General features: G+C 71.3%; 45 protein-coding genes, 6 tRNA genes, 1 pseudogene and 1 riboswitch (1 of these 53 running past the window's edge). Of the genes and pseudogenes, 24 read left to right on the forward strand and 28 right to left on the reverse strand.

Annotated features, from left to right (window positions below; translation table 11 throughout):
* A partial coding sequence (locus AOQ53_RS46535) for a hypothetical protein (protein WP_236711811.1) occupies positions 1-286 on the forward strand: 286 nt, incomplete at its 5' end.
* 42 nt (positions 287-328) lie between these two features.
* Here AOQ53_RS46535 and AOQ53_RS24795 read toward each other — a convergent pair.
* On the reverse strand, positions 329-877 hold the full coding sequence (locus AOQ53_RS24795; protein ID WP_059420547.1) for a MarR family winged helix-turn-helix transcriptional regulator: 549 nt from the start codon (positions 875-877) through the stop codon (positions 329-331).
* 122 nt (positions 878-999) lie between these two features.
* On the opposite strand from AOQ53_RS24795, the gene AOQ53_RS24800 reads away from it, so the two are divergent.
* Positions 1000-2265: an MFS transporter gene (locus AOQ53_RS24800; protein WP_059420548.1), complete on the forward strand. Its 1266-nt coding sequence runs from the start codon at positions 1000-1002 to the stop codon at positions 2263-2265.
* A 44-nt stretch (positions 2266-2309) separates the two neighbouring features.
* Here AOQ53_RS24800 and AOQ53_RS24805 read toward each other — a convergent pair whose 3' ends face one another.
* Complete coding sequence (locus AOQ53_RS24805; RefSeq protein WP_059420550.1) at positions 2310-3977, reverse strand: ATP-binding SpoIIE family protein phosphatase; 1668 nt, start codon at positions 3975-3977, stop codon at positions 2310-2312.
* A gap of 173 nt (positions 3978-4150) precedes the next feature.
* Entirely contained in the window at positions 4151-5530 is a 1380-nt protein-coding gene (locus AOQ53_RS24810; protein ID WP_059420551.1) for an NAD(P)/FAD-dependent oxidoreductase, read from the reverse strand.
* A gap of 377 nt (positions 5531-5907) precedes the next feature.
* On the opposite strand from AOQ53_RS24810, the gene AOQ53_RS24815 reads away from it, so the two are divergent.
* Together AOQ53_RS24815 and AOQ53_RS24820 are read left to right on the forward strand one after the other, a co-directional pair.
* Positions 5908-6687 carry a TetR/AcrR family transcriptional regulator gene (locus tag AOQ53_RS24815; RefSeq protein ID WP_078945488.1) on the forward strand — a complete coding sequence of 260 codons (780 nt, stop codon included), beginning with the start codon at positions 5908-5910 and terminating at the stop codon, positions 6685-6687.
* Positions 6688-6953: 266 nt separating this feature from the next.
* Complete coding sequence (locus AOQ53_RS24820; RefSeq protein ID WP_059420555.1) at positions 6954-8960, forward strand: sigma-70 family RNA polymerase sigma factor; 2007 nt, start codon at positions 6954-6956, stop codon at positions 8958-8960.
* On the opposite strand, the gene AOQ53_RS24825 is transcribed toward AOQ53_RS24820, so the two are convergent.
* Both AOQ53_RS24825 and AOQ53_RS24830 read right to left on the reverse strand, forming a co-directional pair.
* Positions 8947-12321: an AfsR/SARP family transcriptional regulator gene (locus tag AOQ53_RS24825; protein WP_059420557.1), complete on the reverse strand. Its 3375-nt coding sequence runs from the start codon at positions 12319-12321 to the stop codon at positions 8947-8949. The genes AOQ53_RS24820 and AOQ53_RS24825 overlap by 14 nt on opposite strands.
* A gap of 214 nt (positions 12322-12535) precedes the next feature.
* Positions 12536-14650: an asparagine synthase-related protein gene (locus AOQ53_RS24830; protein WP_059420559.1), complete on the reverse strand. Its 2115-nt coding sequence runs from the start codon at positions 14648-14650 to the stop codon at positions 12536-12538.
* Between the two features lie 827 nt (positions 14651-15477).
* On the opposite strand from AOQ53_RS24830, the gene AOQ53_RS24835 reads away from it, so the two are divergent.
* The 4 genes from AOQ53_RS24835 (at position 15478) to AOQ53_RS24850 (ending at position 20870) form a co-directional block, all read left to right on the forward strand.
* The gene (locus tag AOQ53_RS24835) at positions 15478-16899 is read left to right on the forward strand and encodes a hypothetical protein (RefSeq protein ID WP_059420561.1); all 1422 of its coding nucleotides are present in this window, start codon (positions 15478-15480) and stop codon (positions 16897-16899) included.
* A 74-nt stretch (positions 16900-16973) separates the two neighbouring features.
* Positions 16974-18188 carry an L-2-hydroxyglutarate oxidase gene (gene lhgO / locus AOQ53_RS24840; RefSeq protein WP_408055183.1) on the forward strand — a complete coding sequence of 405 codons (1215 nt, stop codon included), beginning with the start codon at positions 16974-16976 and terminating at the stop codon, positions 18186-18188.
* A gap of 417 nt (positions 18189-18605) precedes the next feature.
* On the forward strand, positions 18606-19439 hold the full coding sequence (trmB, locus tag AOQ53_RS24845) for a tRNA (guanosine(46)-N7)-methyltransferase TrmB (RefSeq protein ID WP_174523340.1): 834 nt from the start codon (positions 18606-18608) through the stop codon (positions 19437-19439).
* 75 nt (positions 19440-19514) lie between these two features.
* Positions 19515-20870: a PrsW family intramembrane metalloprotease gene (locus AOQ53_RS24850; protein WP_059420566.1), complete on the forward strand. Its 1356-nt coding sequence runs from the start codon at positions 19515-19517 to the stop codon at positions 20868-20870.
* A gap of 37 nt (positions 20871-20907) precedes the next feature.
* Here AOQ53_RS24850 and AOQ53_RS24855 read toward each other — a convergent pair whose 3' ends face one another.
* From AOQ53_RS24855 to AOQ53_RS24875, 5 genes are all read right to left on the reverse strand, one after another.
* Positions 20908-21852: an aldo/keto reductase gene (locus AOQ53_RS24855; protein ID WP_059420567.1), complete on the reverse strand. Its 945-nt coding sequence runs from the start codon at positions 21850-21852 to the stop codon at positions 20908-20910.
* A 126-nt stretch (positions 21853-21978) separates the two neighbouring features.
* Complete coding sequence (locus AOQ53_RS24860) at positions 21979-23010, reverse strand: M23 family metallopeptidase (protein WP_059420568.1); 1032 nt, start codon at positions 23008-23010, stop codon at positions 21979-21981.
* 11 nt (positions 23011-23021) lie between these two features.
* Positions 23022-23178, reverse strand: a riboswitch (cyclic di-AMP (ydaO/yuaA leader).
* A gap of 289 nt (positions 23179-23467) precedes the next feature.
* Positions 23468-23541, reverse strand: a tRNA-Met gene (locus AOQ53_RS24865).
* Positions 23542-23595: 54 nt separating this feature from the next.
* A complete protein-coding gene (locus AOQ53_RS24870) occupies positions 23596-23775 on the reverse strand; it encodes a hypothetical protein (RefSeq protein ID WP_059420570.1) in 180 nt (59 codons plus the stop codon).
* Positions 23776-23869: 94 nt separating this feature from the next.
* Entirely contained in the window at positions 23870-25018 is a 1149-nt protein-coding gene (locus AOQ53_RS24875; RefSeq protein ID WP_059420571.1) for a dihydrofolate reductase family protein, read from the reverse strand.
* Between the two features lie 89 nt (positions 25019-25107).
* On the opposite strand from AOQ53_RS24875, the gene AOQ53_RS24880 reads away from it, so the two are divergent.
* From AOQ53_RS24880 to AOQ53_RS24890, 3 genes and pseudogenes are all read left to right on the forward strand, one after another.
* On the forward strand, positions 25108-25623 hold the full coding sequence (locus tag AOQ53_RS24880; RefSeq protein ID WP_059420572.1) for a MarR family winged helix-turn-helix transcriptional regulator: 516 nt from the start codon (positions 25108-25110) through the stop codon (positions 25621-25623).
* Between the two features lie 167 nt (positions 25624-25790).
* Entirely contained in the window at positions 25791-26432 is a 642-nt protein-coding gene (locus AOQ53_RS24885; protein WP_059420574.1) for a GTP cyclohydrolase II, read from the forward strand.
* A 116-nt stretch (positions 26433-26548) separates the two neighbouring features.
* A pseudogene (locus tag AOQ53_RS24890) lies at positions 26549-27028 on the forward strand (MarR family winged helix-turn-helix transcriptional regulator); the annotation flags it as partial.
* 497 nt (positions 27029-27525) lie between these two features.
* Here AOQ53_RS24890 and AOQ53_RS24895 read toward each other — a convergent pair.
* From AOQ53_RS24895 to AOQ53_RS24915, 5 genes are all read right to left on the reverse strand, one after another.
* Positions 27526-28599 (reverse strand): ATP-binding SpoIIE family protein phosphatase, encoded by a 1074-nt coding sequence (locus AOQ53_RS24895; protein WP_059420575.1) that lies wholly within the window; start codon positions 28597-28599, stop codon positions 27526-27528.
* The gene (locus AOQ53_RS24900; protein WP_059420576.1) at positions 28599-29042 is read right to left on the reverse strand and encodes an anti-sigma regulatory factor; all 444 of its coding nucleotides are present in this window, start codon (positions 29040-29042) and stop codon (positions 28599-28601) included. Before AOQ53_RS24900 ends, AOQ53_RS24895 begins: the two co-directional genes overlap by 1 nt.
* Positions 29042-29500 (reverse strand): STAS domain-containing protein, encoded by a 459-nt coding sequence (locus AOQ53_RS24905; protein ID WP_236711812.1) that lies wholly within the window; start codon positions 29498-29500, stop codon positions 29042-29044. Before AOQ53_RS24905 ends, AOQ53_RS24900 begins: the two co-directional genes overlap by 1 nt.
* Positions 29497-30396, reverse strand: a complete 900-nt coding sequence (locus AOQ53_RS24910) for an STAS domain-containing protein (protein WP_236711813.1) — start codon at positions 30394-30396, stop codon at positions 29497-29499. Before AOQ53_RS24910 ends, AOQ53_RS24905 begins: the two co-directional genes overlap by 4 nt.
* A gap of 145 nt (positions 30397-30541) precedes the next feature.
* Positions 30542-31738, reverse strand: a complete 1197-nt coding sequence (locus tag AOQ53_RS24915; RefSeq protein ID WP_059420648.1) for a PP2C family protein-serine/threonine phosphatase — start codon at positions 31736-31738, stop codon at positions 30542-30544.
* A 219-nt stretch (positions 31739-31957) separates the two neighbouring features.
* Between AOQ53_RS24915 and AOQ53_RS24920 the strand changes: the two genes are divergently transcribed.
* Both AOQ53_RS24920 and AOQ53_RS24925 read left to right on the forward strand, forming a co-directional pair.
* The gene (locus AOQ53_RS24920; protein WP_059420580.1) at positions 31958-32401 is read left to right on the forward strand and encodes a MarR family transcriptional regulator; all 444 of its coding nucleotides are present in this window, start codon (positions 31958-31960) and stop codon (positions 32399-32401) included.
* Positions 32402-32730: 329 nt separating this feature from the next.
* A complete protein-coding gene (locus AOQ53_RS24925) occupies positions 32731-33591 on the forward strand; it encodes an RNA polymerase sigma factor SigF (RefSeq protein ID WP_059420581.1) in 861 nt (286 codons plus the stop codon).
* 550 nt (positions 33592-34141) lie between these two features.
* Here the strand turns inward: AOQ53_RS24925 and AOQ53_RS24930 are convergent.
* The 4 genes from AOQ53_RS24930 to AOQ53_RS24945 form a co-directional block, all read right to left on the reverse strand.
* Positions 34142-34214: transfer RNA gene (locus tag AOQ53_RS24930), tRNA-Lys, on the reverse strand.
* A gap of 196 nt (positions 34215-34410) precedes the next feature.
* Entirely contained in the window at positions 34411-36585 is a 2175-nt protein-coding gene (locus tag AOQ53_RS24935) for a DEAD/DEAH box helicase (RefSeq protein WP_059420583.1), read from the reverse strand.
* Between the two features lie 346 nt (positions 36586-36931).
* Positions 36932-37468: a hypothetical protein gene (locus AOQ53_RS24940; protein WP_059420585.1), complete on the reverse strand. Its 537-nt coding sequence runs from the start codon at positions 37466-37468 to the stop codon at positions 36932-36934.
* Positions 37469-37555: 87 nt separating this feature from the next.
* Positions 37556-37906 carry a metallopeptidase family protein gene (locus tag AOQ53_RS24945; RefSeq protein ID WP_059420586.1) on the reverse strand — a complete coding sequence of 117 codons (351 nt, stop codon included), beginning with the start codon at positions 37904-37906 and terminating at the stop codon, positions 37556-37558.
* Positions 37907-37989: 83 nt separating this feature from the next.
* On the opposite strand from AOQ53_RS24945, the gene AOQ53_RS24950 reads away from it, so the two are divergent.
* From AOQ53_RS24950 to AOQ53_RS24985, 8 genes are all read left to right on the forward strand, one after another.
* Positions 37990-39576, forward strand: coding sequence for a metallophosphoesterase family protein (locus tag AOQ53_RS24950; RefSeq protein WP_059420588.1), 1587 nt, complete (start codon positions 37990-37992; stop codon positions 39574-39576).
* Between the two features lie 80 nt (positions 39577-39656).
* A tRNA-Glu gene (locus AOQ53_RS24955) sits at positions 39657-39729 on the forward strand.
* 37 nt (positions 39730-39766) lie between these two features.
* Positions 39767-39841: transfer RNA gene (locus tag AOQ53_RS24960), tRNA-Asp, on the forward strand.
* A 24-nt stretch (positions 39842-39865) separates the two neighbouring features.
* Positions 39866-39939, forward strand: a tRNA-Phe gene (locus AOQ53_RS24965).
* Positions 39940-40116: 177 nt separating this feature from the next.
* On the forward strand, positions 40117-40527 hold the full coding sequence (locus AOQ53_RS24970) for a hypothetical protein (RefSeq protein ID WP_059420589.1): 411 nt from the start codon (positions 40117-40119) through the stop codon (positions 40525-40527).
* 168 nt (positions 40528-40695) lie between these two features.
* A complete protein-coding gene (hrpA, locus tag AOQ53_RS24975; RefSeq protein WP_059420590.1) occupies positions 40696-44664 on the forward strand; it encodes an ATP-dependent RNA helicase HrpA in 3969 nt (1322 codons plus the stop codon).
* 93 nt (positions 44665-44757) lie between these two features.
* A tRNA-Asp gene (locus tag AOQ53_RS24980) sits at positions 44758-44832 on the forward strand.
* A 335-nt stretch (positions 44833-45167) separates the two neighbouring features.
* On the forward strand, positions 45168-45368 hold the full coding sequence (locus AOQ53_RS24985) for a DUF6274 family protein (protein ID WP_059420591.1): 201 nt from the start codon (positions 45168-45170) through the stop codon (positions 45366-45368).
* A 462-nt stretch (positions 45369-45830) separates the two neighbouring features.
* Here the strand turns inward: AOQ53_RS24985 and bldC are convergent, their stop codons facing one another.
* Both bldC and AOQ53_RS24995 read right to left on the reverse strand, forming a co-directional pair.
* Positions 45831-46037 (reverse strand): developmental transcriptional regulator BldC, encoded by a 207-nt coding sequence (bldC, locus tag AOQ53_RS24990; protein ID WP_003949541.1) that lies wholly within the window; start codon positions 46035-46037, stop codon positions 45831-45833.
* A gap of 596 nt (positions 46038-46633) precedes the next feature.
* Complete coding sequence (locus AOQ53_RS24995; RefSeq protein WP_059420593.1) at positions 46634-47479, reverse strand: hypothetical protein; 846 nt, start codon at positions 47477-47479, stop codon at positions 46634-46636.
* Between the two features lie 222 nt (positions 47480-47701).
* Here AOQ53_RS24995 and AOQ53_RS25000 point away from each other — a divergent pair, with 222 nt between their 5' ends.
* Positions 47702-48808, forward strand: coding sequence for a Leu/Phe/Val dehydrogenase (locus AOQ53_RS25000; RefSeq protein ID WP_059420594.1), 1107 nt, complete (start codon positions 47702-47704; stop codon positions 48806-48808).
* A 299-nt stretch (positions 48809-49107) separates the two neighbouring features.
* Positions 49108-49359, forward strand: a complete 252-nt coding sequence (locus AOQ53_RS25005) for a DUF3073 domain-containing protein (RefSeq protein ID WP_020277200.1) — start codon at positions 49108-49110, stop codon at positions 49357-49359.
* Positions 49360-49443: 84 nt separating this feature from the next.
* Here AOQ53_RS25005 and purM read toward each other — a convergent pair whose 3' ends face one another.
* From purM to purS, 7 genes are all read right to left on the reverse strand, one after another.
* Positions 49444-50511 carry a phosphoribosylformylglycinamidine cyclo-ligase gene (purM, locus tag AOQ53_RS25010; protein WP_059420595.1) on the reverse strand — a complete coding sequence of 356 codons (1068 nt, stop codon included), beginning with the start codon at positions 50509-50511 and terminating at the stop codon, positions 49444-49446.
* A gap of 45 nt (positions 50512-50556) precedes the next feature.
* Positions 50557-52086, reverse strand: coding sequence for an amidophosphoribosyltransferase (gene purF, locus AOQ53_RS25015; RefSeq protein WP_059420597.1), 1530 nt, complete (start codon positions 52084-52086; stop codon positions 50557-50559).
* 66 nt (positions 52087-52152) lie between these two features.
* On the reverse strand, positions 52153-52923 hold the full coding sequence (locus tag AOQ53_RS25020) for an META domain-containing protein (RefSeq protein ID WP_059420598.1): 771 nt from the start codon (positions 52921-52923) through the stop codon (positions 52153-52155).
* Between the two features lie 68 nt (positions 52924-52991).
* Positions 52992-53789 carry a maleylpyruvate isomerase family mycothiol-dependent enzyme gene (locus AOQ53_RS25025; protein ID WP_059420600.1) on the reverse strand — a complete coding sequence of 266 codons (798 nt, stop codon included), beginning with the start codon at positions 53787-53789 and terminating at the stop codon, positions 52992-52994.
* A 137-nt stretch (positions 53790-53926) separates the two neighbouring features.
* Entirely contained in the window at positions 53927-56185 is a 2259-nt protein-coding gene (gene purL, locus AOQ53_RS25030) for a phosphoribosylformylglycinamidine synthase subunit PurL (protein WP_059420601.1), read from the reverse strand.
* Complete coding sequence (gene purQ, locus AOQ53_RS25035) at positions 56182-56862, reverse strand: phosphoribosylformylglycinamidine synthase subunit PurQ (RefSeq protein ID WP_059420603.1); 681 nt, start codon at positions 56860-56862, stop codon at positions 56182-56184. The genes purL and purQ overlap by 4 nt, the downstream gene beginning before the upstream one ends.
* The gene (purS, locus tag AOQ53_RS25040) at positions 56859-57122 is read right to left on the reverse strand and encodes a phosphoribosylformylglycinamidine synthase subunit PurS (RefSeq protein ID WP_010045045.1); all 264 of its coding nucleotides are present in this window, start codon (positions 57120-57122) and stop codon (positions 56859-56861) included. The genes purQ and purS overlap by 4 nt, the downstream gene beginning before the upstream one ends.
* 267 nt (positions 57123-57389) lie before the next feature.
* Between purS and AOQ53_RS25045 the strand changes: the two genes are divergently transcribed.
* Positions 57390-57671, forward strand: the 5' portion of a protein-coding gene (locus AOQ53_RS25045; protein WP_059420604.1) for a histone-like nucleoid-structuring protein Lsr2. The gene runs 36 nt beyond the window's last position; only the first 282 of its 318 coding nucleotides appear in the window; its start codon is at positions 57390-57392; the stop codon falls past the right edge of the window.

A 57671-nucleotide genomic window follows, 5' to 3' on the forward strand; every position in this document is an offset into this window, starting at 1 on the left:
TCAGATCCTTTCGGACCCGATTCCCTGTCAGCAGGGTTTGTCTTCGCGGCTGTTGGGCCGTTCCGACGTGTCCAACCTTAGCGCGTTCTCTCGGCGATCCCCAAATCGGAGCCGTTCGACGCCGATCAAGTCTGTCGAGTCCCAATTCGAATTGAATTCGGGCACGCCGAAATCAACCCCGTTGGGAGTGATCTTGCTGTGGTTGGGTGCCGCTGGCGCGGCGGAAGTGCTGTCGCAGAACCGTTACGGCTCCGCGGCAACCCGAAGAACTTTACTGATCGGGTAGGGGGCTGTCAAGCGTCCCCTGTCAACATCTTTTGTGCGGGCGTCAGTCCAGGTCGGTGAGGCGGCCGCCGGCGTCCGGCTGGGCGTCTTCCACCCGGCGCAGGAGGCGAGTGAGGACCTCGCCGAGCGCGGTGCGCTCGTCCGGGGACAGGTCCTGGAGCAGGTCCTCCTCGAAGACCGACGCCAGGCGCATCGCCTCCAGCCACTTCTCCCGACCTCCATGGGTGAGCTCCACGATGACGCGGACCCGGTTGGACTCGTCCCGCTCCCGGGTGACCAGTCCTTCGCCGACCATGCGGTCGATGCGGTGGGTCATGGCTGCCGGGGTCAGGCCGAGGCGCTTCGCGAGGTCACTGGGACCCAGGCGGTAGGGGGCGCCGGAGAGGACGAGGGCCTTGAGGACCTCCCACTCGGCGTTGCTGATGCCGAGGGCCGCGGTCTGACGGCCGTAGGCGACGTTCATGCGGCGGTTCAGGCGGGACAAGGCGGAGACGATCTGCTCCACCTGGGGGTCGAGGTCCTGGAACTCGCGTTGGTACGCGGCGATCTGCTCTTCGAGGGTCGGCTCGCTGGGGCCGGGGGTGTCGCCCATGGGCGCAGTATGGCACGGCCGTTCTTTGCCTTGAAGTCCTTGGGTATGTACTCTTTAGTTTCGAAGTTTAGTTTCGAAGTCTTCACTCCTAACTTGTGAGAGAGGTGAACGTGACCAGGGCGATGGGCGCAGCGATGCGCCGGATCCACATGGGCAACGCACTCAGCGCGTTCGGGCTCGGCTTCACCGTCCCCTATCTGTACGTCTACGTGGCGCAGGTGCGGGGACTGGGAGCCATGACGGCGGGTCTCGTACTCGCCGTTTTCGCTGTGGCGGCGCTGGTCGTGCTGCCGTTCGCCGGGCGGGCGATCGTCCGGCGTGGACCGTTGCCGGTGTTGCTCGCCGCCCTGGTCACCGCCGCCCTGGGTGCGCTGATTCTGGGGGTCGCGAGCAGTGCGGCTGCCGTGCTGGTGTCGGCTTCCCTGCTGGGGGCCGGGCAGGCCGTGATGCAGCCGGCGCTGGCCACGATGATCGTGGACTGCTCGTCGGCGGAGACGCGGTCGCGGGCCTTCGCCATGCAGTTCTTCCTGCAGAACCTCGGGCTCGGGGTCGGTGGCCTCATCGGCGGTCATCTGGTCGACACGACGAGCGCTGCCTCCTTCACACTGCTCTTCGCGATCGAGGCGGCGATGTTCCTGCTGCTGGTCGTGGTGATGGCGACCGTGCGGATGCCGCACGCGCCGCGGATCGAGGACGCGCCTGTGGCGTCGGGGCGGGGCAGCTGGAAGCAGTTGCTGGGGAACCGGGCCATGGTGCAGCTGTGTGTGCTGGGCTTCGTGCTGTTCTTCGCCTGCTACGGGCAGTTCGAGTCGGGGCTGAGCGCGTACGGGGTCGAGGCGGCCGGGATTTCGACGTCCGCGCTGGGGACGGCGCTGGCCGCCAACACGCTGGTGATCGTCGTCGCGCAGTTCGCCGTGTTGCGGTTCGTGGAGCGGCGCCGGCGCTCGCGGGTGATCGCCGCTGTCGGGCTGATCTGGGCCGTGGCCTGGGCTGTCGCCGGGTACGCGGGGCTCGGGCACGGGAGCCAGGAGATGGCGACCGCCGCGTTCGTCTCGACGTACGCCTTGTTCGGGCTGGGTGAGGCGATGCTTTCGCCGACGGTCGCCCCGCTGGTCGCCGATCTGGCGCCGGAGGGGATGGCCGGGCAGTACAACTCCGCGTTCGCTCTGGTCAAGCAGCTCGCGCTGGCCGTCGGGCCGGCGGTGGGCGGGCCGCTGGGGGCCTCGCTGCACGCGCCGTACATCGTGGCGTTCCTGCTGTTCTCGCTGGGGATCACCTTCCTGGCGGTGCGGCTGGGGCGGCAGCTCACGGAGGCGCAGGATCAGCCGTGGCTCGCGAAGAGCCGGGTCGTGGCGCGAGGTGGGGCGCCCGTTTCCGCGGACGTCTGATCCCCTCCGCCTCCCCGCCCCTCCAGTCCCTGCTCGCGTCTCCGCTATGTCCCCTGCGTACGCGGTAGCGCGAACTCGCACCAGACCGCCTTGCCGCCGCCCGGTGTGCGGCGGCAGCCCCAGTTCGAGGCGATCGTGGCGACGATGGCGATGCCCCGGCCCGATTCGTCGCCCGGTTCCGCGCGGCGGCGCCTGGGGAGGTGGTCGTCGCCGTCGGTGACCTCGATGATCAGGCGGCGGTCGGTGCGGCGCAGGCGCAGGCGCATCGGCGGGGTGCCGTGCTGGAGGGAGTTGGCGACCAGTTCGCTGGTGGCCAGGACACCCAGGTCGTGCAGGTCGGCGGGGAAGCGCCAGCTGGTCAGGACGCCGGAGGCGAAGGCACGCGCGCGTGGGGCCGCTTCCACGCCGCCCAGGAGTTCCAGGGCGGCGTTGCGGAAGAGCTCGCTGTCCGGGCCCGTCCGGGCCGGGTGCTGGAGGACCAGGACGGCCACGTCGTCGTCGTGGTCGGGGGTCACGCCGGCCGAGCGGACCAGGCGGTCGCAGACGACCTGGGGGGTGCCGGTGGCGCCGGCCAGGGCGCGTTCCAGAGCGGCGATGCCCTCGTCCAGGTCGGCGTCCCGGCGCTCCACCAGGCCGTCCGTGTAGAGGACGGCCGTGGAGCCGGGGCCGAGGGGGATCGAGCCCGAGGCGTGCATCCAGCCGCCGGTGCCGAGCGGCGGGCCGGTGGGTTCGTCGGCGCGCAGGACCGTGCCGTTCTCGTCGCAGACGAGGATGGGGAGGTGGCCCGCCGAGGCGTAGACCAGCTTGCCCTCGTTCGGGTCGTGGACCGCGTACGCGCACGTGGCGATCTGGTTGGCGTCGATCTCGGCCGCCAGGCCGTCGAGGAGCTGGAGGACCTCGTGCGGGGGCAGGTCGAGGCGGGCGTAGGCGCGGACCGCCGTGCGGAGCTGGCCCATGACCGCCGCCGCGCGGACGCCGCGGCCCATGACGTCGCCGATGACGAGGGCTGTGCGGCCGCCGCCCAGGGTGATGACGTCGTACCAGTCGCCGCCGACCGCGGCCTCCGTGCCGCCGGGGTGGTACGTGGCGGCGACGCGCAGGTCGTCGGGTTCTTCGAGTTCCTGGGGGAGCAGTGATCTCTGGAGGGTCACCGCCGTTTCGCGCTGGCGGCGTTCGCTGGCGCGCAGGCGTTCGGCGGCTTCGGCGTGGTCGGTGACGTCCGTGGCGAAGACCAGGACTCCGCGGCCGTCGCTGCCGCCCTTGCCGTCGCCCTGGGCGACCGGGGTGCAGGTGAAGGTGTAGGAGCGGCCGTCGGGGGCCTTGCGGGACTTGACCGTGCGGGGCTTGCCGCTGCGCTGGACCTGGTCCAGGAGGGGGAACAGGCCGAGGGCGTCCAGTTCGGGGAGGGCCTCGCGGGCGCGTTCGCCCAGAGGGCGTACGCCGAAGGCGGTCGTGTAGGCGTCGTTGACGTAGGCGATGCGGTGGTCGGGGCCGTGGACCAGGGCGACGAGGGACGGGACGCGGTCGAGGACCTCGCGCACGCGCAGTTCGTCGACGGCGGGTACGGACGGCGGCTCGTCAGTCAGTTGTTCGGCACGGGCGGCGGGTACGGAACCTTCCCCCCGCCGGTCCGGGGAGGTCGTCTGCTCGGTCCGCGCTGCGGCGCGGCGCTGCGTTCCGGGGAGCCGGGCGCTCCAGCGCGTGAAGTTCACGAATCCTTGCCTCGCGTAGTCGTCGGCAGCCGGCACCGGAACCGGCCGGGGCCCCGGGGGCCCGCGCCGGGGCGTGTGGGGGCACGCCCGCGGTGGTGGACCAGTCTGGCAGTGAGCGGACCGGACCGGCATCCGTCAGACGCCGGGCCGGCCGGTGGAGTTCCTGGGTCCGGTCAGGACGACCCCTTCGGGTTGTGCGGGGGGTCTTGGGAAGGCTTTCCCCCGGCCGCGAGTTCGAACTCCGCCCGGGGGTGTTCGAGTGAACCCAGGGAGACGATCTCGCGTTTGAACAGGCCGGCCAGGGTCCATTCGGCGAGCACGCGCGCCTTGCGGTTGAAGGTGGGCACGCGGCTGAGGTGGTAGGCGCGGTGCATGAACCAGGCGGGGTAGCCCTTGAGCTTGCGTCCGTAGACGTGCGCGACGCCCTTGTGCAGGCCGAGGGAGGCGACCGAGCCGGCGTACTTGTGGGTGTACGTGGTGAGGGGTTCGCCGCGCAGGGCGTGCACGATGTTGTCGCCGAGGACCCTGGCCTGGCGGACGGCGTGCTGGGCGTTGGGGGCGCACTCGCGGCCGGGTTCACCGGCCGTGACGTCGGGGACGGCCGCGGCGTCTCCCGCTGCCCACGCGTGCGTGGTGCCCTCGATCGTCAGCTCGGCCGTGCACCTGAGCCGTCCGCGGTCGTTGCGGGGCAGGTCGGTGGCGGCGAGCACCGGGTGGGGTTTGACGCCGGCCGTCCAGACGACCGTACGGGTGGGGAAGCGGGCGCCGTCGCTGAGGACGGCGACCCGGTCCGCGCAGGACTCCAGGCGGGTCTGGAGGCGTACGTCGATGTTGCGGCGGCGCAGTTCGGTGACGGTGTAGCGGCCCATCTCCTCGCCGACCTCGGGCAGGATGCGGTCCGAGGCCTCGACGAGGATCCACTTCATGTCCTCGGGCCGGATGTTGTGGTAGTAGCGCGCGGCGTAGCGGGCCATGTCCTCCAGCTCGCCGAGCGCCTCCACGCCGGCGAAGCCGCCGCCGACGAAGACGAAGGTGAGGGCGGCGTCGCGGATCGCGGGATCGCGGGTGGAGGAGGCGATGTCCATCTGCTCGATGACGTGGTTGCGCAGACCGATCGCCTCTTCGACGGTCTTGAAGCCGATGCCGTGGTCGGCGAGGCCGGGGACCGGCAGGGTGCGCGAGACGGAGCCGGGGGCGAGGACGAGTTCGTCGTACGTCAGCTGTTGCCCGCCCGTGCCCTCCTCCTCGGTGGCGAGGGTGGTGATGGTGGCGGTGCGCTTCGCGTGGTCGATGGCGGTGGCCTCGCCGATGACGACGCGGCACCGGTCGAGGACGCGGCGCAGCGGTACGACGACATGGCGGGGGGAGATGGCGCCCGCGGCGGCCTCGGGAAGGAACGGCTGGTACGTCATGTACGGGTCCGGGGTGACGACCGTGATCTCCACCTCGCCCCGCTCCAGTTCCCGTTTCAGTCTGCGCTGGAGGCGCAGGGCCGTGTACATCCCGACGTAGCCACCACCGACAACGAGAATGCGCGCACGTTCCATCACCATCCCATGACGCACCCACCGCTTGCGTTTGTCCACAGCCTCGACGAATTGTGTGACCGGAGCGGGAGAGCGCGCGGAGTTGGCCGGAAAGGCGAGCTTCGACGAGTATGCGCAGGTCAGCAGGGGTGGTGCGGGGAGCGGTCGGGGGCACATTCGGGACGTATGCGGCCCGTACTCCGATCGGTGGGCGCTCCGTGCGGAACCTGCCCCTTCTGAATTGACTCTCTCTCAACTATGTTCGTGTGTCGACGGGGTGTAGGGGGATGCGCTCACCGGGTCCGCGACGGGCGGGCCCGCGGACCATGGGCCTGTTCCTCCGTCCCGGCATCAAATGGCGGGGAGTGTCTCCGGGGGGAGACGTCATTACCGGGGGAATGCATATGCATGTTCAGGACTCTCATTGGTCGTCCGCGTCCGCTGTCGCGGCGGGTGGCGTGACGATGAGCGCGACTGCGGGCAACGGACGCGGGAACGGATCGCGGACGACGCCGTTGCGCGTGGACGCACAGCGCAATCTGGAGCACGTGCTGCGGGCGGCGCGCGAAGTGTTCGGCGAGCTGGGCTACGGCGCGCCGATGGAGGACGTGGCGCGACGCGCGCGGGTCGGCGTGGGCACGGTGTACCGGCGGTTCCCGAGCAAGGACGTGCTGGTGCGGCGGATAGCCGAGGAGGAGACCTCCCGGCTGACCGACCAGGCCCGTGCGGCGCTCGGGCAGGAGGACGAGCCGTGGTCGGCGCTGTCGCGCTTCCTGCGGACTTCGGTGGCCTCCGGCGCCGGGCGGCTGCTGCCGCCGCAGGTGCTGCGGGTCTCGGTCGAGGAGGAACGGGCCGGTCAGGCGCGGGTGCCGCAGCAGCGGACGCAGCCGGGCTCGGCGGAGCTGCGGCTCGTGCCGGAGGAGCCGGTGGCGGTCGCCTCGGTGCCGGCATCGGCGGTCACGGCGGAGGACGACGCCGGGGCGTCGGCGCTGCTCGAGGTCGTCGGTCAGCTCGTGGAGCGGGCGCGTGCGGCGGGTGAGCTGCGGGCGGACGTGTCGGTGTCGGACGTGCTGCTGGTGATCGCGACGGCCGCGCCCTCGCTGCCGGACGCGGCACAGCAGGCGGCCGCGTCGGCCCGGCTGCTGGACATCCTGCTGGAGGGGCTGCGGTCGCGGCCGGCGTGAGGCCGGACCGGCTGCTGGAACGGGCGGAGTCATCGGCCGGGCTGGTCGGCCGCACCAGTCGGCTTCGCCAGTCGATCGGGTCCGGTCGCCTTCCCAGGCCGAGGTGACGGGGGATCATTCCCCGAATGAGTGACGGCTAGTACCGGGGTGCGGCAAATCCCCACGGATGAGTGATGGTCCAGACTCCGGGGGTCTGACCAAAAGCCAATATGGCACTCTGACCCGGTGGTCTGGACGTGTTGGCCGGCTGGTGGGGGCTTTCCGCGATGGGCGTTGACGGGCGGGACGAGTCGAGCGGTGACGGGGACGCCACAGCCGGCGGCCCGGTCCTGCCGCAGGTGCCGAGCCAGGGCGGACGAGGGAGGGTCCCACCGGGCGGGCATTCCGCAGACGGCTCGGTCCCGCCGCAGCGCGCATGGCATGAGGACAGCGACCTGCCGCCGCTGCGCGAGCTGCCGCCCTCCGACGCCGATCTCATCGACCGGATGCGCTCGGGCGACGACACGGCGTACGAGGAGCTGTACCGGCGCCACGCGCAGGCGGTGCGCCGGTACGCCCGGACCTGCTGCTGTGACGCCTACACCGCGGACGACCTGACCGCCGAGGTCTTCGCCCGCATGCTCCAGGCAGTACGCGGCGGCTCCGGCCCCGAGCACGCCGTACGCGCGTACCTGCTCACCTCCGTCCGGCGGGCCGCCGCCTCGTGGACGCGGTCGGCGCGGCGGGAGCAGCTCGTCGACGACTTCGCGGTGTTCGCCGCCCAGTCCGCACGCGGCTCCGACGTGTCCGACGACGGCACGCTGGAACTGGGCGCCGACGTACGGGCGATGCACGAGGCCGAGCGGTCCCTGGCCATGCGGGCCTTCCGGTCACTGCCGGAGCGGTGGCAGGCCGTGCTGTGGCACACCGAGGTCGAGGACGAGTCGCCCAGCGAGGTCGCCACGCTCTTCGGACTCGACGCCAACGGCACGCGGGTGCTCGCCAGCCGGGCCCGCGAGGGCCTCAAGCAGGCCTACCTCCAGGCCCACGTCAGCGCCGCCCTCACCGACGACGAGGAGTGCGCGCGCTACGCCGACCAGCTCGGGACGTATGCCCGCGGCCGGCTGCGCACGCGCGCCGAGCGGGGGCTGCGCAAGCACCTGGAGGAATGCGCGAAGTGCCGGCTGGCCGCGACGCAGATCAAGGAGGTCGCCGGCGGTATCCCCGCCGTCGTGCCGGTCGCGGTCATCGGCTGGTTCAGTGCCGCCGGGTACGCCAAGGCGGCCGGGCTCATCGCCGGAGGCGCGGGAGCGGGGGCGGCCGGAGCCGCGGGTGCGGCCTCGGCGGCGGGCGGGGGGTCGTCGGCGGGCGGGGGCTCGTCGGACGGGTCGGCGGCGGGCGCCGGTTCGGCCGGTGGGACTGCGGGGAGCGGCTCGTCCGGTGGGGCCGGAGGTGGTGCGGCCTCCGAGGGGGTGGGCGCGCCGGTGAAGGCCGGTATCGCGGCCGGTGTGGTCGCCGTGGGCGTCGTGGCCGCGGTGGTGCTTGCGCTGGCCGGCGACGAGAAGCCGAAGGACGAGGCGAGGTCGACTCCCACCCCGTCGTCGCCGGTGGTCCGGCCCGCCGAGCCCACGCCCTCTCCCTCGCAGCGGGAGCCCGGACCGCGGCCACCGGGGATCGTGCCCGCGGGCGCCGAGCAGCCCGCGCCGACACCGGCGCCCAGGACCAGCACGTCGTCCACACCCTCCCCGGCCCCGACACCGACGCCCACCCCGCCGCCCGCGTCCCCGAGGCCGGCACCACCCCCGGCACCCACGCCCACACCACCACCGCCACCGCCACCGACCGAGGAGCCGCCCGCCCCGGCCGTCTACCAGTGGAGCGAACTGTCGTACGACATCAGCGGCGACGGCACCGAGCCCGAGATGCGGATCGGCGCGAGCAGCTGGGTCTGGCAGCGCTACGGCCTGTCGGCCGGCGACCAGCGGTACACGCACGGCGTCACCGTGCACGGCCGCTCCTCCGTCACCATCGACCTCAATCGCTCCTGCTCCTCGTACGAGGCGCTCGTCGGGGTGGACGACCTGACGCTGAGGCTCGGCAAGGTGTACTTCTCCGTCTACGCCGACGGGGTGAGGCTGTGGCGGTCCGGGCCGGTGGAGGGCGGTGACCCGGCGGTTCCCGTCCAGGTGAACCTCACCGGCCGCAGCACCGTACGGCTGGCGGTGGAACCGCACAGCGCCCTCGACAACCTGGCCCTGGCGGACTGGGCCGAGTCCAAGTTCACCTGCGGTTAGCGGCTTTCGACGCGGTGGCGTACGAGGTCCGAGCCTGGTCCAGCTCGCGCAGGACGTCGTCCGCGGTGAGCGCCGCGCCCCGGGCGCGCTCCGAGTCGCACCGGGCAGGACCCAGGGCGGCGTCGGCGGCTGCCCCGATCCGCTCCGCCTGGGCGTGCTCCGGCATGGGGCGGGGACGGCCGGCCCACCAGCGGTCCCCGGCACCGAGCAGCCGGGTCGCGCGCGGGAGGTCGCCGAGGTCGCAGAGCAGTCCTGCCGCGCTGTCCACGACCGTGGCCCGGATCGTGTCGGAACACCGCTTGTCCACGGCCTCGCGCAGGGCTCCGGTCAGCTTGGCCAGGGCGGGCTCCGGGCCGGACTCGCTCGCCGTGATCATGGCGTCGAGCAGATCCAGCATCACTGTGAACTGAGGCGGCGGTGTGCCGCGCGCGGCGTCCGCGCGCGCCGCCTCGCAGAGCTCGCGCGCCCGGGCGGTGTGCCCTTCCTCGGACGCCATCTGGGCCCGCAGCACCAGGACGAACGCCTTGGCGTCCGCCACGCCGTACCGGTCGGCGGCGGCGCTCGCCTCGTCCAGCGCCGCCAGCGCGGCCGGGCGGTCCCCCGCGCGGTAGGCGATCTCGGCGAGCCGGGCGATGAGGAACGGCGACTCGGCGTACGCGCCCACCTCGTAGGCGAGGCGTAGCGCCTCCTCGTACTCCCCCTTGGCCTCCTCGAAGCGGCTGCGTGCCATGGCGGCTTCTCCGGCCGCGCTGCACACCTGGGCCCGCAGCCAGCGATCACCGGCGCGGCGGCTGAGAACCCGCAGCTCCGCGAGGTCGTCGTCGACGCCGTCCAGGTCGCCGGGTGCGTCGACGACCATGTGCGTTCGGGACATCAGAGCGACGGCGACCTCCCAAGGCCCGCCGTGAGCACGGCAGTTGGCGACAGCGGAGTTCAAGGTGGCCCGGACGGCTCCCGGGTCGGCCACGAAGGAGGAGAGCATCGGCCAGACGAGACCCGGGGCCCGGGCCGCCTGTGGTCCGCCCTGCGCGAAGAACGCCCAGACCCGCTCCACGTACTGCCGCCGCTCTCTCACGAACGCCTGCACGGGCCCGGCTTCGACCATGAAGAGCAGATGCAGCATGCGCAGATCCATCCGCAGGGCGTGCAGCGGATGCCTCGCCTCCCCGTCCGGCGCGGAGAGGAAGTGGTCGACGGGATCGGACGGGCCGGGTTCACCGCCCGACGGCACACACCCGCCGGCATCCGTCTCCACGCCGAGCCGCAGGATCCGGTCGAGCCACTCCATGCCCTCGTGCCGGTAGTTGCGCAGCCACCAGAACCAGCCCATGGCCAGGACCAGAGCGCCCGCCTCCTGCTCGTCCCCGGCCGTGAGGGCCCGGTCGAGGGCCGCGCGGATGTTGTCGAGCTCGGTCTCCAGGCGGGTGATCCACGGCAGTTGCACGGCGGAGCGGAGCAGCGGATCGGCCTGCTCGACGAGCGCGCGCACCCACGTACGGTGCCGGCGCTCGGCCGCGTCACGCAGCGACGGAACCTCGGCGGCGCGCTCGACGGCGTACTCGTGGATGGTCTCCAGCATCCGGTACCGCATGCCGACGGAGCCGTCCGGGCGGTCTGAGCCGTTCGGGTCGCCTGAACCGTTCGGGTCGCCTGAACCGTTCGTATCGTTTGAACCGTTCGTATCGTCTGTCCCGGAGGGTGCCGCCACGACGAGGGACTTGTCGACGAGCGCTCCGAGCAACTCGGCGGCGGGCCCGGTGCACACGGCCTCCGCCGCCGCGATGTCCCAGCCGCCCGCGAACACGGACACCTCGCACAGCACCGTCCGCTCGGCCTCGTCGAGCAGGTCCCACGACCAGTCGACGACGGCTCGCAGGGTCTGCTGGCGCGGCAGGACCGTACGGCTCCCGGAGGTGAGGAGGCGGAAACGGTCGTCGAGCCGGTCGGCGATCTGCCGAGGCGTGAGCAGCCGGAGCCGGGCCGCGGCCAGCTCGATGGCGAGCGGCAGTCCGTCCAGGCGGCGGCAGATCTCCGCCACCGCCTGGACGTCACGGAGCACGGCGTCCGCGTCGGGACGGACGGCGGCGGCACGCTCCGCGAACAGCCGGCGGGCGTGGTCCGGCGGCAGGGGCTCGACCGGACGCACCAGTTCACCGGGCACGCCCAGGGGTTCGCGGCTGGTGGCGAGGATCGTCAGCCCCGGACAGCGGGTCAGCAGGGTCTCGGCGAGGTGGGCTGTGGCGCCGATGACATGCTCGCAGTTGTCAAGGATCAGCAGTTGGCTGCGCGGGGCGCAGTACTCCACGAGCAGGGCGACGGGGTCGTCCTGCACGGCCGTCAGCTCGCTGGTCATCAGCACGGTCTCGCGCAGACCGAGCGCGCTGACCACCGCTCCCGGCACCGCCTCCGGCCGGTCGAGCGGGGCGAGCTCGGCCAGCCACGCCTGCGGGAGCCCGGCGGCGGCTTCCTCGGCGAGACGGGTCTTGCCGGAGCCGCCCGGTCCGGTGAGGGTGACGAGTCGGGCCCTGTGCACGTCGGAACGGATGGCGTCGATCTCGGGTTCCCGGCCGACGAAGGAGGTCAGACGGGGACGGATGTTCCCGGTGCGCTCGGGCGGAGCGGGCGTGGGTTTCTCGCTCCTCGCGGCCGACGCGAGCAGGTCGGCGTGGAGGGCGCGCAGGTGCGGGCCGGGGTCGGTGCCGAGGCCCTCCGCGAGGGCGCGGCGGGCGGACTCGTACGCGGCGAGGGCGTCGGCTTCGCGGCCGGCGTCGCGCAGGGCGCGGATGAGGAGGGCGTGCAGCGGTTCGTCGTACGGGTGCACGGCGGTCAGTTCCCGCAGTTCCGGTACGACGTCCGGCGCGCGGCCGAGCCGCAGGCGGGCCTCGGCTCGGGCCCGGGTCGCCTCCAGGCGCATGGCCTCCGGGCGGGTGGCGGCGGTGCGGTCGGGGAGGTCGGCGAGGGCGGGGCCGCGCCAGAGGGCGAGGGCGTCGTCGAGCTGCCGTTCCGCCAGGGCGGGGTCGTCGGCGGCGAGCGCTTCGGTGCCTTGCTGGACGAGCCGTTCGAAGACGAAGAGGTCGATGTCGTCGGGCGTGGCCGTGAGGCGGTAGCCGCCGGTGTCCGAGGTCACGGCGTCCTTGCCGAGTGCGCGGCGGAGGCGGCCGATGAGGGCCTGGAGCGCGGCGTGGGCGTCCTGGGGCGGGTCGTCCGTCCACACCTCGTCGATCAGGGTCTGGGGTGGGGTGATGTGGGAGGGGCGTAGGGCGAGGGCGGTGAGCAGGGCGCGGAGGCGGGGGCCGCCGGCGGGTACGGCTGTGCCGTGCTCGTCTTCCGCCGTGGTGACGCCCAGGATTCTGTACCGCACCGGGTCATTGTCGCTGGGGTGGGTGTGAGGGGCGTGGGGTTTTTCGGGGCGGGTGTTCCTGTCGCGGGAGTTGCACGATCCGGCGTTTCCAGGAACTCCGCGTTGTCGCTCGGGCCGGGTGGGTTCCGCAACCCGGCGGAGCGGGGTGCCGCTGCGCCCACCCGTGCCGCCCCAGCGGCAGGACTGCCCGCAGCCAGGCGCGCGGCGGCGTTCGCTACACCCGCCGCACCCCGGCCCCCGCCCCCAGGGCCCCCCGCTGCGGCGCGATGCCTGCCGGTACGGCGCGCTGGCGGGCCGGGGTGCCCGTCCAGCAGGTGCCGCGACGGGAGAGCAGGCGGCGGAGCCACAGTTCCAGGGAGACGAGGTCGGCGAGGCCGTCCAGGGGGAGGGGTTCGCCGGCCGCCGCGGAGCGCAGGGCCTTGCGGACCACCCGGGCCTCGACCAGGCCCGCCTCCGCCAGCAGCGGCGTGTCGAACAGGGCGACCAGGGAGTCCGCCGCCACCCTCAGCCCCGTACGGGCCGCGGCCGCCGCCGTCGCCTGGGTCGGGGCGCCCCACCCGGGTGGCAGGTCCCGGACCCCGGCCCCTTCCAGCACCGTACGGAGGATCGCCGCCCGCGCCCCCGGCCGTACCCGCAACGCCTCGGGCAGCGCCCGGGCCGCGCGCACGACCTGGTTGTCGAGGAACGGCGCGTGCAGCCGCTGGAAACGGATCTCCGCGGCCTGCTCCAGCACCCGCAGGTCCGCCGCATGCCGCGCCAGCACCGCACGCGCACGGAAGTCACCCGGCCGCTGCCCCGGCCCCACCAGCTCCGACCGGTGCGTCGCCGCCTGAAGACGAACCGATACTTCAGCGAGCGCCTCACCGGTCAGCCAGCGCGCCGCCGGCCCGGGTCTGCCCCAGGTCAGCGCGGCGATCGAGGCCTCCACCGCACCCCCGGGCGCGTCCGGACCGTCGTCCGCGCGGTGGTCGAGGAGGCGCTCGGCCAGCGATTCCAGCCCTGCCCTGTACGGCGTACGGGACAGCCGTCGCGCCGCCGCGTACACGCGCGCGGGGACCAGTACCGAGCCGTCCGTCCTGGCCAGCGCGGCGACGGGGCGCACCAGGTGGCGCCGCTTGCGGTCCATCAGCAGGTCGGCCAGGCGCGCGGGATGGGCGTCCAGAACCTGCCGCGCACCGTAGCCCGTGAAGTGGTCCGCGCTGCCGGCCGCCAGCCGCGCCCGGTGCCGGGCCGCCGTCACCAGGGACGCGCCCGGCTCGTCCGTCAGCGGGCCCTCCAGGTCGGCGTACGGAAGGGTCTCCTCGCCACCGGCCACGACGACATGGTGCAGACGCGGGTTCGCGGCCAGCGCGCCCGCCCGCTCCAGCTCGGCCTCCCGCCCTGCGACGGCCAGGTCGTTGAAGGTGACCGCCAGCAGCCGCTCCCCCGCGCCCGTGCCGTGCCCCAGCACCGTGCCCGGCATCCCGGGCAGCCCCGCGGCCAGCAGCGCCAGCGTCCCCGAGGCCGGCCCGCCGGACAGGTCCGCCCCGATCCCCGGCACCGGCATCCCGCGCGCGGCACGCCGCTCGGCAGGCCCCATGCCGGGCACCGGCCCTGGGTCGATGTCCGCCCCGGGGACGTGCCGCGGCGCGGACAGCCGGGTCCGTACGGCCTCCACGAGGGCGTCGCGCACGGCGTCGACCGCGCTGTCGGGATCGGCCGAGGGCGCCGCCACCGCCAGCGAGGCGACCGGTTCGTACCCGGCGATCTCCCGCGCCCCGGCGCGAAGGATCAGCGCATGCCCCGGCGGAATGCGCTTCACGCCGTCGTACGGCGTGGAGTCGTGAAGCGCTGCGGGTACGTCAGGGGCGGCCAGCAGCGCGGCGAGGTGCCCGAAGTCGAGGTTGGCCTCGATGAGGTCGGCCAGCGGCAGCGCGGCCGTCGCATACGCCGTGCCGCCGGACCAGGGGGTGTAGAACACCGGCCGCGCGCCCGCGAGGTCGCCGCAGACGGTGATGCGCCGGCCGACCTGCACGATCGCGGTGTAGCTCCCCGGCCAGGCGGTCAGATGCCGAAGTGCCCCGCCGCGCGCGGCGAACAGCGCGACGCGCAGCTGCTCGTCGGTGGCGCCGCAGATGCCGAGGACGGCGATGCGCGTCCGGTCGTCGGCCTTCACCACCCGCACCTCGTCGGGGCGCCAGTCACCGACCGCCCACAGCGGATCGGGGTCGCCCCACAGGAGTTGGGAGCCCACCGGATGCAGGGTCTCGCCGTCGGGTCCCGTGGCCCCCGCCGAGCCGGCAGCGACGGCTCCCGCGGCGGTGCTGCTCCATCCCACCAACCACCGCATCGCCGCCTCCACAGGCTGTGGACAACCAGTGCACCGTACGAACCGGTTCACCATGCTGCCATGAAGGAAGCGTTCCAGAGTGTGCCCGCGCCGCTTGCGCTCCGCCGAACGCGCCCCGGCGGAGCCACCCACACCGCCCGGAACACCCCCGAACGCCCCCAACTCCCCCATGCCGTAAGAAGAGACGGGCGGAGAAGACGGCAGCGAAGACGGCGGTGAAGACGGAAAGGGAGGGCGGCGGCGCAAGCGGCTGGAACAGGAGGGACGGCCAGGAGGCAAGGCACGTCAGCGACACGTCACCAGTACGACTGCGGCGCGAATGCGCCCCTGATACGCGCCCCGAATACGCCCGACGCGCCCTCAAGTACCGTGGTCGGAGGCCTGACACCCCACCACCGACGGGGATGGTTTTCAGCCAAATCCCTGTCACGCAGGCAGCGTCGAACACTCTCCGTACAGGCTCTGCGTACCACCGGGCGGTCGCGCGGCCCGGGAGACGGAGCACGCCTCCCGGACCGTTCCGCCGCCCGCGGGGATGGAGGCGGCGGTGTCCCCCAGCCCACTGGATCCAGTACAGCGGGCCGACCCACGCGACGACCATGGAAGCGCTCCCGCGATGGCCGGAGAAGAGCGCACGGACAGGCGCACGGCCACACAGTGGGAGCACGCCGCAACAGCCTGTATCTGAACCGTACTTCAGTACGGACCACAATCCCGCCAACCGGAACAATGCCCCTTAACGCTTGGGATGCGGCGAACTACGCTGGGTTTAGGAATGCCGCGTGGTTATGCCAACGTCGGCAGCCGTCTGTGTCGAGGGGTGGCTCATGTCCAGGGAGCAACGCGGGCCGAACGAAAAACTCGGCGCCGTTCTCGCCCTCGCGGGAATCAGCAACGCAGGCCTCGCGCGGCGCGTCAACGATCTTGGCGCTCAGCGAGGACTGACGCTTCGCTATGACAAAACGTCGGTGGCGCGGTGGGTGTCGAAGGGCATGGTGCCGCAGGGTGCGGCGCCGCACCTCATCGCCGCCGCCATCGGCCAGAAGCTCGGCCGCCCGGTGCCGCTCCACGAGATCGGCCTGGCGGACGCGGACCCCGCGCCCGAAGTCGGCCTCGCCTTCCCGCGGGACGTCGGACAGGCGGTGAAGACCGCGACGGAGCTGTACCGCCTCGACCTCGCGGGCCGCCGCGCCGGGGGCGGCATCTGGCAGTCGCTGGCCGGATCGTTCGCGGTGAGCGCGTACGCGACGCCCGCCTCACGATGGCTGATAACCCCGGCCGACAGTTCGGTAGCGCGTGACGTGGGCCCCGGCGAGGACTCAGGCGCACCGCTCAAAGTCGGCCACAGTGATGTGCAGAAGCTGCGGGAGGCCGCCGAGGACGCGCGGCGCTGGGACTCCAAGTACGGCGGCGGCGACTGGCGTTCGTCGATGGTCCCCGAGTGCTTAAGGGTGGAGGCGGCTCCCCTGCTGCTCGGCTCCTACTCCGACGAGGTCGGCCGGGCCCTCTTCGGCGCCTCCGCCGAACTCACCCGGCTCGCGGGCTGGATGGCCTTCGACACGGGCCAGCAGGAAGCCGCCCAGCGCTACTACATCCAGGCCCTGCGCCTGGCCCGGGCGGCGGCGGACGTCCCCCTCGGGGGCTACGTCCTGGCGTCCATGTCCCTCCAGGCCACCTACCGTGGCTTCGGCGACGAGGGCGTGGACCTCGCCCAGGCCGCTCTGGAACGCAACCGCGGCCTTGCCACGGCCCGCACGATGAGCTTCTTCCGCCTCGTCGAGGCCCGGGCACACGCGCGTGCGGGTGACGCCCAGGCGGCCGGCGGCGCCCTGAAGGCCGCCGAGAGCTGGCTGGAGCGCGCCCGCCCCGGCGACAACGACCCGAGCTGGCTCGGCTTCTACTCCTACGACCGCTTCGCCGCCGACGCGGCCGAGTGCTACCGCGACCTGAAGGCCCCACGCCAGGTCCGACGCTTCACGGAACAGGCCCTCTCGAAGCCGACCGAGGAGTTCGTCCGCTCGCACGGCCTGCGCCTGGTCGTCTCGGCTGTCGCCGAACTGGAGTCGGGAAACCTGGACGCGGCGTGCGAACAGGGCGTACGAGCGGTCGAGGTCGCCGGGCGCATCTCCTCGGCCCGCACCACCGAATACGTGAAGGACCTCCTGCACCGGCTGGAGCCGTACGGCGACGAACCACGCGTGGTCGAGCTGCGGGAGCGCGCCCGGCCGCTGCTGATGGCTCCGGCATAGGCGGACAGGCATGCTGCCGTCCCCGCGTTTGAAGGCATTGTCAGTGGCGCAGTGCACTATCGAAGCGGGAGGTGGTGCAGGTGGCGCGGGTGCCGGAGATCGCGTACGACTGTGACGTGCTGGTGATCGGCGGGGGGATCGTCGGTCTGTCGACGGCGTACGCCATCACACGCGCCGCACCGGGCACACGCGTCACGGTCCTGGAGAAGGAACCGGGCCCGGCCCGGCACCAGACCGGCCGCAACAGCGGCGTCATCCACAGCGGCATCTACTACCGCCCCGGCTCCCTCAAGGCGCGCTATGCGGTGCGGGGCGCGGCGGAGATGGTCAAGTTCTGCGCCGAGTACGGCATCCCGCACGCCGTCACCGGCAAGCTGATCGTCGCGACCGACCGCTCCGAGCTGCCCCGACTGCACGCCCTCGTGCAGCGCGGCCGGGAGAACGGGATACCGGTCCGTGAACTGGGCGCGTCCCAGATCGCGGAGTACGAGCCGGAGGTCCGGGGCCTCGCCGCCATACACGTCGGTACGACCGGCATCTGCGACTTCGTCGCGGTCGCCCGCCAGCTGGCCCACGGCTCCGGCGCGGAGATCCGCTACGGCACGAGGGTCGTCCGCGTCGACCGCCGCCCCGAGCGGGGAGTCGCCGTGCTCACGGCCGCCGGGGACGTCGTACGCGGACGTGTGCTGGTGAACTGCGCGGGCCTGTACAGCGACGAGGTCGCCCGGCTGACCGGAGACGACCCGGACGTCCGGATCGTGCCCTTCCGGGGCGAGTACTACGAGCTGGCCCGACCGGAGCTGGTGCGGGGCCTGGTGTATCCGGTCCCCGACCCGGCGTTTCCGTTCCTCGGGGTGCATCTCACGCGCGGGATCGACGGGGGCGTCCACATCGGGCCCAACGCGGTGCCCGCGCTGGCCCGCGAGGGGTACGGGTGGGGGACGGTGCGTGTGCGGGAGCTGGGGTCGACGCTGGCCTGGCCGGGCTCCTGGCGGATCGCCCGGCGGCACTGGCGGTACGGGGCGGGGGAGCTGCGGCGGTCGGTGTCCAAAGGGGCGTTCACGGAGGCCGTGCGGAGGTTGTTGCCCGGGGTGTCCGAGGACGACCTGGTGCCGACGGCGGCGGGGGTGCGGGCACAGGCCGTGCTGCGCGACGGCACGCTGGTGGACGACTTCCTGATCCGCGAGGGCCCTCGCACGGTGCATGTGCTGAACGCGCCGTCTCCTGCGGCTACTGCGTCCTTGCCGATCGGCAGGGAGGTGGCTCGCAGGGCGCTGAGCGCGCTGTGACGGGCCGGTCGCTGGGGTTTCGAGGTGCTCGGCGTCGTTGCTGGGGCCGGGTGGGTCCGCAAGCCGGCGGAGCGGGGTGCCGCTTCTTCGGGACGGGCGCCGCCCCAGCGGCACGACTGCCCGCAGCGGCGGCCGGCGGCGGCTGAGCGAGACGCGCCCGCACCCGCGCACGCTCGGAAGGGGACGTGTCGGGGGGTGTCCGCCCGCAGCGGTTGGCGCGTCAACGGGTAATCAGTTGGTTCGCAAGCCCGTCGCGCCGTTCCGAGGACGGCCCCCCCGGTGCGGCCCCGGCCCACCCTCGCCGCGAAGGCGCAAGCGGCGCACCCCACCGCACCCGCGCAGGCCGCCGCAGGCATCCGTGCCCCCGCCCGACCCACCACCCGGCGAACAGGCGACGGCCGTAAAATCGGCCTCACTGTGTCTGACTCCGTGAACACCCCCGAAACCCCCCAGCCCGAAACCCCCGGCGCCTCCATCCGGCGCAGCCGGGCCAAGGGTGAGCCGCGCTTTCCCGATGGGCCGAAGGCCGATCCCGCCGGGTCGCACTTCGAGCGGCGGATCCGGAGTTTCCAGCCGCGGCGGAGCCGGGTCACAGCCGGCCAGGCGGACGCGCTTCAGCGGCTGTGGCCCAAGTGGGGCCTCGACATCGACGGCAGCCGGACCCTCGACCTCGCCGACCTGTTCGGCAACGACAACCCCGTCGTGCTGGAGATCGGCTTCGGCATGGGCGAGGCCACCGCCCAGATGGCCGCAGCCGACCCCACCACCAACATCCTCGCCGTCGACGTCCACACCCCCGGCCAGGGCAACCTGCTCAATCTCGCGGACCGGAACGGCCTGTCCAACATCCGGGTCGGCAACGGCGACGCGATCATCCTCCTCCGCGAGATGCTCACCCCGGACTCCCTCGACGGCCTGCGCGTCTACTTCCCCGACCCGTGGCCCAAGAAGCGGCACCACAAGCGCAGGCTCATCCAGCCGGACTTCCTGGCCCTCGCCGCGAGCCGCCTCAGGCCCGGCGCGATCGTGCACTGCGCCACCGACTGGGAACCGTACGCCGAACACATGCTCGACGTACTCACGGCACACCCCGACTTCGAGAACACGCAGGCGGACGGCGGTTTCGCGCCCCGTCCCGACTTCCGTCCCCTGACCCGTTTCGAGGGCCAGGGACTGGACAAGGGACATGTCGTGAACGACCTCCTCTTCCGCCGCGTACAGCACGTGAACCAACCCCCCGCCGGCGCCTGACCGCACCCGCACCGCACCCGTACCCGCGTCCCTCCCGCCTGCGGACAGCGCCCATCCGTCGTTAGGGTCAATGCCGTGGCCACCTGCCCCCCACACCCCTATCCCCGTGGTCCCGTCGACGGCGCACCCGCCGCCGGCCCCCTGCGGCACGCCCACTGGTGGCAACGCGCCTGGGTGCGCTACGGGGCGCTGACCACGCTCCTCGCGATATCCGGCCTCGTCATCCTCGCCCTGGTCCGCGAGGAGACCGGCACGGAAGGGTTCCTGGTCGGGCTGGGACTGGCCACGCTCCCGGTGCCCCTTCTCATAGCCGCGTTCCGCTGGCTGGACCGGGTCGAACCGGGCCCCTGGCGCAACCTGCTGTTCTGCTTCGCCTGGGGCGCCTGCGCGGCGGCGCTGATAGCGATCGTCGCCAACAGCTTCGCGACCAGATGGATAGCGACGGCGACGGCGGATCCGTCCAGCGCGGACACGCTCGGCGCGACCGTCATAGCACCGGTGGTCGAGGAGACGGCCAAGGCGGCGGCCGTCTTGCTGGTCTTCCTCTTCCGGCGCCGTGACTTCACCGGCATTCTCGACGGAGTGGTCATAGCCGGCGTCACCGCCACCGGCTTCGCGTTCACGGAGAACATCCTCTACCTGGGCACCGCCTTCGGCACCGACCAGCTCACCGGCGGCACCGGCATCGCCTCCGTCACGGCGGCGACCTTCTTCGTGCGCATCGTCATGTCGCCGTTCGCGCACCCGCTCTTCACCGTCCTCACGGGCATCGGCTTCGGCATCTCCGCACTCGCGGCGGACCGCCAGTACATCCGCCGCGTCGCCTTCCCGCTCTCCGGACTGCTGCTCGCGATGGGCCTGCACGCGATGTGGAACGGCTCCTCGGCGTTCGGCGAGTACGGGTTCTTCGCCGTGTACACGGCGTTCATGGTGCCCCTCTTCGCACTGCTGACGTGGCTGGTGATCTGGACACGGCAGCGGGAGCTGAAGACCGTACGGACGGAGCTGCCCGCCTACGCCGTGGCCGGATGGCTGTCCCCGGTCGAGCCGTACGCCCTCGGCTCGATGCGGGCCCGGCGGATCGCCCGCCAGTACGCCCGCCGCCACGCGGGCAGGGCGGCGGCGCGGAAGGTCGCGCAGTACGAGGGGTACGCGACGTCCCTGGCGTTCCTGCGGCACCGGGGCCGCCGCGGCCGCGCCGGTGCCGACTTCGTCGTACGGGAACGGGAACTGCTGGACGAACTGTGGCGACGCCGGGAGACGGCCCGCCCCGCGCTGGACTACGCCGCGCGGATCACTGCCCCTCCGGTACCGGTGGCGGCCCCGCCCTGGCCGGTGCACGGGGCGTACGGGTACGGCTGTCCGACGACTCCGGCAATGTCGACGACGCCGGCAGCCCCGTACCCGGTGTACAACCCGTACCGGTCGTAGCCGAACCCCAGCCCCCAGGCCCGGGGGCAGGAACCGCTCAGGCCGAAGCCTCCGTGAGCCGCCCGAGCTCCGCCTCCGTCAGCGTCAGCTCCCCGGCCCCGATCAGCGCGGGCAGCTGCTCCACCGTCCGTGCGGAAGCGATCGGCGCCGCCACCGTCGGCTGGGCCGCGAGCCAGGCGAGGGCGACCGTGGCGACGGGGACGTCGTGGGCCGCGGCGATCCCGTCGAGGGCGTCGAGGACCCGGCGGCCCCGCTCGGTCTCCAGGTACTTGGCGGCACCGCCCGCCCGCGCGCTGTCGACGCTCGTACCGGGCCGGTACTTGCCGGTGAGGAAGCCCGACGCGAGCGCGTAGTACGGAACAGCCGCCAGGCCGGTCCGCTCGGCGAGGTCCTGGAGCTCACCTTCGTAGGTGTCACGGGAGACGAGGTTGTAGTGGGGCTGGAGGGCCACGTACCGGGCGAGCCCCTCGCGGTCGGAGAACTCCAGGGAGGCCCGCAGCCGCTCCGCGGAGATGTTGGAGGCGGCGATGTACCTCACCTTGCCGGCCTTCACGAGTTCGTCGAGCGCGCCGATGATCTCCTCCACCGGCACCTCGGGCTGGTCGAAGTGGGTGTAGTAGAGGTCGATGTAGTCGGTGCCGAGGCGCCGCAGGGAAGCGTCGGCGGCGGCCTTGATGTTGGCGGCGGACAGGCCGCGGAACTCGGGGTGCTGGCTGACCTTCGTGGCGACGACGACGTCCGCGCGGTTGCCGCGTGACGTGAGCCACTTGCCGAGGACGGTCTCGGACTCACCGCCCTGATTGCCCTCGACCCAGGCCGAGTAGACGTCGGCGGAGTCGACGAAGTTGCCGCCGGCGGCGGTGTACGCGTCGAGGACGGCGAACGACTGCGCCTCGTCGGCGGTCCAGCCGAAGACGTTGCCGCCGAGGGCGAGCGGGAAGACCTCGAGGTCGGAGGAGCCGAGCTTGCGAAGAGAAGTCATGCTCTGTGGCAACGACCGTACGGAACCGCTCATTCCACAACAGACGCAAAGCTCCCGCAAATACCGGCAGCCCTGATGTCGGCGGTCGTCATCAGGACCACCGGTGCTTCAACCGGCCTCCGAAGCTCAGACGTTCAGGCCCTTGCCCCGCAGCCACGCCAGCGGGTCGACCCCGTTGGTGGACCCACCGGTGTGGACCTCGAGGTGCAGGTGCGCCCCGGTGACGTTGCCGGTCGCGCCCACGCGGCCGATGACGTCGCCCGTGCTGACCTTCTGGCCGACGCTGACGCCGATGGACGACTGGTGCGCGTACCAGATCTCCGTGCCGTCATCGAGGGTGAGGACCGTCTTGTAGCCGTACGACCCGTTCCAGCCCGCCTCGGTGATGGTGCCGCTGTGCACCGCTTTGATCGGCGTGCCCGTGGGGGCGGCGAAGTCGAGACCGGTGTGGTAGCCGGAGGACCAGTAGGCGCCGGCCTGACCGAAGGTCGAGGTGATGGTGTACGCGGAGGTCGGCAGCGTGTACTGCTTGGCGAGAGCGGCGAGCCGCTCTGCCTCGGCCTTCTTCCGGGCCTCCTCCTCCGCCTTCCGCTTGGCTTCGGCGGCCTTGGCCTTGGCTTCCTTCTCCGCCTTGGCGGCGGCTTCCGCGGCCGCCTTCTGGGCGGCTTCCGCGGCGTCCTGCGCGGCCTTGGTCTCGATCTGCTCCTGCTGGTGCTCGACCTGCGCCATGATCCGGGCGCGCAGCGCCTCACCGGCGCCGGAGGTGCCCTGCTCGGTGTCGGCGGCCGCCGTGCCGAGGTCACTGAGCGGGGTGGCGGAGCCTTCGGGGGTGTCGTCGTCCGAAATGAGGGAACCCACCGAGGGAAGGTCCGGAACGGAGATCGACACCGGCGGCTTGCCGGTCTGGGCGCTGGCCATGCCGCCCGCGCCCACGGCGGCTATGACGCCGACGCCCAGGACGGTGGAGCTGCGGGCGAGGCCCCCGCCGCGCTGCTTGGTGACGCGATGCCGGCCACGGACGGGACGGATGGACTCCGCGGTGGGGTTCCATTCCTGGAACGGGCCCTCTTCGGTACGGTGACCGCCGTAGCCGAAGGTTTCGGTGTCGCGCTGGTTGGGCGCGGACGGGGCCGCGGGGGCAGGCCGGTTGGACGCCACGTGGGCGTACTCCTTTCCTTCCTTCTCGCCTACCGGGTTAGCTGACGGGTTCGGAGCAGGAAGGTCTCCTACGCGCGTATACCGGCCGTGCTTCCACGGCGGCTTCCGCGCGATTCACCCCAAGTAGTGGTTCCCCGGTTCCCTTTCGGGATTCGGCGCGTGCGCACGGAGCCGCCTTCTGTGACGGCTGGGACGACCGCGCTGCGTTATCGAACGTTAATAGACGCGCGGTGGGGATTCCAGCGGTTCCACTTGATCATTAACCTTTTTCGCGCGGACCAACCTGCCACGACCGGCTTAAATCGGGCGATTTGACCACTGCGCGAGTGACTCACGGGTTTTGATGGTGTGTCAGTTGTTATGCACAGCGGTGTGATTCACTCACCGACAGTAATGAGAAGCTCGGGAAATGCACCGAGGGCCGGAACCCTTTCGGATTCCGGCCCTCGGCCTTCAGTAGCGGGGACAGGATTTGAACCTGCGACCTCTGGGTTATGAGCCCAGCGAGCTACCGAGCTGCTCCACCCCGCGTCGTTGTGACTCCAGTGTACGCCATCCGCGGGACCGCTCGCGCACACCCGGTGCTCAGCGGCCCGGGTTGTCCGTATGGGTGAGGGTCTCCCAGGCGGTGAACAGGTCGTCGGTGCCGGCGGGCCGGGTGGCGTCCGGACCGGCGGCCCCGCAGGAGGAGACGAGGAGGGCGAGCGCGGTGAGCAGTGGCAACGAGCAGGAGCGCTGTCCCACGTCGCCCCCCACTGCCCACATGCCCGCTGCCTCCGCGCTGTCGTACCGGCCCTGGAGGCAGCGTGAGCCGGGAGGCGGCGGGGCCGCAGGATCTGTTGTGGCGATCGGCCCGCGCTCAGCGCAGCAGGTGGCGGTTGGGGGCCTTGGCCCGCTCCTCGCGCTCCGGGACGACGACGACCTCCACTCCGCCGGCCGCCAGGACGCCGCTGCCGTCGGCCCCCGGCACGAAGGTGTCCGGCTCGCGCCAGGCCGTGACCACGCGTCGTACGCCCGCGTCGAGGATCAGCCGGGCGCAGGGTGCGGGGCGGGAGGCCCGGCGGGCGCAGGGCTCCAGGCTGCTGTAGACCGTCGCGCCGGCGAGCCTGGGGTCGGCCGGGTCGGTCTTCGCCAGGGCCGCCTCCTCGGCGTGCACGACCGGGTCGCCGCCCTCCCGGGAGTGGCCGCGGGCCAGCTCCGTGCCGTCGGCCGCGACCACCACCGCGCCGACGCTGAACGCCGTGTCCGACGGCGGACACTCTGCCGCCAGTTCGCAGGCGAGGGCCAGCCAGTGGTGGTCGGCGGCGACGGGGAGAGGGCCGGTGCCGGGAGCGGTCGGCTCGTAGCGCATGAGGACCACGTCCTCGATCCGCCGGGTCTCCAGCAGCCGGAGCCGGCCGGACTGGTAACCGCCGGGCCCGAAGAGGCGGGGTGCCTCGGGGTCGCCGACGAAGAGCGGGGCGAGGACCAGCTGGAGTTCGTCGGCCAGGCCCTGGGTGAGGAGCTGGGTGTGAATCAGGCCGCCGCCCTCGACCATGAGCCGTCGTACACCCCGGACGTCGTGCAGGTGGGTGAGGAGCCGCCGCCAGTCGAGGTCGGCTCCGAGCGGGACGACATCGGTGGCATCTGCGGCATCGGTGGCGATACCGAGGGCACGGGCGCGTTCGGCCCCCTTGTCGGTCGTGTAGAGGACCTTCTCGCCGCCGGTGTGCCAGAACCGTGCCGCCGGATCGAGGTCGCCGGAGCCGCTGACCGTGACCTTGAGGGGGTACTCCGGCAGGCCGGCTGCCGTGCGGGCGGTTCGCCGCTCGGGTGAGTTGACCAGCAGGCGCGGGTTGTCGGCGCGGACGGTGCCGGCGCCGATCAGGATCGCGTCGACGGACGCCCGGACCTCGTCGACCCGGTCGAAGTCGGCCGGGCTGGACAGGAGCAGGCGTTCGGGGCCGGTGTCGTCCAGGTAGCCGTCGAGGGAGACGGCGGCGGACAGCAGGACGTACGGGTGGGGCATCGACGCTCCCGGCTCGTGGAAACTCGTGGCGGACGGCGGGCTGACGGGACGGGCTTGGTTCAAGTTTGAAACAAACCTACACTGGAGGCATGACGACTCGCTGGCTCACCCCCGAGGAGCAACGCGCCTGGCGCGCGTACATCGCCGCCTCGCTGCTCCTGGAGGACGCGATCGACCGGCAGCTCCAGCAGGACGTCGGCATGCCTCACCTCTACTACTCCATCCTGTCCGTCCTGTCGGAGTCCCCGGAGCGGCGGCTGCGCATGACCGATCTCGCCGAGCGGCTGAAGATCACGCGCAGCCGGCTGACGTACGCGGTGACGCGGCTGGAGAAGGACGGCATGGTGCGGCGTGAGGCCTGCCGGTACGACAAGCGGGGCAGCATCGCGGCTCTGACCGACGACGGGTTCGCCGTTCTGGGAAGGGCGGCGCCCGGGCATGTCGAGACCGTGCGCAGCTTCCTGTTCGACCGGCTCAGCGAGGAGCAGGTGCGGCAGCTGGAGGAGATCTCCACGGCGATCGCGCAGGGGCTCCAGGAGGACGGGACACGGCCGGCGTCGGACGACGTGCCGTGGCGACGGAGGTCCTCCACGACCTGCTCCTGAGGCACCCGTTCGTGAGGCACGTCACAACGCGCATCGACCTCACCGCTTCTCATTGCTTCAAATTTAAAGCAAGGGTAGGGTTCCGGACGTGGATCTGCTTCAAATCTGAAGCAGCCTGCAAGCCGACGGCTGTGCAGCCGAACAGGAACGGAACCCGGAGGCCCCGCATGCCCGACACTCCCGCTGTCCTCGCCACCCCGCGCTCCCGCGTCCGGGTCCCGCTGCGCTTCCACGACGGCTACGAGGTCGACGCCGAGGTCGTCACCTTCCACGGTCTGGCCGACGGCCAGGAGCACGTGGCCGTCGTCCTGGGCGAGCCCGGCCCGGTTCCGCTGGTGCGGCTGCACTCCGAGTGCCTGACCGGGGACGTGTTCGGCTCCGCCCGCTGCGACTGCGGTCCGCAGTTGCGCGAGGCCGTCGAGCGCATAGCCGAGCGCGGCGGCGTGCTCCTCTACCTCCGCCAGGAGGGCCGGGGCATCGGCCTCTACAACAAGCTCGACGCGTACGCCCTCCAGGACGAGGGCCTCGACACCTACGAGGCGAACGCGGCTCTGGGGCTGCCGGAGGACGCCCGCGACTACACGGCGGCCGCCCAGATGCTCCGGGCCCTGGGCATCGGCGAGCTGGACCTGCTCTCCAACAACCCCGACAAGGCCTCCCAGCTGCGCGACCTGGGCGTGGACGTCCGCGACCGCGTCCCCACGGGCGTCTTCACCACCGCGCACAACGTCCGCTACCTGCGCGCGAAGGTCCTCCAGACCCAGCACACCCTGCCGCTTGCCGCGCTGACCGGACTCAGCGTGGGCTGAGCTTTCCGCCCCGGCCGGGTGCCGAACGAGGCGGCTTGCCCCTCGGCTCATCGGGTACAGCCTTTGAATGAGGGCGACCTCCGCAGTACCCGGAGCTTATGGAAAGTGACCGTTTCGTGACCGATCTCGGCGGCCCCGGCGACACCCGGGCGAGGAGACCGGGCGATGGCCCGGAGGCCGTCGCGGCACAGATAGCCGACGCCGTGGAGAGCCTGACGGCCCTGTGGTCGGTCGCCGCCCAGGAGGCGTCCCTGCGGCTGTCCCTGCACCAGCTGCGGGCGCTGCGCACCTTGGAGGCGGCGCCCGGCCTGAACCTGACGGCCCTGGCGGACCAGCTGGACATCGGCCTCCCCACCGCCAGCCGCCTCTGCGACCGCCTGGCCGCGGCCGGCCTCCTGGAACGCGCCCCGCATCCGGACACCCGCCGCGAGGTACAGCTGTGGCTCACCACGCACGGGCAGCACGTCCTGGGCGACGTCGCAGGTCGCAGGGCACAGGCCCTGGCCAGCACACTAGCGGCGATGGAACCGGGGGAACGGGTGGCGTTGAGCCGGGGGTTGCGGGGGTTTCTTGCCGCGCGGGATGCGGAAGTCCCGCGTGCCGGCGGGGTCGACGGGACCGACCGGGCTGGCAGGACCGGCGGGACCGACCGGGCGGACCGGACCGACCAGACCGACCAGGCTGGCAGGACCGACCGGAGCGACCCGACCGACCGGGGCGACCCGACCGACCGGGGCGACCCGACCGACCAGACCGACCGCAGCGACCCGACCGACCAGGCCGACCAGACCGACCGGGCTGGCAGGACCGACCCCGCCGACCCGACCGACCAGGCCAGCGAGACTGCCCGCGACTGCGAGACCGACCCGACTGGCCGGACCGACCCGACTGGCGGACCGTAGCGGCGGCAAGTGCGATCGGTCCCGCCAGTAACCCCGCCGCACTACCCGCGCCCGACGCCCGACCACATGGCCCGTGGGCCGACCGCACAGCCCGCGCCCGCTCCCGGCCACATGGCCCGGGCCCGCTCCCCGGCCGAACGGCCCGCGCCCGGCCACACAACCCCCACTCCTCCCAGAAAACGCGGCGCCCGTCAGCCGCCCGAGCCGTGACTGCTCCCCCCACCGGCGCCGCCACCACCCAGCACCGCCACACACGTGTCGTCCCGCACCGGACGGGCCGCGCTGCCCGCGTCCCGGAGGACCACCGCGGCCACCACCGCCGGGTCGCAGCCGAGGAGCACGGCGTCGTCGGGTGGCGTCCAGCGGCCGGGCAGGCCGTCGCTGTGCAGGACGAGCAGGCTGTCGTCCTGCCACGGCTGCCGCTGCACGGACACGGGCGCCGGAGCCTGCGCGCCCACGATGCCGGGCTGGGACAGCATCGCCTTCCAGGTGCCGTCGGTCCGCAGGCGGGCGCCGACGTTGCCGATCCCCGCGAAGTGCAACCGGCCGGAACCGATGTCCAGTTGGGCCACGGCGACGGCCGCGCCCCGGGTGCGGCGCAGGGCCCGGCCCAGATGCCGCAGTATCTCGGCGGGCGGCCGGTCGGCCACGCCGTGCAGCGCGTCCACGGCGGTGCCGGACGCCTCGGCGGCCTTGGGGCCGTGACCGAGCCCGTCGGCGAGCAGCAGGGTCAGTCGGTCGCCGGCGCACACCCGGCTCCAGGCGTCGCCGGAGTACTCGGCCCGGCCGAGGGGGACGTTGACGCCACCGGCGCGCAGACCGCGCGGGGGCGTCCGATGCCGGCCGGCGGGCGGCTCGTGGTCGATGCGGGCCACGGCCACGGTGCCCCGGCCGGAGGCGCTGTGCAGGTCGAAGTCGTTCGCTATGCGCCGGCACGTGCCGAGGCCGGCGCCCAGGGAGGCCGCGGTGGTGTAACCGTCGCGCATCGCCGCCGCGACGTCCGGGATGCCGGGGCCGTGGTCGAGCGCGACGAGTTGCACGGACAAGCGCCCGTCATCGGCGTGTGCGCGCTCGACGAGGTTGATGACGACGTACCCGCCGTCCGCGTGCCGCACCAGGTTGGTCGCCAGCTCCGTCGCCACGAGCGCCGCGGTCGCGGTGCGGTGCGGTCCGAGCCCGGCACACTCACTGGCCGCCTCGGCCGCCACCCGGACGTCCCGCACCCGGGTCGAGTCGTCCACCGGCACGTCCCACACCCTGCTCATCACGACCCCGGCCGGGCCGGCGGCACGACCGTGGCCCAGGCGGTGACGGTGACGGTGGTGCCCTCACCGGGCCGGCTGTCCACCTCGAACTCGTGGACCAGCCGCTTGGCCCCGCTCAGGCCGAGCCCGAGCCCGCCGCCGCTGGTGTAGCCGTCGGTCATCGCCTGGTCCAGGTCGCGGATGCCGGGCCCGGCGTCGACGAAGGCCAGCCGCAGACCGGGCGACGGCCCGGTGCCCAGCGGGGTGATCTCCACGTGGCCACCGCCGCCGTGGACGAGGGTGTTGCGGGCCAGCTCACTGGCGGCGGTGACGAGCTTGGTCTGCTGCACCAGACCGAACCCGAGTTCGGCGGCGGCCTGCCGGACCTGCTGCCGTACCCAGGCCAGGTCGGCGTCCGAGCCGATCGGCAGGCTGGCCGAGGCGGCGTGGCGGGAAGCCCGCATCACGGACTCCCCCCGTCCCGATGCTCCCCCGCGGTGAGCATCTCCATCGCGCGTTCGACGTCCAGGGCCGTACGCAGTCCGGGCAGGGTGAGCCCCAGCTCGACCAGGGTGATCGCCACCGCCGGGCGCATCCCGGCCAGCACCGTACGGGCGGCCAGCAGTCCGGCTCCCGCGGCGATCTCGGCGAGGACCCGCCCCAGGAAGGAGTCGACGACGTCCACGCCGGAGATGTCGATGACCACGCCGGTCACGCGGGTGTGCGCGATCCGTTCGGTGATGTCCTGCTGGAGCTGCTCGGCCATCCCGTCGTGCAGTTCACCCTGGAGAGTGACCAGCAGGATGTCGCCCAGCCGGAGGACCGGCACCGAGAAGCCGTGCCCGCCCAAGGGCCCGGCGACCGGGGGTCCGTCGATCGGGGGCCCGAATCCCGCGGGCCCGTTCCCCGAGGGGCCGGTCATCGCGCGCCCGCGTCGGCCGCCCGGACCGGAGCGATCTCGACGCCCTGCCGGCTGAGCGCGTAGGCCAGGGCGTCCGCCAGGCTCGCGCGGGTGAGCACCGTGCCGAGGTCGATGCCCAGATGGACGATGGTCTGCGCGATCGCCGGCCGGATGCCGGAGACGATGCACTCGGCGCCCATCAGCCGGGCCGCGGCCACCGTCTTCATCAGGTGCTGGGCGACCAGCGAGTCGACCGTGGGCACGCCGGTGATGTCGAGAATGGCGAACCGGGCGCGCTCGGCGACGATCGCGTCCAGCAGGCTCTCCATGACCACCTGGCTGCGCGCGCTGTCCAGCGTGCCGATCAGTGGTACGGCGACGGTGCTCTCCCAGAGTTTGATCACCGGGGTGGCCACTTCGTTCAGTTGTTCGCGCTGCCGTGCGATCACCTCCTCGCCCGCGCTGACCGTCGTCTCCAGCACGACCAGACGCAGCGTGCCCATCAGCACGGTGAGGGCCAGCACGCACTCCTGGGCCTCGGGGGCGTACGGGTCCGGGAACTCGCCGCGCAGCAGCTCGGTCACCGGTTCGCGCAGGGCGGCCACCTCGTCGGCGAGCCCGTCCGCGCCGACCCCCATGCGGGCACGGGACGCCGCCATCCGCCCCAACTGCTCGCGCACCGCCGCGAATCCGGGGGCCCGGATGTCGTCCGGCCGCCCGGTGGCCGCCACCGCGGCCAGCGCCGCCGCCACGGACCTGCCCGCCTCCACCGCCTCGTCGCGGGAGACGGTGAAGACCGTGCGGAACAGCGCGGCGTCCGCCCACCGTTGAGCGACCTGCTCCCGGCGCCGTTCGAGAAAGGCACTCACCTGCTGTGCGGCCGGCTCCCGTTCCGCGTTCTCATCCGACACCGACACGTGCATCGCTCCCTTGCATGGGCCAGCCGAGGTCGCGCTACGGCACCTCAGCCGTTACTTGCCTTATGACAAACATTAGAGCCGCCGTACGGCACCACCAAACAGCCGCTCGCCCCCACTCCCTGACCTGCGTCTGCCCCGGCCCTCACCGCCCACGCCAGTCCAGACACACCACCAGGGCGTCGTCGTCCGGGACGGTTCTGCCGCGGTGGCCGGACAGTTCACGCAGGACGGCCCGGGGCACCTCGGCGGCCCGGAGCAGCCGGGTCGACTGGATCGCCCGGGCCAGCGCGGTGGCCCCGTACGCCTCTCCGCCCGGAGACGCGGCGTCGTACACCCCGTCGCTGACGAAGACCAGCCGGTCACCGGGCTCGACCACGAACTCCTGGGCCATGTAGTCGGTCTCCTCGAACATGCCGAGCGGCAGCTGGGCGTCGAACGGCATCAGCTCCACCGCGCCCCGGCGCAGCCGCAGCAGCCGCGGGGAACCGGCGTCCACCGCCCGGACCCGCCCGGTGGCCAGCTCGATGTCCAGCATGAGCACGGACAGGTAGCAGCGGCCCCGGTAGTGGGCGTACACCGCCTGGTCGGCCAGGGCCGCCTGGTCGGCGAGGGGGAGACCGGCCCGGCGCGCGTTGCGCAGGGCGTTGATCGCCAGGTTCGTCAGCAGGGAGGCCTCTATGCCCTCGCCCATGCCGTTGGTGACGTAGAGACTGAGCCGGTCGGCCGTGGCGGACCAGTCGAAGTTGTCGCCGAAGATCGCGTACGCCGGTTCCAGCTGTGCGCCCAGCTCGTACTCGGGGCGGGAGCAGGAGCGGCCCGGCAGCAACTGCCACTGCATCTCGGCGGCCAGGGTGAGCCGGTCCCTGCGGCGGGCCTGGAGGTACACGTCGGTGTCCCGCTCGGCCACGACGACCTCGTGCCCGAGCACCTCGGCGATCTCGGCCAGTTCGCCGAGGCAGCCGCCGGCGTGCTCGCCGCCCGGCAGGGTCACCGTCAGCACGCCGAGGCGGTCGCCGCGCACGGTTACCGGCAGATGCACGCGTACCCCGTCACCCGAGTCACCCGAGTCACCCGAGCCACCCGAGCCACCCGAAAGGGTTTCCACGTACGGCTCCTGCGCGCCGAAGGCCCGGCCCGCCGGGCTGTTGTGCACGGGCAATGGCTGAAGGGTGTGCGGCGGCACGGACACCGGCTGAAGCACCGTCAGTCCGTAGTCGGCCAGGTACAGCTCGACGGAGTCCGCCGCGTACTGATCGGTCAGTACACGACGGACCGCGTCCAGCAGTTGATGGGGCGCCGCCGTGCGCAGGGCGCGCTCGGCGGTCACGAGTCTGTTCACGATCGTCGTCACGATGGTCGAAGCCCAATCCTTGAATCCTCGGTGGGACGCCCACGGCTCTTCGGGCACGGCCCTCGGCACGGGGGCCGGTGTCGCCCGGGGGCCTGTGTCGGCCCTGGCTCGCGGCCCGCCTAGTACGCTGACGGCCATCCCGGTGCCTGCGAGAGTGTGACTGTGACTTCCCTCCGACCCCGCCCTGAGCCAGCAGAGGTCGCCCGTGTGACCTCCACGGCCGCGGAGTTGCTGGAAGTCCTCTGGGGCCGGGCCTCCACGGCACCCGCCTCGGCGTCCCAGCTGCGCGTGCTGCTCATCCTGGAGCACCACGAGGGCATCAACCTGCGCACCCTCGCCGACTCCCTCGCCTCCACTCCGCCCTCGACCAGCCGGCTGTGCGACCGGCTCCAGGCGGCGGGGTTCGTCGAACGCGTGGTGAGCGCGGCGGACCGGCGCGAGGTACGGCTGCACCTCAGCGGGCGGGGCCGCGCCTTCCTGGCCGACCTGCGCATCCGCCGGGAACAGACGCTGCGCGCGGTGCTCGCCCAGATGCCCGCCGCCAAGCGGGTCGCACTGCTGCAAGGGCTGGAGGCGTTCTGCGACGCGGCCGCGGCCCAGATACACGACGACTCCGACGACTCCGCCGCGTCCGGTACCCGCACTGCCTGAATCGCCCGTCGTGGCACCGGGACGAACATTCCGGATCCTCCCCCGCGCCCGCATGGCACGGCTAGATTGTTGCCTCACGACTATAGTTGTCAAAAGACAACTGTCCGCTCCACGAGTCCCTTTGCCAACACCCGCACGCCGCACCGCCCCACCCTCCTGCCCGTACCGTGAGCACCGTGCGGGTACCCCGCCACCGCCCCGACCTGCGCCGACTGTGGTCAACGTCTCGACGGGGAGGACAGGGGGCATGAGCCGGGCGACTGGGGGTAGCGGGGCTGGAGGTGGCCTGTCGGGGGACGGGAGCGGGCCGGAACTACGAGGGAGGGCCCGTGACGGCGACGACGCGCATCGGTACGACGACGGATTCCGCCACCGACACCGGTGAGGAGCTGCCGCAGATCACCGAGCCGCAGAAGCTCGCCCCGCAGGACGCGCGCGGGCTGACCGGGCAGTTCCTCGAACGGCTCGCCGTACTGGAGGAGGGCACGCCCGAATACCAGTACGCGCGCAACACGCTCATCGAGATGAACATGTCGCTGGTGCGGTTCGCGGCCCGCCGGTTCCGTGCGAGCGGCCAGGCGATGGAGGACGTCGTCCAGGTCGGTGTCATCGGGCTGATCAAGGCCATCGACCGGTTCGAGGTCTCCCGCGAGGTCCAGTTCACCAGCTTCGCGGTGCCGTACATCATCGGCGAGATCAAGCGGTTCTTCCGCGACACTTCCTGGGCCGTGCACGTGCCGCGCCGCCTTCAGGAGGCCCGTACGGAACTCGCCAAGGCCACCGAGGAACTGTCCTCCCGCCTCGGCCGCGCGCCGAAGGTCGCGGAGCTGGCGGCGCTGATGAACCTCTCGGAGGAGGAGGTCGTCGAGGCCCAGGTCGCGGCGAACGGCTACCTCTCCTCGTCCCTGGACGCCGCCATCAGCGGCGACTCGGAGGAGAGCGACACCACGCTCTCCGAGTTCATCGGCGAGGAGGACCCGGCCCTCGAACTCGTCGAGGACTTCCACGCGCTGGCTCCCCTGGTCGCCGAACTCGACGAGCGCCAGCGCCTCATCCTCCATCTCCGCTTCGTCGAGGAACTCACCCAGGCGGAGATCGGCAAGCGCCTCGGCATCTCCCAGATGCACGTCTCCCGCCTGATCTCCCGGACGGTGGCCCGCCTGCGGTCGGGGATGCTGGCGACGGGCTAGAGCCGGTCTCAGAGCTCCAGCAGATCGATCCCATCGCCTCCCGCGAGGCCAGACGCGCTTAATGGTCGGTCCAGGCCCTTGGCGATCTCCTCGTCGCGGTTCGCCCTGCACGCCGGAGCCGCTGACGGTCCGTCCACCGGCCAGGAGGCCCGCCCCGGCGGTCCGGCATGCTTTCCGCGCGGAGGGGCCCCGGGCGGTCTGCCTGCTCCGGGCCTTCGCGGCCTTTGTGAGAGCGTCGGGGCAGCCGGTCACCGGCTCCGGGCGCTCCTCCACTCGCACTCCCCAAGCTCGCCCCGCCGGCCGACGGCACAGCCCGCGAGAGGGGCCCGCGCGTGCCTGGACCCAACTGGGCCCACCCTGGGCCGGACGGCCGACGCGGACTGGCGTACCGCCCAGGCGACTTCGCCCGCTACGTCCTCCTCGCCCCGGCGCCCGCGAGCTGTCACGCCACCGCAGGCTGAGCCGGAAACCACAGCGGCGCCCGAGCCGACCGAAGCCGACCCGGGCGCCGCGTAGCAGGTCAGGGGCTGTTGCCCCGGACCGCCTCCGGTAGGCCCTGTGGGACTCGAACCCACAACCAATGGATTAAAAGTCCACTGCTCTGCCAATTGAGCTAAGGGCCCAGGCGATGTTGCCCCCACGAGCATAGCCGGACGAGGCCGAGTCTCCGATCGGGTATCGGTTCCTGGCCGTGCCGGAGTGGGAACTGACCCTGTGACCGGTCCTGTGTCGGCCGCGGATCCACCCGTACGGGACCGAACGGCAGAGCGCCGCGACCCGCCCGTAGAAGGGGGCCACGGCGCTCGTCACGCCTGTGCGTCAGCTGTTGCGCTTCCAGCGCGGCTTGTCCTCGCGGCGCTGGAAGGAACCGCCGCCACGGTGGTCGTCACGACGACCCTGCGGACGGTCGTGCCCGGGACGGTCGTGCCCGCCGGAACGGAAGCCCGGACGGTCGTCCCGGCGGTCCCGGTTGAAGGGACGGTCGCTGCCACGGTGCCCACTGCGCTCGTCCCGGCGGAAGCCGCCGCGGTCGTCACGACGCTCGAACGGACGCCCGCCGCGGTCGTCACGACGCTCGAACGGACGGCCGCCACGGTCGTCACGACGCTCGAAGGAACGGCCGCCACGGTCGTCACGACGGAAGCCGCCGCGCTCACCCCGGTCGCCCCGGTCCGCCCGGTCGTCCCGGCGGAAACCACCACGGTCGCGGTCGCGGTCGAAGGAACGACCGCCACGGTCGCCGTCACGGTCCCGGTTGAACCCGCCGCGGTCGTCACGACGCTCGAAGGGACGGCCACCGCGGTCATCACGACGCTCGAAGGGACGGCCACCGCGGTCGTCACGACGCTCGAACGAACGCCCGCCACGGTCGTCACGACGCTCGAAGGAACGGCCACCGCGGTCCCGGTCGAAGGACCGGTCACGGTCGGCCGACCGGTCACGCCCGGCCCCGCCGCGCTCCTCACGCCGCTCCCGCCGCTCGTACGGTGCGGGAGCCTCGGCGCGCTGCTCGCGCTCGGCGTCCTGCGCGGTCCGCTGCTCCGGCACCGAGATCTCGACGCCGGCCGGAACCTCCACGGGCTCCCCGGCGATCACGGCCGCGGGCTCCTCGCCACGCTCCCGGGCGACCCGCGCGAGCAGCCGGTCGGACTCCTCGCGCAGCTCGTTCGCACGCCGCTGCGCCCGCTCCAGCTCCTTGGTGAGCTGGGCGACCTCGCGCTCGGCCTGCTGCGCGGCGTTGCCCACGGACTCGGCCTGGACCTCGGTCATCGACCGGGCGCCGGTGATCTCGGCGACCTCCGGGTCGAAGGCCGCGCCGCCCTGGATGATGTGGCGCGTGGCGTCGACGCCCGCGTCCTCCATCAGCCGGAAGATCTGACGCCGCTGGTGCGGCAGGGACAGGGACACGACCGTGCCCGTGCGGCCGGCACGCGCCGTACGGCCCGCGCGGTGCAGGTAGTCCTTGTGGTCGCCGGCCGGGTCCACGTTCAGCACCAGGTCGATGCCGTCGACGTGGATGCCGCGCGCCGCGACGTCGGTCGCGACGAGCACGTTGACGTACCCGTCCTTGAAGTCGGCCAGGGTCCGCGTCCGCGCGCCCTGGGTCATGCCGCCGTGCAGCGCGTCGGCCTTCACACCGGAGTCGCGCAGCTGCTCGGCGACGCGGTCGGCGCCCAGCTGGGTGCGGACGAAGATGATGGTGCGGCCCTTGCGGGAGGCGATCGCCGCGGTGACCGGCGCCTTGTCCTTGGGCTTCACGATCAGGATGTGGTGCGACATGGTCGTCACCGCGCCCTGGGCGGCGTCCACCTCGTGGTGGACCGGGTCCTTCAGGTACCGGTCGACGAGGGTCTTGATCTCGTTCTCCATGGTCGCGGAGAACAGCATGCGCTGACCGCCCGCCGGGATCTGGTCGAGCAGCTCCGTCACCTCGGGCAGGAAGCCCAGGTCGGACATCTGGTCGGCCTCGTCGAGAACGGCGATCTGCACGTTCTCCAGCGAGCAGGCGCCGCGGTTGATGATGTCGCGCAGCCGGCCCGGGGTGGCGACCAGGACGTCGACGCCCCTCTCCAGGGCGTAGATCTGGTTGCCCATGGACGTACCGCCGCAGACGACCTTCATCTTGAGGCCGAGGACGTCGCCGTAGGGCTGGAGCGCGTCGGCGACCTGCATGGCGAGCTCACGCGTCGGCGTGAGGATGACGGCCCGCGGCTTGTGCTTCTCGGTGCGGCCGCCGGCCAGCGTGGCCAGGGTCGGCAGACCGAAGGAGAGGGTCTTGCCGGAGCCGGTGCGGCCACGGCCGAGGATGTCCTTGCCGACCAGGGCGTCCGGGATGGTCGCGGCCTGGATCGGGAAGGGGGTGGTCACACCGTTCTGCGCGAGCTTGCGCACGACGCCCTCGGGGAGACCGAGGCCGGCGAAAGTGAGTTCGGGGGTGTCGTCGGCTGCCTCGTTCTCGGGCACGACGATGTGATCAGTACTGGCGATGGACATGCGAATGCGAAACCTTCCGGAGTCTCGTCGGCACGCGCCCGTCAACTCCGTGATTCGCGATTCGCAATACGACCGCCTCGATGCGGTCCACCACGGCAAAGGAGAGTACGCGCCACACGGCGCGCTCTGCGGTGGCGCCGGGCAAGATGGGATCAAACGATCTGCCACCATACGCACTCCGTGCCCCGCAAGGCAAACCGGACTGCGCAGGAGACAGCGGGCTGCTTTCCGACGGCCGGACAGCTTCCCGATCCCTCCCAACCAACCTCCGGCCGGAAATGTTCCCGCCGCGACGGCGCACTCCCGGCCTACGGCGGCGACCCGCCGCGACGGTGCGCTCCCGGCCCTACGCCGGCGACCCCGCCTCCGGCGCCGGCTCCCGCTGCGCCAGCTGCGGCCCCGGCGGCTCGTGCGCCGACGACGACGGCTCCGGCTTGTCCGTCGGCTCCGGCGACGAAGTCACCTCGGTCGGCGTCGGCGTGGGCTCAGGATCTGCCGACCGGGTGGGCGTCGGCGGCGGCGGCTTCGGCGTCGGCCTGGCCGACTTCCCCGGCTTTTCACGCCCCGGCGCCGAGGCGCTCACCACGGCGGACGGCGACGCCCCGGGAGCCGCCGGCTCGCCCGCCTCACCGCCCTTGCCCTTCCCGCCCTTCTTCCCCTTGCCACGCCCGCGCTCGCCGTCGGCCGCCGCCGCACCGAGCCCGGTACCGCCGCCCGACACCGCCGAGCCACCGTCGGGCGCCTCACCGCCCCGCTGCCCGGCGGAGTGCGACGGCTTGACGCTCCCGCCCGCGTCGTCGTCGCCGACGCTCATGCAGCCGGCGGCAGCGGCGACGGCCACGACCGTGGCGGCCAGACGGACGGGTACGTACAAGGGGCGCACGGGGCCACCTCCGGGAAGGGTGATGGAGTCAACACCTCCAACTCCCGCCGCCCACAAGAGGACACGCGCCCCGTATTCACAACCCGCTCAGCCGTAACCCAGGGCGTGAAGGCGCGCGTCGTCGATGCCGAAGTGGTGCGCGATCTCGTGCACCACTGTGATCTCCGTCTCGGCGACGACGTCCTCCCGTGACTCGCACATCCGCAACGTCGGATTCCGGTAGATGGTGATGCGGTCCGGCAGCACACCGGCGTACCACTCGCCCCGGTCGGTCAGCGGAGTCCCCTCGTACAGCCCGAGCAGCTCGGGATCGTCCGAGGGCGGATCGTCCTCGACGAACACCGCGACGTTGTCCATCAGTCGCGTCAACTCCGGCGGGATCCGGTCGAGCGCCTCGGCGACCAGTTCCTCGAACTCCTCGCGCGTCATCTCCAGCACAGGCCCATTGTCGGCCACGACACAGCCGTACGAGAGCCTTCCGGCGTCGCATATCCGGCCTCGGACTTGGGCATACGGGACCAATGGTCCGCGTCCCCGCTGTAGTCCGGAGTGTCCTGAACCCGATCCGCGAGGCCCCGCGCGCGCTCGCCCGGCGCTATCGCTCCCGCCAGGCCCCGGCCACGATCGCACTCGTGCCCCAGCCGCACCCGTGGTCCCGGGCGGTGGGACTCGTGGCCGTCGTCCTCCTCGGCGCCTGGCTGGGCCTGCTGGTCGTGGGCAACGTCAGGGTCCCGGTCGGCCCCATGAACACCACCATGGCTCTGCGGCCCTCCTTCACCGGCGGCACCAAGATCAACATTTCGCCCCTGGGCGCCCTCCAGCTGGACAGCCACATCGCCCCCGTCCGCCTGGACGTGAACGTCGACCAGCTCGACCCGGAGCGCTCCCAGGCTCTGGTGGACCACCCCGAACGGCTCTCCGGCCTCCAGGACGAGGTCACCCAGGACGTCGGACGCGGCACCCTCGACCTGGCCGTCCGCTCGAGCGTCGCCGTCGTCGGCGGCGCCACCGCACTCGGCCTCGCGGTCTACCGCCGGCCCCGCCGCGCCCTGGCCGCCGGCGGCCTCGCCCTCACCCTCCTCGCCGCCTCGGGCGGCACGGCGTACGCCACCTGGCGCCCCGACTCCGTCCTGGAACCCAAGTTCTCCGGACTGCTCACCTCGGCCCCCTCCCTGGTCGGCAACGCGCGCAGCATCGTCACCGAATTCGACGTCTACCAGAAGGAATTGGCCCGCCTGGTCACCAACGTCACCAAGCTCTACGACGCCACCTCGAACCTCCCGGCCTACGCACCCGACCCCTCCACCATCCGGGTCCTGCACGTCTCCGACATCCACCTGAACCCGGCGAGCTGGAAGATCATCGCCTCGCTGGTGGAGCAGTACAAGGTGGACGTGATCGTCGACTCGGGCGACACGATGGACCACGGCACGGCCGCCGAGAACGGCTTCCTGGACCCCATCGAGGACCTCGGGGCTCCCTACGTCTGGGTCCGTGGCAACCACGACTCGATGATCACCCAGCGCTACCTGGAGGGCCTGAAGAACGTCCACGTCCTGGACGACGGCCGGGCCAAGACGATCAAGGGCCTGCGCTTCGCGGGCATCGGTGACCCGCAGTTCACCCCGGACCGCTCGAAGCAGCCCGGCAACGAGCAGTCCCAGGAGCTGGCCGGCGCCCGCCTGGCCACGGCCCTGCGCGACCAGCGCACGGCCGGCACCCCGGTGGACATCGCCATCGCCCACGAGCCGTCGGCGGCCCGAGAGGTCGACGGCGAGGTGCCTCTGGTGCTGGCCGGCCACGTCCACCACGACGAGATGGAAGTCCTGAAGTACGGCACCCGGCTCCGCATCGAGGGCTCCACGGGCGGCAGCGGCCTGCGCGCCATCGAGGGCAAACACCCGGACCCCATCGAGGCGTCGATCCTGTACTTCGACCGGGACAACCGCCGTCTCCAGGCCTGGGACGAGATCGAACTGGGCGGCCTCGGCCTGACGACAGCCGAGGTCAGCCGCCACATCCCGGAGGAGAACCAGCCCGGCGCGACCCGGTCCCCGACCACCCCCACGACGGAGTCCCCGTCGGGGTCCCCGACGCCCTCCCCCTAAACCGTTTTGGCGATAGCTCCCGCCATCCCATATGCTTCTCACGTCCCCGACGCGCTGAGAAGCGCCCAGGCGGGCCGATAGCCCTCATCGTCTAGCGGCCTAGGACGCCGCCCTTTCAAGGCGGTAGCACGGGTTCGAATCCCGTTGGGGGCACGCACCACCCTGTGCGACACTGTCGTACGACACGCTTGGTCCTGTGGAGCAGTTTGGAGTGCTCGCCACCCTGTCAAGGTGGAGGCCGCGGGTTCAAATCCCGTCAGGACCGCTGAGGTTTCACGTGAAACCTCGTGGCTGGGTAGCTCAGTTGGTACGAGCGTCCGCCTGAAAAGCGGAAGGTCGCCGGTTCGACCCCGGCCCCAGCCACAACAGCCCTCAGGGCTTGAGCCCCTCTCCATCAACACTGGAGAGGGGCTCTTTCGTGTTCTTCCCGACCCCCGATGCCCGAGACCCAGTCAAGTGATCTTGAAGGGCTAGAATCGTGCCCCCCTCACCGACCCGAGGGGCTCACGCTGCGATGCGTGACGAAGGAACGGGGTGCACATGAAGAAGACAGTCGGCAGGATCGCCATCGCTTTCGCCGTGGCCATCGGCGGTGTGGTGGCCACCAGCGGGACTGCGAACGCGTACGGCACCGGGGAATGCAAGTACTCGAAGGAGAGGACGGGCTCCGGCAACGGGGACACGGTCATCCTTCAGATCTGGCGGTGCCCGGACGGGCACGACTACGCCAGGGGGATCATCTCCGGCAGCGCCAGCGCCTCCAAGGCCCGGGTGTGGCTGGACGACTCGATCAACGGCGGCAAGAGCTGGACCGCGCGCCAGTACACGACCAGCCCGTCCAGGTCGACGCAGACGCCACAGAACAACCTGCTCTACGACGGCTCGCCGCACAAGGTGCGGGCCTGTGGTGACACCAGCGGTCACCGGACCATCTGCACTGCCTGGTACTGACCCGGCCGGATGCCGATCCGCGTCACGAAGCCGCCGCTCACTCCTCGTGGGCGGCGGCTAGTGCGTACAGGGCTCCCACACGCCCCGCCTCCCGGCTCGGCCCCGCCCCACCGTCGGTGGCAAAAGCGTTAGCCATGAAATTCCCGGGGATGAGATCCTGGATCGCGTATGTCTACGCACCCCGCCCCCGCCCTCGGCGCCCTCGCCCCCCGCCTGACCGAGCTGTCCCTGCGCGACGCGCACCGCCTCGGGCGCAGGCTCGAAGGTGCGCGCAAGATCCGTAAGCCGGAGGCCCGGGCCGCCGTGCTGGCCGAGATCGAGGCGGAGATCGGCAAGGCCGAGGAGCGGATGGCCGGGCGACGCAGCCGTCTGCCCGAGATCACGTATCCCGAACAGCTGCCGGTCAGCCAGAAGAAGGACGAGATCGCCGACGCCATCCGCGACCATCAGGTCGTGATCGTCGCCGGTGAGACCGGTTCCGGGAAGACCACGCAGATCCCGAAGATCTGCATGGAGCTCGGCCGCGGGGTCCGCGGCATGATCGGGCACACTCAGCCCCGCCGTATCGCCGCCCGCACGGTCGCCGAGCGCGTGGCGCAGGAGCTGGACACCCCGCTGGGCGAGGCCGTCGGCTGGAAGGTCCGTTTCACCGACCAGGTCGACCCGGACGCCACCTTCGTCAAGCTCATGACGGACGGCATCCTGCTCGCCGAGATCCAGACCGACCGCGAGCTGCGCGCCTACGACACGATCATCATCGACGAGGCCCACGAGCGGTCCCTCAACATCGACTTCCTGCTGGGCTACCTCGCCCAGCTGCTGCCGAAGCGCCCCGACCTCAAGGTCGTCATCACCTCGGCCACCATTGACCCCGAGCGCTTCTCGCGGCACTTCGGCGACGCCCCGATCGTCGAGGTCAGCGGCCGTACGTACCCCGTGGAGGTCCGCTACCGGCCGCTCCTGGAGGAGGACGGCGACGACGCCGACCGCGACCAGATCACCGCGATCATCGACGCGGTGGAGGAGCTCCAGAAGGAGGGCCAGGGCGACATCCTGGTCTTCCTCTCCGGCGAGCGGGAGATCCGCGACACGGCAGACGCCCTGACCAAGAAGAACTACCGCTTCACGGAGATCCTGCCCCTCTACGCCCGGCTGTCGCACGCCGAACAGCACCGCGTTTTCCAGCCGCACACCGGCCGCAGGATCGTTCTGGCCACGAACGTCGCCGAGACCTCCCTCACCGTCCCGGGCATCAAGTACGTCATCGACCCGGGCTTCGCACGGATCTCCCGCTACAGCCATCGCACCAAGGTCCAGCGCCTCCCCATCGAGCCGGTCTCCCAGGCCAGCGCCAACCAGCGCAAGGGCCGCTGCGGCCGTACCTCGGACGGCATCTGCATCCGCCTCTACAGCGAGGACGACTTCGACGCCCGCCCGGAGTTCACGGACGCGGAGATCCTCCGTACGAACCTCGCCTCCGTCATCCTCCAGATGACCGCGGCCGGCCTCGGCGACATCGAGAAGTTCCCCTTCATCGACCCGCCGGACCACCGCAACATCCGCGACGGCGTGCAGCTCCTCCAGGAGCTGGGCGCCCTCGACCCGGCGCAGAAGGACCCCCGCAAGCGGCTCACGGACACCGGCCGCAAGCTCGCCCAGCTCCCCGTCGACCCGCGGCTGGCCCGCATGGTCCTGGAGGCGGACAAGAACGGCTGCGTGCGCGAGGTCATGGTCATAGCCGCCGCGCTGTCCATCCAGGACCCGCGCGAGCGCCCCGCCGACAAGCAGACCCAGGCCGATCAGCAACACGCCCGGTTCAAGGACGAGACCAGCGACTTCCTTGCCTACCTCAACCTCTGGCGCTACATCCGCGAGCAGCAGAGGGAGCGCGGCTCGTCCTCCTTCCGCCGGATGTGCAAGCAGGAGTACCTCAACTTCCTTCGCATCCGCGAATGGCAGGACATCTACAGCCAGTTGCGCACGGTCGCGAAGCAGATGGGCATCCACCTCAACGAGGACGACGCCCCGGCCGACCGCATCCACGTCTCCCTCCTCGCGGGCCTGCTGTCGCACATCGGCATGAAGGACGTGAAGGACGCCGGGGGGGAGGGCGGGAGAAACACGGGGAAGAACGAGTACCTGGGCGCCCGCAACGCCAAGTTCGCGATCTTCCCCGGCTCGGCACTCTTCAAGAAACCCCCGCGCTTCGTGATGTCCGCCGAGCTCGTCGAGACGTCCCGCCTCTGGGCTCGTGTCAACGCCAAGATCGAACCGGAGTGGGTCGAACCCCTCGCCGGCCATCTCCTCAAGCGCACATACAGCGAACCGCACTGGGAGAAGGACCAGGCCGCGGTGGTGGCGTACGAGAAGGTCACGCTCTACGGCGTGCCGATCGTGGCGCAGCGGAAGGTCAACTACGGCCGGATCGACCCGGAGGTCAGCCGCGAGCTGTTCATCCGGAACGCGCTCGTCGAGGGCGACTGGCGCACGCACCACAAGTTCTTCTCGGACAACCGCAGGCTCCTCACCGAGGTCGAGGAGCTGGAGCACCGGGCCCGGCGCCGGGACATCCTGGTCGACGACGAGACGCTGTTCGACTTCTACGACCAGCGGATCCCCGAACACGTCGTTTCCGGCGCGCACTTCGACTCCTGGTGGAAGCACAAGCGGCACGAACAGCCCGACTTCCTCGACTTCGAGCGCGAGATGCTCATCACCGAGAAGGCGGGCGAGGTCACCAAGGCCGACTACCCGGACTCCTGGCGCCAGGGCGATCTCAAGTTCCGTGTGACGTACCAGTTCGAGCCGGGCGCGGACGCCGACGGCGTGACCGTCCACATCCCGCTCCAGGTCCTCAACCAGGTCACGGACGAGGGCTTCGACTGGCAGATCCCGGGCCTGCGGGAGGAGCTCGTCACGGAGCTCATCCGGTCCCTGCCCAAGCCGATCCGCCGCAACTACGTCCCGGCGCCGAATTACGCGCAGGCGTTCCTCGACCGCGCGGTCCCGCACCAGGAGCCCCTCACCACGACCATGACCCGCGAACTGCGGCGCATGGTCGGCGTGCCCTTCGAGTCGGACGACTTCGACTGGTCCAAGGTCCCCGACCATCTCAAGGTCACGTTCCGGATCGTCGACGAGCGGCGCCGCAAGCTCGCCGAGGACAAGGACCTTCAGGCTCTGAAGCTCAGGCTCCGGCCGAAGGCCCGCAAGGCCCTCTCCCAGGCGGCGGCCGCCACGGCGGAACGTCAGGGCGGCGAGTCCCTGGAGCGAAAGGGCCTCACCGACTGGACGATCGGCACCCTCACCCGCGTCTTCGAGACCAGGCGGGCCGGCCAGCCGGTGAAGGCGTACCCGGCGCTGGTCGACGACGGCGACACGGTCTCCGTACGCCTCTTCGACACGGAGGCCGAGCAGCAGCAGGCCATGTGGAAGGGCACCCGCCGCCTGATCCTGCGCAACATCCCGGTGAACCCGGCGAAGTTCGCCTCCGAGAAGCTGACGAACGCGCAGAAGCTGGCGCTGTCCGCGAATCCGCACGGCTCCATCCAGGCGCTGTTCGACGACTGCGCGATGGCGGCAGCCGACAAACTCATCGCGGACTTCGGCGGGCCGGCGTGGGACGAGGAGTCGTACCGCAAGCTGTACGACAAGGTGCGCGCCGAGATCGTCGACACGACCGTCCGTACGGTGGGCCAGGTGCAGCAGGTCCTGGCCGCCTGGCAGGCCTGTGAACGCCGTCTGAAGGCCGTACGCAGCCCCGCGCTGCTGCCGAACCTCCAGGACGTGCGGAGGCAGCTGGACGCCCTCGTGAAGCCCGGCTTCGTGACGGAGGCGGGTCTGCGTCGCTTGCCGGACCTGATGCGGTACCTGGTGGCCGCGGACCGGCGTCTGACGCAGATGCCGACGAACGTCCAGCGGGACACCACGCGGATGCAGAAGGTCCACGAGATGCAGGACGAGTACGCCTGGCTCCTGGAGCAGATGCCGCAGGGCCGGCCGGTGCCGTCGTCGGTCCTGGACATCCGCTGGATGATCGAGGAGCTCCGGGTCAGCTACTTCGCCCACGCGCTGGGCACGGCGTACCCCGTGTCCGACAAGCGGATCGTGAAGGCGATCGACGCGGCGGTGCCGTAACGGCGTGCGCACGCAGGGTGAGTTCGACCAGGGCTCCACGCTCCTGTACAGTCTCTTCTCGCAGCGCAACGCACGAATGGCGCCGCGAAACCTGGTCCTGTGGAGCAGTTTGGAGTGCTCGCCACCCTGTCAAGGTGGAGGCCGCGGGTTCAAATCCCGTCAGGACCGCAGTGAGGAAAGAGGGCTCGCACCCCGCAAGGGGCGCGGGCCCTTTCTCGTGACCAGCGACCGCGCCCCCTCGCCACCCCGTCAAGGCGGAGGCCGCGCCTGCGGCTCAGCCGCGATCAGACACAGCAAATCCCGTCAGGACCGCAGCGAATGAGCCCGGATCTTCGGATCCGGGCTCTTCTCGTTGCCCGGACCCCGCCGCGTTCAGGTTCCTTCGTGCGTCCCTGACCTGCGAGATGACCCTTCGCGGCCCCTCACGCCGTCTTGACGGCCTGTCGTTCCCCCGGTACCCAGAAACCAGGGCCGTTCCCCGTTCGGCCTTCTGGAGGTGGCGTATGGCGGCATCGGCTAGGCACGAGACGCGGGCTCTGCTCCGTGCGCACCTGGCGGCCGCGTCGTCGTACCGGCATCTCACTCGCCACTGCCCGATCTGCCATCACCTGCTGCGGCTGGCGATGGAGTCCGCCCAGTCCGCCCCTCGCACCGCCCAGGCCTCCCAGGGGGCCGTCGAGACCGAGAGCCCGGCGCGGGCATGACCGGAGGCCGGTCTCAACACCCGTCCGTGCAGGGGCTTCTGGAGCCGGTGGTTCCACTACCGCAGCTGCGGCGGAGCTAACAAGCCGCTCGGTATGTGACGGGTGTCACTGCATGAGTTTTGGAAAGTGCGGTACTTACACCCCGCCTACAACAGGTCAATTTAATATGTGCAATTGCACCCCTTCGACGGTGCTGCACACAGGGGATCCGCCACCCCTCCCCAGACTCCGACAAGGCCGCTCACAACAGGGCTCAGCAGACCGACAGCCGGCACACAAAAAAGATCGCGCTGGACCCGGCGGAGTCCAGCGCGACCGACGACGCACCCTGTTATATGCCTGGAGAGCTCTGACTGGCGTGGGCGTGGGGCCTGTTGGGGCAGGACCCGCGTCGCTTGGAGCTGTGGTTCCGGACGCCTCGGCTGACAGGGGACCAGCCGGTTTGCCCGGTTATTCAGTTGTTCAGGCCTCGCTGCGCTGCTGCGGAATGCCCGCGAGCAGAGCGCGGACCTCGGCCTCGCGGTAGCGACGATGCCCGCCGAGCGTGCGGATCGACGTGAGCTTGCCGGCCTTCGCCCACCGCGTGACCGTCTTGGGGTCGACGCGGAACATGGTGGCGACCTCAGCCGGGGTCAGCAGCGGCTCGGCATCAGGGGTGCGAGCGGTCATGAGCGGCCTCCTCGGGAGAACCGAACCTTCTCGGTTCTTTCCTCTAAATTCTGCACCTTGACCCGCGTTGCCCGAAATGGCGGACGCGAGTCGAGTCGGTTATAGGACGAACGGCTTGTCCTCGGCACTACAACTACACCATCTGTCCAGCCGCGTCGGCCAAACCGATGGAATTGCCCTCCCAGGTGTTCATCAGCGACGGAAGCCGATGGACCATGCCATAGCGGACAGTCACGCCACTGTGACGATCAGTCACAGGACGATCAGGAGTCACCAGACCCCCCAAAGCGTGCAATGCGGAGATTCCGCCCACGATGCAGCACAACGGGACGGAAGGAGCCCCCCGGACTCCTTGTCCTATTTTGGCATGAGGAGGGGCAAGGGACGCAAGGGCCATGTACGTGCAGTCCGTCACGTTTGGCCTACTTGAGAGGTACGCCCGGATCAGGACCTACGTCCGTTGTTGACAAGGCGTCAGTAGACGCAGAGCGCACTTCGGGAACGTCGGTGCGAGGACAAAACCCCAAAACGGGCGGTACGTCAAACGCCTGTTCGTGACCGGTCGCGAGCGGTCCGTAGGAACCGAAGGTCAGAGGTCAGTTCGCCGACCGCAGATCCCGTACGGAACGCCACCGCTCCACCAGACGTGCGTACGCCTCCCCCGCGGCCGCCCCGTCGCCCCGGCGCAGCGCGGCGATGCCCTCGGCCACGTCCGCGGCCGAGTGGTCGTCCTCCAGCGCCCCGGCCGGCAGGGCGTGCACCAGGCCGCCGTAGTCCAGCTCCACGAGCGAGCGCGGGTGGAACTCCTCCAGCCAGCGCCCGACGTCCACCAGGCCGTCGATCAGCGGCCCCTCGTCCATGGCCTCCTTCAGGGCCCGCAGGCCCCGGGCCACGCGCCGCCGGGCCTGGACCATGGGAGTGCGGTAGCGCAGCACCGGCGTGCCGTCCTCGCTGTCGCCCTTGTCGTACTCGCGCTCCTCGTCGGCGACCAGCACGAACCAGTTGATCGGCACCTGCCAGGTCGCCGTACGGATCCACGGCCGGGCGTCCGGGTTCTCCGCCAGCCAGCGCTCGTAGTCCTGGGCCGCCTGCTGGCGCAGGAAGGGCGGCAGGACCGCGTCCAGGACGGGCGGCGGGAGCTCCTCGGAGAGCTCTTCCAGGGCCTGCCAGCCGCGCAGCCGGGTGCGCCAGGGGCAGACGCAGACGACGCCGTCGACGTCCAGCACGAAGGCGTCCTGGCTCTCGTGCACCGGCACCAGGACCGGCGGGGTGGGCGCCAAGTCGGCCAGGGCGCGGCGGAGTTCGTCCTGGTACGAGGGGCGGTCGGGACGGCGCGCGTAGCGGGCCCAGTGGCTGCGCTCCGGCTCCGGGAAGGCGGCCAGCGGTTCGTACACGCGCAGATAGGTCGCGTAGGGAACGATCACCGAGGACACCTTGGGCACGCCTGCTCCCTCCCCCGCGCACGGTCGCGAAAACCTGCGGAACCCACTCACAAACGCGCGGGAAATCTATGCAAATCGTCGCACGGGTGTACTCCGGTCGGAGGTGATCCTGAGCACTGTGCGGCCGGCGGGCCCCCCAGGCTCTAATCTCGTGCTCAACAGCCCCGCCACCCGCACGGGAGCTGGTCTCCACCCGCCGCAACTTACTCAGGAGTCACCACAGTGACCGACGTAACCGGCGCACCTGCTGATGTACTGCACACCCTGTTCCACTCGGACCAGGGCGGACATGAGCAAGTCGTGCTCTGCCAGGACCGCGCGAGCGGCCTCAAGGCCGTCATCGCCATCCACTCCACCGCCCTGGGCCCCGCGCTCGGCGGTACGCGCTTCTACCCGTACGCGAACGAGGCCGAGGCCGTCGCCGACGCGCTGAACCTCGCCCGCGGGATGTCGTACAAGAACGCCATGGCCGGCCTCGACCACGGTGGCGGCAAGGCCGTGATCATCGGCGACCCGGAGCGGATCAAGACCGAGGAGCTGCTCCGCGCCTATGGCCGGTTCGTCGCCTCCCTCGGCGGCCGCTACGTCACCGCCTGCGACGTCGGCACGTACGTCGCCGACATGGACATCGTGGCCCGCGAGTGCCGCTGGACCACCGGCCGCTCCCCGGAGAACGGCGGCGCCGGGGACTCCTCCGTCCTCACCGCCTACGGCGTCTACCAGGGCATGCGGGCCTCCGCGCAGCACCTGTGGGGCGACCCCTCGCTGCGCGGCCGCCGGGTCGGCATCGCGGGCGTCGGCAAGGTCGGCCACCACCTCGTGGAGCACCTGCGGACAGAGGGCGCCGAGGTCTTCGTCACGGACGTGCGCGAGGAGGCCGTGGGGCGGGTCCTCGCCGCGCACGCGACGGGTGTCACGGCCGTCGCCGACACCGCGACCCTGATCCGCGTGGACGACCTCGACATCTACGCCCCGTGCGCTCTCGGCGGGGCCCTGAACGACGACACGGTGCCGGTGCTGACCGCGAAGGTGGTCTGCGGCGCCGCCAACAACCAGCTCGCCCACCCGGGCGTGGAGAAGGACCTCGCCGACCGCGGGATCCTCTACGCGCCGGACTACGTGGTGAACGCCGGCGGCGTCATCCAGGTGGCCGACGAGCTGCACGGCTTCGACTTCGAGCGGTGCAAGGCAAAGGCGGCGAAGATCTTCGACACCACGCTGGCCATATTCGCACGTGCGAAGGGAGACGGCATTCCGCCGGCTGCCGCGGCCGACCGGATCGCCGAGCAGCGCATGCACGACGCGGCCACGGCCCGCCGGGCGCGCTGATTCGAGAGCGCCCTCGCACGTTTGGCCGGTACCCGTCGGTGGGCAGTTAGAGAGAACTCTCACTTCTACCGGCGGGTCGACCGCCGATAAGTGGTTAAAATCGCGGTTGACCAGCGAGGACGGGGCGCCTCGAAGGTCCTGGGCGCGGGCACGTCATGCGGGCGACGTACCGTATGGGCGCGGGCTCAGGTACCGTGGAAGCCCTACGGCACGGTCTCTCCGCGGAGAGACCGTGCCGGACCATGAACGCGTGTCAAGACTCTGGGGCCGTCGAGCCCCGTCGTTGAGGGGGTCGAGCCATGGGGCGCGGCCGGGCCAAGGCCAAGCAGACGAAGGTCGCCCGCCAGCTGAAGTACAACAGCGGTGGGACTGACCTCTCACGCCTGGCCGAGGAGCTGGGTGCATCGCCTTCGAATCCGCAGCCGCCTAACGGCGGGCCGTTCGAGGACGATGATCAGGACGACGACCTGTACGCACGGTACGCCGACCTCTACGAGGACGACGATGAGGACGAGGACGACCAGTCCTCGCAACACCGTCGCGGCGCTTGACCTTGCACTGAGCACTTACCCGGTCGGTGACTTCGGTCACCGACCGGGTTCTGTGCTGCCCGCAAGGCCAGGGCCCTTCGTGCCTCAGCTCGCGTAGTCACCGATCAGGGCGGCGCCGGTGGTGTGCTCGCCCCGGTCCGTGATCTCGCCTGCCACCCACGCGTCCACGCCGCGGTCGGCCAGGGTCGCCAGGGCCACGTCCGTGGACTCCTGAGGCACGATCGCGATCATGCCGACGCCCATGTTCAGGGTCTTCTCCAGCTCCAGGCGCTCGACGTTCCCCGTCCGGCCGACGAGGTCGAAGACCGGGCCCGGGGTCCAGGTGGAGCGGTCGACGATCGCGTGCAGCTCGTCCGGGATGACCCGGGCGAGGTTGGCCGCGAGTCCGCCGCCGGTGACATGGCTGAAGGCGTGCACCTCGGTGGTGCGCATCAGGGCCAGGCAGTCCAGCGAGTAGATCTTCGTCGGCTCCAGCAGCTCCTCGCCGAGGGTGCGGCCGAACTCGTCGATGTGGGTGTCCAGAGCCAGGCGCGCCTGGTTCAGCAGGACGTGCCGGACGAGGGAGTACCCGTTCGAGTGAAGACCGGAGGACGCCATGGCGATCACCGCGTCACCCGTACGGATACGATCCGCGCCGAGCAGCCGGTCGGCCTCCACGACGCCCGTACCGGCGCCGGCGACGTCGAAGTCGTCCTCGCCCAGCAGGCCCGGGTGCTCGGCCGTCTCACCGCCGACCAGGGCGCAGCCGGCCAGCACACAGCCCTCGGCGATGCCCTTGACGATGGCGGCGACACGCTCGGGGTGGACCTTGCCGACACAGATGTAGTCGGTCATGAACAGCGGCTCGGCGCCGCACACCACGATGTCGTCCATGACCATGGCGACCAGGTCGTGGCCGATGGTGTCGTAGACGCCGAGCCGGCGGGCGATGTCGACCTTGGTGCCGACGCCGTCCGTGGCGGAGGCGAGCAGGGGCCGCTCGTAGTTCTTCAGGGCGGAGGCGTCGAAGAGTCCGGCGAAGCCGCCGAGGCCGCCGAGAACCTCGGGGCGCTGGGCCTTCTTCACCCACTCCTTCATCAGCTCGACGGCGCGGTCGCCCGCTTCGATGTCGACGCCCGCGGCTGCGTAGCTGGCACCAGTTGTCTCAGACATGGCTAATGAGAACCTTCGTGTCGTACAGCAGGTATTGCGGGCTGCCTACGGGCGGCGGATCGCGTCGGCGGCGGCCGTGGCGGCCGGGCCGGCGGCCAGCTCCGTCTCCAGCAGCTGCTTGCCGAGCAGCTCGGGGTCCGGGAGCTCCATCGGGTACTCGCCGTCGAAGCAGGCGCGGCACAGGTTCGGCTTGGCGATGGTGGTCGCCTCGATCATGCCGTCGATGGAGATGTAGGCCAGGGAGTCGGCGCCCAGGGAGGTGCCGATCTCGTCGATGCTCATGCCGTTGGCGATGAGCTCGGCGCGGGTGGCGAAGTCGATGCCGAAGAAGCAGGGCCACTTCACGGGCGGCGAGGAGATCCGGATGTGGACCTCGGCCGCGCCCGCCTCGCGGAGCATGCGGACCAGGGCCCGCTGGGTGTTGCCGCGCACGATCGAGTCGTCGACGACGACCAGGCGCTTGCCCTTGATGACTTCCTTCAGCGGGTTCAGCTTCAGGCGGATGCCCAGCTGGCGGATGGTCTGCGAGGGCTGGATGAACGTACGTCCGACGTAGGCGTTCTTCACCAGGCCGGCGCCGAAGGGGATCCCCGAGGCCTCGGCGTAACCGATGGCCGCCGGGGTGCCGGACTCCGGGGTCGCTATCACCAGGTCGGCCTCGACCGGGGCTTCCTTCGCGAGCTTGCGGCCCATCTCCACGCGGGAGAGGTAGACGTTCCGGCCGGCGATGTCGGTGTCCGGGCGGGCCAGGTACACGTACTCGAAGACACAGCCCTTGGGCTTCGCTTCCGCGAATCGGGACGTGCGCAGGCCGTTCTCGTCGATGGCGACGAACTCGCCCGGCTCGATCTCGCGGACGTAACTGGCGCCGCAGATGTCGAGGGCCGCGGACTCGGAGGCGACGACCCAGCCGCGCTCGAGACGGCCGAGGACCAGGGGGCGGATGCCCTGCGGGTCGCGGGCCGCGTAGAGGGTGTTCTCGTCCATGAAGACGAGGCTGAAGGCGCCGCGCACCTGCGGAAGGACCTGGCCGGCCGCCTCCTCGATGGTCAGCGGCTTGCCGTCCTCGTCGACCTGGGCCGCGAGGAGCGCGGTGAGCAGGTCGGTGTCGTTGGTGGCCGCCACGCGTGGCGTGCGGCCGCCCTCCTGCTTGGGCAGGTCGGCGACCAGCTCGGCGAGCTGGGCGGTGTTGACGAGGTTGCCGTTGTGGCCGAGCGCGATGGAACCGTGCGCGGTCGCGCGGAACGTCGGCTGGGCGTTCTCCCACACGGAGGCGCCGGTGGTCGAGTAGCGGGCGTGACCGACCGCGATGTGACCCTGGAGCGAACCGAGGGAGGTCTCGTCGAAGACCTGGGAGACCAGGCCCATGTCCTTGAAGACGAGGATCTGTGAGCCGTTGCTGACCGCGATTCCCGCGGATTCCTGGCCTCGATGCTGGAGGGCGTAGAGCCCGAAGTACGTGAGCTTGGCGACCTCTTCGCCCGGAGCCCAGACACCGAAGACGCCGCAAGCGTCCTGGGGGCCCTTCTCACCGGGGAGCAGGTCGTGGTTGAGTCGTCCGTCACCACGTGGCACGCCACCGAGTGTAGGCGAGGTCGTCCACTGGTCCGAATTGGGGATACCGGACTTTTCAGTGGATCACTACTCGGCGACGGCTCGCACACTCGTGCCGTTTTCGCTGGTCAGCGTCAGAGTTTGGTGATCGACTCCGTACTTCAGCTTCCCGTCGAAAAGTCGCAGCAGAGTCTTCTCGTCGGACATGAGTGAGTCTTCGCACATCATTCGGGTCGTGGACGGGCGGCCGAGGGTGATATCGCCGTCGCGGACGGTGGCCTCGGCGTTCACCTTGTTGCAGCCAAGGCTGCCGGAGACGGTGCCCTTCTTCTCGTCGAAGGTGAGGTGGGCGCGGCCGTCGGTCCGGGGCGTCGTGACAGTCCACTTGGTGCCGCTCAGCGGGGCGTCCTCGGCCTTGGTCAGGCGGACGGTGTCCCCCTGGTCGGTGGTGAGGGTGAGGTGGTCGCCGTCCACCCGGGCCTTGAGCTCCCGGTCGGAGAGGGTGCGGGCGAGGGTCTCCTCGAACTCCATGGGTTTGTTCTCGCAGGCGATCTCCGTGGACATGGTCTTGCTGAGCCGGATGCGGTCGCCGTCGACGGTGGCGTCGGCGCCGAACTTGTTGCAGCCGTAGCTGCCCTCGGCCCGGCCCTTGTCGATGGTCACGTGGGCGCCGGTCGGGGCCTTGTGGGTCCTGCCGTCCGCGGTGACGCCGTCCACGTTCCACCGCACGCCCGTCACCGGCTTCCCGGCACCGACCGAACCGCTGCCGCCGTCCGCCTTCTCGTTGCCGCAGGCCGCCATGAGCGGGACGAGCATGGCGGCGGCCGTCAGAGTCATGCGCTGCTTCTGCCTGTCCATGCCACTTCGACGGGGGACCCGGGGGGATCGGTTCCCTTTACGCCGCCGGTTCCTTCCTGTGCCTCCGCTTACCTCATCAACGGCAGGTGGGCGGACAGGTCCGCCCGCTCTCCACTGGCGCTCACGCGGGCGTCCTGGAGCGCCTGTGCCCAGGCCAGCCGCCCGGTCGCCAGCCGGATCCAGGTCATCGGATCCGTCTCGACGACGTTGGGCGGGGTGCCCCGGGTGTGCCTCGGGCCCTCCACGCACTGCACCACCGCGTACGGCGGGACACGTACCTCCGTCGAGCCACCGGGTGCCTTGGCGGCCAGCGCGTCAGCGAGCAGCCGGGTGCAGGCGGCGAGGGCCTGACGGTCGTAGGGGATGTCCAGGCCGGGGACGGCGGCGTTGAGGTCGTCGGTGTGGACGACGAGTTCGACGGTGCGGGTGACCAGGTAGTCGGCGAGGGTCATGGCGCCCGTGCGTGTGGCGAGCAGGCGGGTGCCGGGGGCGTCCGCCAGCTTCTCGGTGAGGCGTTCCCCGGTGTCGGCGTAGAGGGCGTCGAGGTCGGGGTGGGCCTCGGCGAGCTGCCGGGTGTCGTCGGCGATGCCGACGGCGCGGGCGGCGGTGGCGAAGGGCCAGTCCAGGAGGGCGAGCTCCGCCTTCGCCGGCTCCTCGCGGTCGAGGTTGCGGCTGACGCTCTCCACGGCCAGCGTCACGTGCGCCGCCAGCTCCCTGACCGTCCAGTCACCGAGCCGCGTAGGACGCGCCAACTCCTCGGCGCCGAGGGCGCGGACGGCCTGCCGTACGTTCCCGAACTGGGCGAACACGGCCGTGCGGATCTTGGCGGGGTCGTAGCTGCGGGTGCGCTTCTTGGCCGGGGACATGGCGTCAGCCTAGGGCTCTCAGCGCGGGCCGGGGACCGCCATCAGCTGGACGTGCAGCGGTAAACGGGCCCCAGGACATGCGAAAGCCCCGCCGGTCACCATGACCGGCGGGGCCTGACGTCGTGCTGCCGCGGGCGCTACGCCAGCAGTGCCGGGATCGTTCCCTCGTGGGTCTCGCGCAGTTCGGTCAGGGAGAGGGTGAACTCGCCCTGGACGTCCACCGAGTCGCCGTCCACGACACCGATGCGGGTGGCCGGCAGGCCTCGCGCGCCGCACATGTCGTTGAAGCGGAGCTCCTCCGAGCGGGGCACCGCGACGATCGCGCGGCCGGCCGACTCCGAGAAGAGGAAGGTGAAGGCGTCCAGACCGTCCGGGACGATCAGGCGGGCGCCCTTGCCGCCGAGCAGCGCCGACTCGACGACCGCCTGGATCAGACCACCGTCGGACAGGTCGTGCGCGGAGTCGATCATGCCGTCGCGGGAAGCGGCGATCAGGATCTCGGCGAGCAGGCGCTCGCGCTCCAGGTCGACCTTCGGGGGGAGGCCGCCGAGGTGGTCGTGGACGACCTGCGACCAGGCCGAGCCGCCGAACTCCTCATACGTGTCGCCGAGGAGGTAGAGCAGCTGGCCCTCCTCCTGGAAGGCGACCGGCGTGCGGCGGGCGACGTCGTCGATGACGCCCAGGACCGCGACCACCGGGGTCGGGTGGATGGCCGCCTCGCCCGTCTGGTTGTAGAGGGAGACGTTGCCGCCCGTGACCGGTGTGCCGAGCTGCTGGCAGGCGTCCGCCAGACCGCGCACGGCCTCCGCGAACTGCCACATCACCGCCGGGTCCTCGGGCGAGCCGAAGTTCAGGCAGTCGGAGACGGCCAGCGGCTTGGCGCCGGTGGTGGCGACGTTGCGGTACGCCTCCGCCAGCGCGAGCTGCGCGCCCGCGTACGGGTCGAGCTTGGCGTACCGGCCGTTGCCGTCCGTGGCGAGGGCCACGCCGAGGCCGGTCTCCTCGTCGATCCGGATCATGCCGGAGTCCTCGGGCTGGGCGAGGACCGTGTTGCCCTGCACGAAGTGGTCGTACTGGGAGGTGATCCAGGACTTGGAGGCCTGGTTCGGGGAGCCGACCAGCTTCAGGACCTGGCCCCTCAGCTCTTCGGACGTCCGCGGGCGCGGCAGCTTGTTCGCGTCGTCCGCCTGGAGGGCGTCCTGCCAGGACGGGCGGGCGTACGGGCGCTCGTAGACCGGGCCCTCGTGTGCCACCGTGCGCGGGTCGACGTCGACGATCTTGCCGCCGTGCCAGTAGATCTCCAGGCGGTCGCCGTCGGTCACCTCACCGATGACGGTGGCGATGACGTCCCACTTCTCGCAGATCTCCAGGAAGCGGTCGACCTTCTCCGGCTCGACGACCGCGCACATGCGCTCCTGCGACTCGCTCATGAGGATTTCCTCGGGCGAGAGCGTCGAGTCGCGCAGGGGGACGTCGTCCAGCGTCACGCGCATGCCGCCGGAGCCGTTCGAGGCGAGCTCACTGGTCGCGCAGGACAGGCCCGCCGCGCCCAGGTCCTGGATGCCGACGACCAGCTTCTCCCTGAAGGCCTCCAGGGTGCACTCGATGAGCAGCTTCTCCTGGAAGGGGTCACCGACCTGGACGGCCGGGCGCTTCGAGGGCTTGGCGTCGTCGAACGTCTCGGAGGCCAGGATCGACGCGCCGCCGATGCCGTCGCCGCCGGTCCGGGCCCCGTACAGGATGACCTTGTTGCCCGCGCCGGACGCCTTCGCGAGGTGGATGTCCTCGTGCCGCATCACGCCGATGCACCCGGCGTTGACCAGCGGGTTGCCCTGGTAGCAGGAGTCGAAGACGACCTCGCCGCCGATGTTGGGCAGGCCCAGGCAGTTGCCGTAGCCGCCGATGCCGGCGACGACACCCGGCAGCACGCGCTTGGTGTCGGGGTGGTCGGCGGCGCCGAAGCGCAGGGGGTCCACGACCGCGACCGGCCGGGCGCCCATGGCGATGATGTCGCGGACGATGCCGCCGACACCCGTGGCCGCGCCCTGGTAGGGCTCCACGTACGACGGGTGGTTGTGCGACTCGACCTTGAAGGTGACCGCGTAACCCTGGCCGACGTCCACCACACCGGCGTTCTCGCCGATGCCGACGAGCAGGGCGTCGTTCTCGGGTGCCTTCTCGCCGAACTGGCGCAGGTGCACCTTGCTGCTCTTGTACGAGCAGTGCTCCGACCACATCACCGAGTACATGGCGAGCTCGGCACCGGTGGGCCGGCGGCCGAGGATCTCGACCACTCGCTCGTACTCGTCCTTCTTCAGGCCCAGTTCGGCCCAGGGCAGCTCGACGTCGGGGGTCGCGGCCGCGTGCTCGACCGTGTCCAGAGGCGTCCGGCTCATGCGTTGACCAGCTTCTTGAGGATCGAGGTGAAGAACGGGAGACCGTCGGTACGACCCGTACCGACCAGCGGCTCGACGGCGTGCTCGGGGTGCGGCATGAGGCCTACGACGTTGCCGGCCTCGTTGGCGACACCCGCGATGTCGTTGTTCGAGCCGTTGGGGTTGACGTCCAGGTACCGGAAGGCGACCCGGCCCTCGGACTCCAGCGCATCCAGCGTGCGCTGGTCGGCGACGTACTGCCCGTCGATGTTCTTCAGCGGGATGTGGATCTCCTGGCCGGCGGTGTAGTCGCTGGTCCAGGCCGTCTCGGCGTTCTCCACGCGCAGCTTCTGGTCACGGCAGATGAAGTGCAGGTGGTTGTTGCGCAGCATCGTGCCGGGCAGCAGATGGGCCTCGGTGAGGATCTGGAAGCCGTTGCAGATGCCGAGGACCGGAAGGCCGGCCTTCGCCTGCTCGATCAGCGGCTCCATGACCGGCGAGAAACGGGCGATGGCCCCGGCGCGCAGATAGTCGCCGTAGGAGAAACCACCGCACAGCACCACGGCGTCGACCTGCTTGAGGTCCTTGTCCTTGTGCCACAGGGCGACCGGCTCGGCGCCCGCGAGCCGGACCGCGCGCTGGGTGTCCCGGTCGTCCAGGCTGCCGGGGAAAGTGACGACGCCAATACGAGCGGTCACTTCACGGCCTCCGCGACTTCCTCGACCCTGACCGTGAAGTCCTCGATCACGGTGTTCGCGAGGAACGACTCCGCAAGATCGTGAATGCGGGCGAGGGCGGCCTCGTCGACCGGCCCGTCAACTTCCAGTTCGAAACGCTTTCCCTGGCGGACGTCCGAGATCCCTTCGAAACCCAGCCGCGGCAGTGCGCGCTGCACCGCCTGGCCCTGGGGGTCGAGGATCTCCGGCTTGAGCATGACGTCGACTACGACGCGTGCCACTGGCACTCCCGGTGTGTGGTGCTGAGCAGGTTCCTTCAGACTACCCGCACAAAATTTCTACGCGCGTCGACTTGTAGGAATCTACGTGACGGTCATCACGATCCTGCATCGACCGGCCCACACACGAAAATTTCCGGGAAAGATTCCGGGTCGACGCCCGAAACCTATTGCGTTCGGACACGCGGACAGATTTAGTCGGGTTTCACATTGCATTGTCAGGCACTGTAGAAATGAATTGGCAAGTGCCGCAGGAAGGGACCGATATTCGTGGCGCAGAAGGTCGTGGTCACTCTCTTTGACGACATCGACGGCTCGGAAGCGGCGGAAACGATCGCCTTCGGACTGGACGGCAAGTCGTACGAGATCGACCTGAACGAAGTCAATGCCGGCGAACTGCGGAAGGCGCTCGCGCCCTACGTGGAGGCCGGCCGCAAGCGGTCCCGCTCGGGCAGGGCGTACCGGCAGACGGAGGTCGCCCCCGACCCGTCGGCCGTGCGGGCCTGGGCCCTGGCCCACAAGATGGAGGTCCCCGCGCGCGGGCGCATCCCC

This window comes from Streptomyces azureus (genome assembly GCF_001270025.1).
In the GTDB taxonomy this organism is placed as follows: domain Bacteria; phylum Actinomycetota; class Actinomycetes; order Streptomycetales; family Streptomycetaceae; genus Streptomyces; species Streptomyces azureus.

Coding starts and splice junctions, on each gene's coding strand:
- AOQ53_RS24795 (WP_059420547.1), bottom strand. CDS start 877: ATGGGCGACACCCCCGGCCCCAGCGAGCCGACCCTCGAAGAGCAGATC.
- AOQ53_RS24800 (WP_059420548.1), top strand. CDS start 1,000: ATGGGCGCAGCGATGCGCCGGATCCACATGGGCAACGCACTCAGCGCG.
- AOQ53_RS24810 (WP_059420551.1), bottom strand. CDS start 5,530: ATGGTGATGGAACGTGCGCGCATTCTCGTTGTCGGTGGTGGCTACGTC.
- AOQ53_RS24815 (WP_078945488.1), top strand. CDS start 5,908: ATGCATGTTCAGGACTCTCATTGGTCGTCCGCGTCCGCTGTCGCGGCG.
- AOQ53_RS24820 (WP_059420555.1), top strand. CDS start 6,954: ATGGGCGTTGACGGGCGGGACGAGTCGAGCGGTGACGGGGACGCCACA.
- AOQ53_RS24830 (WP_059420559.1), bottom strand. CDS start 14,650: ATGCGGTGGTTGGTGGGATGGAGCAGCACCGCCGCGGGAGCCGTCGCT.
- AOQ53_RS24835 (WP_059420561.1), top strand. CDS start 15,478: ATGTCCAGGGAGCAACGCGGGCCGAACGAAAAACTCGGCGCCGTTCTC.
- AOQ53_RS24855 (WP_059420567.1), bottom strand. CDS start 21,852: ATGACTTCTCTTCGCAAGCTCGGCTCCTCCGACCTCGAGGTCTTCCCG.
- AOQ53_RS24870 (WP_059420570.1), bottom strand. CDS start 23,775: ATGTGGGCAGTGGGGGGCGACGTGGGACAGCGCTCCTGCTCGTTGCCA.
- AOQ53_RS24875 (WP_059420571.1), bottom strand. CDS start 25,018: ATGCCCCACCCGTACGTCCTGCTGTCCGCCGCCGTCTCCCTCGACGGC.
- AOQ53_RS24880 (WP_059420572.1), top strand. CDS start 25,108: ATGACGACTCGCTGGCTCACCCCCGAGGAGCAACGCGCCTGGCGCGCG.
- AOQ53_RS24885 (WP_059420574.1), top strand. CDS start 25,791: ATGCCCGACACTCCCGCTGTCCTCGCCACCCCGCGCTCCCGCGTCCGG.
- AOQ53_RS24895 (WP_059420575.1), bottom strand. CDS start 28,599: ATGAGCAGGGTGTGGGACGTGCCGGTGGACGACTCGACCCGGGTGCGG.
- AOQ53_RS24900 (WP_059420576.1), bottom strand. CDS start 29,042: ATGCGGGCTTCCCGCCACGCCGCCTCGGCCAGCCTGCCGATCGGCTCG.
- AOQ53_RS24905 (WP_236711812.1), bottom strand. CDS start 29,500: ATGACCGGCCCCTCGGGGAACGGGCCCGCGGGATTCGGGCCCCCGATC.
- AOQ53_RS24935 (WP_059420583.1), bottom strand. CDS start 36,585: ATGTCCATCGCCAGTACTGATCACATCGTCGTGCCCGAGAACGAGGCA.
- AOQ53_RS24950 (WP_059420588.1), top strand. CDS start 37,990: ATGGTCCGCGTCCCCGCTGTAGTCCGGAGTGTCCTGAACCCGATCCGC.
- AOQ53_RS24970 (WP_059420589.1), top strand. CDS start 40,117: ATGAAGAAGACAGTCGGCAGGATCGCCATCGCTTTCGCCGTGGCCATC.
- hrpA (WP_059420590.1), top strand. CDS start 40,696: ATGTCTACGCACCCCGCCCCCGCCCTCGGCGCCCTCGCCCCCCGCCTG.
- AOQ53_RS24985 (WP_059420591.1), top strand. CDS start 45,168: ATGGCGGCATCGGCTAGGCACGAGACGCGGGCTCTGCTCCGTGCGCAC.
- bldC (WP_003949541.1), bottom strand. CDS start 46,037: ATGACCGCTCGCACCCCTGATGCCGAGCCGCTGCTGACCCCGGCTGAG.
- AOQ53_RS25005 (WP_020277200.1), top strand. CDS start 49,108: ATGGGGCGCGGCCGGGCCAAGGCCAAGCAGACGAAGGTCGCCCGCCAG.
- purM (WP_059420595.1), bottom strand. CDS start 50,511: ATGTCTGAGACAACTGGTGCCAGCTACGCAGCCGCGGGCGTCGACATC.
- AOQ53_RS25020 (WP_059420598.1), bottom strand. CDS start 52,923: ATGGACAGGCAGAAGCAGCGCATGACTCTGACGGCCGCCGCCATGCTC.
- AOQ53_RS25025 (WP_059420600.1), bottom strand. CDS start 53,789: ATGTCCCCGGCCAAGAAGCGCACCCGCAGCTACGACCCCGCCAAGATC.
- purL (WP_059420601.1), bottom strand. CDS start 56,185: ATGAGCCGGACGCCTCTGGACACGGTCGAGCACGCGGCCGCGACCCCC.